The following is a 56097-nucleotide window of genomic DNA, read 5'->3' on the forward strand; positions in this document are numbered from 1 at the left end:
AGAGGGCGAACCCCGCGACGAGGACAGCCGCGCTGGCGCGGTACAGGTGGACGACTGGCTGCGGGTGGGCTGCGGTCTGTGGGGGCGGGTCGGCTTTTCATCTCGTGCCGTCCGTTGCTGTTGTCCCGCTTCCGTGCGGCGCTGTTCTACGTAGGGAAGCGTTCCCGCCAGGTGAGGGGAAGGACGGTGAACTCCGCGGTGGGGACGGCCGCGTTGGCGCGGTACGGGCGGACTACTGACGGGCGGACGGGGCTGCGATTGGTGGGGATGGGTGCGGGTCGCGATCTGCGGGCTGCCTGCTTCTTGCCTCGTGCCGCCTGCCGTTGTTGTCCTGCTTCCGAGGCACTGTTCTCCGCGCGGGCTTGTTCCCGTCAGGCCCAGGGGCAAGAGGGCGAACCCCGCGACGAGGACAGCCGCGCTGGCGCGGTACAGGTGGACGACTGGCTGCGGGTGGGCTGCGGTCTGCCGGCGAGGGGCGCGCGGAGTGCGATGGCCGGGAGGCGCCCACGCCGCGGGGCCGGGGGATGAAGCGGGTCCGGTGATGCGCGGGTGTGGACGTTTCGCGCTGGACGGTGGTGAGCTGGGGCGTTCCCCGGGCGGCGGGCCCGTACGGGGTCGGAGCGCTCAGCGTACGTCCGCGTAATCGCCCAGGACGATGGCGGCGAAGTTGCGGAGGGAGTCCGTACCGGGGGCGAGATACCCGGTGTGGCCCTCGGCCGTCCTGGCGGAGACCCGGCGCGCCCCGAAGGCCGGGTCGGTGGGGTCCGCGCCATGGCCCAGGCCCAGCAGTTCGACGTTCGGGACGTCACCGATCCAGTCGGACGCGTCCCGGGCCGCCCAGACCCGGGCACTGGTGTGCAGCTCCGCCACACCGTCCCGGCGTATCCCGGGGGAGCCGAACACGACCAGGTCGGCGATCTCGCCGCGGCCCGACTCCGGCGCGGCCAGACCGCAGACGACCGAACCGTAGCTGTGGCAGAGCACGGCGGGCGCCGGGGTGCCGGTGGCGGCGAGGCCGGACAGGAAGCGGGCGAGCCGCGGCGCACCGGCCTCGGCCAGGCGGCCGGTGGCGGCATCCGGACCGACGCCGACCGGGGTGGTGTAGCCGGTCCAGGCGATCACGGCGGTACGGGTGCCGGGGGCGTCGGCGGCCATCTGCGCACGCAGCGAGGTCGCCATGCCGGTCGGTGTGCCGTACGGGTCGTTCGACCGGTCGAAGGAGGCCAGGTCGATGTCCGAACCGGGGACGATCACGGCGGTGCGCTGTGCGGCGGCCAAGTCGCCGTGTACTTCGGTCACTTGACCACGGCCGCGTGGATCGAAGGCGAGTATGTGGCGGCCGGGCCGGAGCAGTCCGGCGCAGCGGTCCGCCGCCTTGGCGGCCTGCCGGTGGTCCTGGAGGGTGCCGGCCGGGTCGGTGGCGAGGGCCAGCTGCCGAGCCCGTTCGGCTTTCAAGGCCCGGGAGTTGGCCTCGTACCGCAGGGTGACGGGCGCGCCGTCGAGGTTGCCCACGGTCAGCGGATGCCGGGCAGCGAGCGCCCGCCGCTGGGCGTCGGTCAACGAGGCGAAGAAGCGGTCGACGTCGGCGGGGGCCGCGGTCGCGGGGTCCGGCAGCGGGACGCCGAGGGAGTGGTCGGCGCGCCAGGCGGCGGCGCCGGGCCCGGGTCCGGTGACGGCGGTCTGCGCGGAACCGGCCGCCCAGCCGCCCGTGCCGACGGCGATGACCGCCGCGAGCGCGCCGGCGATGAGTGCGCGCTTGCCGCGTCGGGCGGCGGTTCGCAGCACGGGCATGGTGGTGCTCCCTCATTGGTCGGTGTGACAGAGGGAAGCGTAGGAAGGGGACGTACGACGCGGCGTCACGCCGCGGGGCCAACTCTCTGGTGGTACCAGGGTGGGAGGCGCCGCCCCCTCTAGTCCTCAGGGAGGAGGGGCGGGGTAAGGGTATGGAGAGGGAAGGGGAGGGGTGCGCCGGGCCGGGCCGGGACGAGGTGGGAGCCGGACGGTGGCAGGCGAGCAGGCGAGCAGGCCGGGCAGGCCGGGCAGGAGGGCCGGGACGGGACGGGGCGGGCAGGAGTCGGACGCAGCAGACAGGAGACCGGCGCCCTGTCACACCGGGCCCTCGCCGCTCTCCGTCCTCGTCCGTTCCCCTCCTCTTCCACCCTCGCCGTGCTTGTCGTCCGGGCCGCCTCCGGTCTCCGAGCCGCCTCTGGTCTCCGAGCCGCCTCCGGTCTCCGGGCCGATCCTGCTCTCGGGGCTGCTCCTGGGTTCCCTCCGGCTCCCGGCCCTCACCGCCCCCCGGGGATGACCAGTCCCGACTCATACGCGAAGATCACGGCCTGGGCGCGGTCCCGCAGGTCCAACTTGGCCAGTACGCGGCCTATATGGGTCTTCACGGTCTGCTCGGCGATCACCAGCGCATCGGCGATCTCCTGGTTCGAGAGCCCTTGGGCGATCAGCTCCAGAACCTCCGTCTCGCGCGGGGTGAGGCCGTTCCGCCGCAGCGCGGTCCGGTCCGCGCGCCTCGCCGGCCGCTGCCGGGCGAAATCGGCGATCAGCCGCCGGGTCACCGACGGCGCGAGCAACGCCTCGCCGGCCGCCACGATACGCACGGCCGAGATCAGATCGGCCGGCGGCGCGTCCTTGAGCAGAAACCCGGACGCGCCCGCGCGCAACGCCTCGTAGACGTAGTCGTCGACGTCGAAGGTGGTCAGCATCAGCACCTTCGGCCGGTGTGTGACACCGGTCGGCGGATCGAGCAGCCGACGCGCCGCCGCCAGCCCGTCCATCTCGGGCATCCGGACGTCCATCAGCACCACATCGGGATGCACCCGCCGGCTCAGCTCCACCCCCTGCACCCCGTCCGGCGCGTCGCCCACCACATCGATATCGCTCTGTGCGGCGAGCAGCGCGGCGAAACCCGCCCGCACCATGGCCTGGTCGTCGACGATGATCACCCGAGTGGTCATGCGGTGGCGGAGTCCTTCGCAGATAGGGGGAGTGCGGAGAGGGGAAGCCGGGCGGCGACGCGGAACCCGCCGTCGGGCAGCGGCCCGGTGTCGAGCGAACCGTCCACCAGACGCACCCGCTCCCGCATGCCGATCAGACCGTGCCCGGTGCCGCCGGTCTCCAGCGGCGCGGACGGGGCGGGCGGCGCGGAGTTGACGACCAGGACGGTCAGCCGCGAACGGTCCGCCGTCGCGGTCACCGATACCCGGGTCCGCGCGCCCGGGGCATGCCGCACCACATTGGCCAGCGCCTCCTGCACGATGCGGTACGCCGAGAGATCCACCGCCGGTTCGAGCGCGGGCAGCTCCTCCGGCAGTGCCAACTCGACCGGCACACCGGCCCGTACGGTTCCCTCGACCAGCTTCGGCAGCTGACCGATCCCCGGCTGCGGGGTCTTCTCCGGGCCGTGGTGCCGCTCCGCCTCCTCGCTGCGCAGCACGCCCAGCAGCCGGCGCATCTCGGCCAGGGACTCCCGTGCGGTCGCGGCGATCGCCCCGAACTCCTCCTGGGCCTCCTTCGGTATCCCGCTGATGCGGTAGGGGGCGCTGTCGGCCTGGACCGTGATCACCGACATGTGGTGGGCGACGACGTCATGCAGCTCGCGGGCGATCCGGGCGCGTTCCTCCAGCAGCGTGCGGCGGGCGCGCTCCGCCTCGCTGATGGTCTCCTGCTCCAGCAACTTCCTCTGGACAGCGCCCCGTTCGCGAAGAATGGCGCCCATCAAGAGCAGCACGCCGGTCAGGACGAAGAGCAGCACCCCGGTGCTGTGGCTGCGGTCCGGGGCCACCGGCGCGAAGAGGAGGCCCACCACCCCGGTCGTCAGCCAGACGGCCATCAGTGTGCGGCGCCGCTCGCGCAGGGACAGCGCCAGCATCAGTACGAGATAGCCGATGACCACGGGCGGCGGCCAGGGCCAGGCGCGGCCTGCGATGCGGTCGGCGCCGGTGAGTGCCATGGCGCACAGGATGTCGGCCGCGAAGATCACCCACCATGCCTGCAGCGGCCGCGTCACCGCGAGCAGCAGTGGCACGGTCTGCGCGGTGGCGAGCCCGCCGACCAGCCAAACGGCCAGCCCGCCGCTCATGCCGTAGTTGCTGAGCACGGTCCCGGTCGACGGCAGCAGGATCACGGTGAACGCGCACGCGACGATGTACGGCAGCCGGCGCAGCCAGCGGCTGTGGACATTGCCGAACAGCGGCGTGCCGGGCCCGGCCGGGGTGCCGAGCTCGGCGGCCAGGACGCGCAGCGCCTGCCGCGCGGCGCGCATCGTCCGGCTGCGGGCCGACTCGCGCCCGGGGCTCCGGGCCGGCTCGCGATCTGGGATGAGAGATCGTGTGAACATCGCAGAATCACTGTAAGCGGAGCGTAGTCACCGCTACGTCATACCGTGGTCCGGGCTTGCGGGCAGTACCACGGTATGACGTGCCCCCGGCCGGGCGGGCACCGTCAGCACCCGGCTGCCAGCCCCACACCCCGCCGTCTGCCTCGTACCCGGCTCGCCCGGCCCCTCGCCCGGCCCCGTGCCTCGTACCCGTCCCGCCCAGCCGCCCGCCTGAGCTCCGTAGAGCCTGAGCTCCGCCACTCGCTCGAACCCCCGCCGGCTAGAGCTCCGCCAGCAGATCGGCCTTCTTCGCGCTGAACTCGTCGTCCGTCAGCAGCCCCGCCTCGTGCAGCTCGCCGAGGTGGCGTATCCGGTCCGCGATATCGGCGGGATCCCGGCCCGCGTCCCCGGCCCGGCGCACCGGTTCGCGCTCGGGTGTCTCCTGATCCGATTCGGCGGCCCGCACGGCCTGGAGTACGGCGGCGGCGAACGGCAGCGACTCGTGGACCGGTCCGTAGCCCAGCCCGAAGACCACCGCGGCCGGGTCCTGGTCGGCCTCGCCCGGCGCCGCGTCCCGGGCCCCGCGCTCCAGCAGCCGCAGATAGCCGTTGAGGACCTCCGGCGACCGCCACTCCACGCCGGCCAGCTCGCCGACCGTGAAGTTCCGGTCGCCGCACTTCCACTTCGCCGAGGACGCTCCCGCCCAGGACCAGCGGAAGGCGACCGACCGGCCGTCGAAGGACGCCTTGCCGTCGTACGCCTTGAAGTGCAGCGGAGCCTCCGGCGCGGCCACGAGATGCCGGTCGGCCGGCTCCTTCGCGACGGGGCCCAGCGCGGTGCGCAGCTCGTCGGCGTAGAACTCGGCCAGCGTCTCGCGCTCGGCCGGCAGCACCAGCCGGTACGGGTCCGAGTCCTCCTTGAGCTGGCCGTCGGCCGCTTCCATCAGGGGGTCCGCGCCGCGCCGCGGCACGGCATGCAGCACCACCGTGCCGCGTCTGCCTTCGGACACCTCGACGGACCTCAACGCCTCGTACGGAACGCGTCGCTCGCCGAGCGCCTGGAAGAGCTTCGGCCTGCGGATCCCCCGTTCGAAGCGGATGAGTACGGAGTCCGTGTCGAACTCCCAGACGGCGTGAAAACCGGCCAGCACATCACCCATGCGGCTCATCGTATGCGGGCGGTTGCCCACCCGTCCCCCTTCCGGACACCTTGCGCTACGCGCGTCAAGCGATCCGCTGCCGCCCGTCCCGCCGCCCACCGCGTCCCGGCCACGGTTCCCGCAGGTACGGGCGCCGCGCCGGTCCGGCGGGCCGTGTGCCGGGCGGTCCGCCGTCCCTCAGGCCAGATCCGCGCTGCACCGGGGAGCAGAGGTCGCGCACTCCACCGAAGAGATCGCACCGACCCCGAGGAGCGCGAAGTTGTGCAGGCTCCGGGTGCCGGGCACGAAGTAGCCCGCGTGCCCGATAGCGCCGTCGGCCGACAGGATCCGGGAGCCGAAGGACGGGTCGACCGGGTCCGCGCCGTGGCCGAATCCGCCGACCTCCAGGTGCGGGATGTCCTGGATCCAGTCGTCGGCGTCCCGCATCGCCCAGACCCGCGCCTGCGTGCCCAGCCCGGCGGCGCTCTCGGCGCGCATCCCGGGGCTGCCCGCCACCGCGATGTCCGTCACGTTGGGCGGCAGCGTACGGGCCGCCACGCCGCACACCACGGATCCGTAGCTGTGGCAGAACAGCGAGACGGAACTGTCGGCCGGCAGTCCCGCCACGAGCGCGCGCAGCCGAAGCGCGCCGGCCGCGGCGAGCTGCCCGGTGGCGGCCTCGACACCCAGGCCGGCGGGCGCGGTGTAGTCGGCCCAGGCGATCACGGCCGTACGGGCGTCCGGCTGGGCGTCCCGCTCGGCGCCGTACAGGGCCTTCGCCATGCCGACGGGCGCGCTCGTCGCCCGCGCGGTGCGCTCGAAGGTCGACAGATTGGTGTCCACGCCGGGCACGATGACGGAGACCCGGTGCGCGTCCTGGAGGTCGCCGAAGACCTCCGCGACCCGGCCGCCGCCGGCCGGGTCGAAGGCCAGGATCTGCCGGTTGTCCCGCATCAGCGATTCGAAGCGGTGCATCAGCCGGCCCGCCTCCTGGCGGCCGACGGGGGTGAGCCGGTGATCATCCATGCGCTGCCGGGCGATCGCTCCGGCCTGGTCGAGCGCCATCCGGTTGGCGCTGTAGCGCAGGGTGACGGGGGCACCGTCCATATTGCCGACGACCAGCGGATAGCGGGTGGCGAGCTCCTGCTTCTCGGTCCGGTCGAGGGAGGAGAAGAAGGCCCGCAGCGCGGCGGGCGTGCCCTGGGGGTCGGGCAGCGGGCGCCCGAGGAAGGTGGCGTGCCGCCAGGCGGCCTTGGCGGTGGCCAGGGGGTTGGCATCCTCCTTGGAGCTCCTGACGGCGGTCCAGCCGGTCAGCGCGAGCATCACGAACACCACCACCAGAGCGAGTGCCGTACGCCAGACGGTGGATTGCAGAAAGCCGAATGTGGGGCCGATGCCCTGGAAGGAAGTCACCGCGGGCCAGCCTAGGAGACCGGAGTGGCCACCCGTACATCCCGTGAGTCATCTCACGTTTCGCGCTGGGTATTTGGATCAATTGGGACGTCGGCGCCGAGATGAGGTGTGCCGGGCGGAACCGGGCAGATCGCGTGGTGAACCAATGGCGCGGAGGCGGCCCTCTTTTATCCGTTCCTTACCCGTTCCTTATCCGGAGTCGACAGTTCTCGCCCGGAGTTGACGTCCCCGGTGGATCTTCCCGCCTGCCCGGTGCGCCAGTCGTCGTCGAACGCCGGCCTGATGTGGTCCAGATAGGACCTGGTCAGCTCGCGGATGGCGGTCACGCTGCAATCCTGCCCCTCGCCCCACACCTTGCTCGCCACCCGCATCACCCCGCCGAACGCCGCGACCAGCACCCGCGGCCGGGGGTCGGTGTCCACGTCCAGCCCCTCGCGTCCGGCGATCAGCCGGGAGACCTCCTCCTCCAGATCGGAGGAGCGCCGCAGATGCGCGGCGACCAGTGCGGGCGTCGACTCGATCATCTGGCATGCGCGCATGTGCAGTTCCACCGGGACCACCGACGCGATCGCGCCACCGATGTCGTCCCAGGCCCCCAGTACGGCCTGCCGCAACGCGGTCAGCGGGGCCTCGGAGGCCGGCCGGCCGCGCAACTCCGCCACGAAGCGGGCCTCCACCATCTCCTGGACGGCGAAGACGACCTCCTCCTTGTTGGCGAAGTAGCGGAAGTAGGTGCGCTGGGAGACGTCCACCGCCTCCGCGATCTCGTCGATCGTCGTCGCCTCGTAGCCCTGGTCCGTGAACAGCTCCAGCGCCGCACGGATCAGGGCGTCATGGGTGCGCTGTTTCTTGCGCTCGCGCAGCCCGCCCGAGGGTGTCGTCTGCGGCGTCGGGGTCGCCATCCTGCGCCGCCTTTCCACGGTGTTACCGCTGTTCAGGATACCTGTGAGGTAAATGACAGTTACCGACTCATGAATTATTTTGTCAACTGTCAGTGGCTGACATTAATCTCGTCATATGAGTTCTCAGACCCCGGTTGCCGACACCGCACCGGAACTTCCCGTACCGGAGCCCCGGAAGGGGCTGCGGGGCCATCCGTGGCTGACCCTCTTCTCCGTCGCCATCGGCGTCATGATGGTCGCCCTCGACGGCACCATCGTCGCCATCGCCAACCCGGCCATCAAGCAGGACCTGGGCGCCTCGCTCGCCGACGTCCAGTGGATCACCAACGGCTACATGCTCGCGCTGGCCGTCTCGCTGATCACGGCCGGCAAGCTGGGCGACCGTTTCGGCCACCGCCAGACCTTCCTGATCGGCATCCTCGGCTTCGCCGCCGCCTCCGCCGCCATCGGGTTCTCCAGCGAGGTCGCGCTCGTTATCACCTTCCGCGTGTTCCAGGGTCTGTTCGGCGCGCTGCTGATGCCCGCCGCGCTCGGCTTGCTGCGGGCGACGTTCCCGGCCGAGAAGCTCAACATGGCCATCGGCATCTGGGGCATGGTCATCGGCGCCTCCACCGCCGGTGGCCCGATAGTCGGCGGACTGCTGGTCGAGCACGTCAGCTGGCAGTCGGTCTTCTTCATCAACGTCCCGGTCGGTGTCCTGGCCCTGGTCCTCGGCCTGGTGATCCTCAAGGACCACCGCGCGGAGAACGCCCCCCGGTCCTTCGACATCCCGGGCATCGTGCTGCTCTCCAGCGCGATGTTCTGCCTCATCTGGCCGCTGATCAAGGCGTCGGAGTGGGGCTGGGGCGACATGAAGACCTGGGGCTTCCTGATCGGCTCGATCGTGCTCTTCGCGCTCTTCGCCGTTCTGGAGACCAAGGTCCGCGAACCGCTCATCCCGCTGCACATGTTCCGTTCCGTGCCGCTGACGGCCGGCACGGTCCTGATGGTGCTGATGGCCTTCGCCTTCATGGGCGGCCTGTTCTTCGTGACGTTCTACCTCCAGAACGTGCACGGCCTGAGCCCCGTCGACAGCGGTCTGCACCTCCTCCCGCTCACCGGCATGATGATCGTCGGCTCGCCGCTGGCGGGCGCTCTGATCACCAAGTTCGGCCCGCGGATCCCGCTGGTGGGCGGCATGGTCATCACCGCCGTCGCCATGTTCGGCATGTCCGGCCTGGACACGAACACCGGCAACGGCCCGATGGCCCTCTGGTTCGCGATGCTCGGTCTGGGCCTCGCGCCCGTCATGGTCGGCGCCACCGAGGTCATCGTCGGCAACGCCCCGCTGGAGCTCTCCGGTGTCGCCGGTGGTCTCCAGCAGGCCGCCATGCAGGTCGGCGGCAGCCTCGGCACGGCGGTGCTCGGCGCGGTGATGGCCTCCCGCGTCGACGAGCGGCTCCCCGAGAACTGGCAGTCGGCGGGCCTGCCGCCCGTTCCGCCCGCGCAAATGTCCCAGGCGGCCGACGCCGTCTCGGCCGGTTTCGCCCCGGTGCCGAAGGGCACCCCGCCGGAGCTGGCCCAGAAGATCACCTCCGTCGCCCACGACACGTTCGTCTCGGGCATGGGCCTGGCCTTCACCGTCGCCTGCGGTGTGGCGATCGTCGCGGCCGTCGTCGCGACCTTCACCAAGCGCGGTGAGAACGCGGAGGCGGGCGCAGGCGTCGGCCACATCTGACCGGTACCACACCCCGCACCACCCGCGCGCGGCCTGCCGAGGAGCTCCTCGGCAGGCCGCGCGCCGCTGCGTTCCCGGGGCGGCGTCGTAGCCGCGAGAGCCTTCGGCGGTGGGTCCGCCCGACCCCGTACGCGGGTTTCCCGGGGCCCATTCCGTCCCGCGGCCCCCGGACTCACCCGTACCGCCCGGCCACCGCTGACCCCGGCGCAAGGGCGCGCGCAGGGGTGGTGCGCGCGTCAACCACGCATCCGGGCCGCCGCTCGGCCCAGGGGCCCGGCGCCCGGTTCCTCGTTGGCCGCCGCCCACGGCCTCGATCCCTCGTTCTGATGAACGTTTCCGGGAACCGTCAGCCACCCGGCCCCGCATCCGCGCCCCGGCCGCCCCGGGCGGCTCCCGGCAGGCCCCCGGAGGAACGGTTTCCGCAGGCCACGGCAGAGGCGGGTACCCGCGTCAACACCACGCCCCGCCGCCGCGCCACGAGCCGTTCGCCCGTCCCCATCGCCTGACCGGGTGGGCGCTCCGCCACGGCCTTGGCAACCGCGCCGCGCAGTCGCGAAGCTCGGTCTCAGCCGCCGCGGGCAACGGGCCCGCCGCGGAACACCGTCGTCGTACTCCACGGGGGAGAGATTCCTATGCGTACCTGCCACACCACCGCGCTCGTCACCGGCCTCGCCGCACTGGCCGCGACGCTCACCGCCCCGGCCGCCCACGGGGCCCCGGCCGGGCACCCGGCGCCGCGCGCCCGCACCGTCGCATCGGGCGACTGCGGGCCCGGCCAGCTGTGCGTCTGGCCACAGGCCGACTTCGGCGGCAAGCGGCAGACCTACGAGCTGACCGGCACCGACATCGACAGCTGCGTCCCGCTGCCCAAGGGCGTGAGCGCGGCCTCGCTCGCGAACCGCACCGGCCGCCCGGTCACCACCTACCAGAGCGCGGAATGCGCCGAGACCGCCGAGTTCGACACCTACCCCGGCGGCGGCAGCTGGGTGCCCCGGTCCCCGTATGGGGTAAGGGCGTTCAAGATCTGGGAGCACTGACCGGGGCACGGCACCCGCCGCACACACCGCCGCGCCCCCGACCGGCGGAGAACGCTGGTCGGGGGCGCGGCAGAGGCGGTGCGGCGAGCGGCCGCGGGTGGGGTCAGGCGTCGCCGCCGGCCTCGCCCGCGTCGGCGGCCGTGACGTCCAGCAGCTCGTACCGGTCGATCGCCTGCTTCAGCAGCGAGCGGTCGACCTTGCCCTCCTTGGCGAGCTCGGTGAGCACCGCCAGGACGATCGACTGCGCGTCGATGTGGAAGAAGCGACGGGCCGCGCCACGGGTGTCCGCGAAGCCGAAACCGTCGGCGCCCAGCGACTGGTACGCACCGGGAACCCAGCGCGCGATCTGGTCGGGGACGGCACGCATCCAGTCAGAGACCGCCACCTTCGGGCCCTCGGCGGCCTGGAGCTTGTGCGTCACGTACGGGACGCGCTGCTCCTCCTCCGGGTGCAGCAGATTGTGCCGCTCGATCTCCACGGCCTCGCGGCGCAGCTCGTTCCAGGAGGTCGCCGACCAGACGTCCGCCTTGACGTTCCACTCGTCCGCGAGGATCTGCTGCGCCTCGATGGCCCACGGCACCGCGACACCCGAGGCGAGGATCTGCGCGGAGTGCAGGCCCTTCTCGGCGGGCTTGACGCGGTGCAGACCCTTGAGGATGCCCTCGATGTCCGCGTCGGACGGCTCGGCCGGGTGCAGGATCGGCTCGTTGTAGACGGTGAGGTAGTAGAAGATGTCCTCGGCGTTCTCGCCGTACATCCGCCGCAGACCGTCCTTGACGATGTGCGCGATCTCGTAACCGTAGGCCGGGTCGTAGGCGACACAGGCGGGGTTGGTCGAGGCCAGCAGCTGGGAGTGGCCGTCGGCGTGCTGGAGACCCTCACCGGTCAGAGTCGTACGGCCAGCGGTCGCACCCAGCACGAAGCCGCGCGCGAGCTGGTCGGCCATCTGCCAGAACTGGTCACCGGTGCGCTGGAAACCGAACATCGAGTAGAAGACGTAGACCGGGATCAGCGGCTCGCCGTGCGTCGCGTAGGCGGAGCCCGCGGCGATCAGCGAGGCCGTGCAGCCCGCCTCGGTGATGCCGTCGTGCAGCATCTGACCGGTCGGCGACTCCTTGTAGGCGAGGAGCAGTTCGCGGTCCACCGACTCGTACTGCTGGCCGAGCGGGTTGTAGATCTTGGCCGACGGGAAGAACGCGTCCATACCGAAGGTGCGGTACTCGTCGGGCGCGATCGGCACGAACCGCTTGCCGATCTCCTTGTCCCGCATCAGGTCCTTGAGCACGCGGACGAACGCCATGGTCGTGGCGATCTTCTGCTGCCCGGAGCCCTTCTTGGCACCCGCGTACGCCTTGTCGTCCGGCAGCTGGAGCGGCTTGGCGCGCACGACACGGGTGGGGACGTACCCACCGCACGCCTTGCGGCGGTCGTGCATGTACTGGATCTCTTCGGAATTGCGGCCCGGGTGGTAGTACGGCGGCGCGCCGCCCTCCAGCTCCTTGTCCGCGATCGGCAGGTGCAGCCGGTCACGGAAGCCCTTGAGGTCCTCGACCGTCAGCTTCTTCATCTGGTGGGTCGCGTTGCGGCCCTCGAAGTTCGGGCCGAGCGTCCAGCCCTTGACGGTCTGCGCGAGGATCACCGTCGGCTGGCCCTTGTGCGCCTTGGCCGCCGCGTACGCCGCGTAGATCTTCTTGTGGTCGTGACCGCCGCGGCCCAGGTGCTGGATCTGCTGGTCGGTCATGCCCTCGACCATCGCGCGCAGGCGGTGGTCGTCGCCGAAGAAGTGCTCGCGGATGTACGCGCCGGTCTCGGTGGCGTACGTCTGGAACTGGCCGTCCGGGGTGGTGTTGAGCTTGTTGACCAGGATGCCGTCGCGGTCCTGCGCGAGCAGCGGGTCCCAGCTCCGGTCCCAGACGAGCTTGATGACGTTCCAGCCGGCACCGCGGAACTGGGACTCCAGCTCCTGCATGATCTTGCCGTTGCCGCGGACCGGGCCGTCCAGGCGCTGGAGGTTGCAGTTGACGACGAAGGTCAGGTTGTCCAGGCCCTCACGGGCGGCGATGGACAGCTGGCCGAGCGACTCCGGCTCGTCCATCTCGCCGTCACCGAGGTACGCCCAGACATGCGACTTGGAGGTGTCGGCGATGCCGCGCGCCTCCATGTAGCGGTTCATCCGGGCCTGGTAGATCGCGCCGAGGGGGCCGAGGCCCATCGAGACGGTCGGGAACTCCCAGAAGTCCGGCATCAGCCGCGGGTGCGGGTAGCTGGACAGACCGTTGGGGGCCTTGGACTTCTCCTGGCGGAAGGCGTCGAGCTGGGTCTCGCTCAGCCGGTCCAGGAGGAACGCACGCGCGTACACACCGGGGGAGGCGTGGCCCTGGAAGAAGATCTGGTCGCCGCCGTCGCCCTCGTCCTTGCCCCGGAAGAAGTGGTTGAAGCCCACGTCGTAGAGGGAGGCGGAGGAGGCGAACGTGGCGATGTGGCCACCGACGCCGATACCCGGACGCTGGGCCCGGGAGACCATGACGGCCGCGTTCCACCGGGTCGCGTTCAGGATCTTGCGCTCGATCTCCTCGTTGCCGGGGAAGAACGGCTCGTCCTTGGTCGCGATGGTGTTGACGTAGTCCGTGCTGCGCATCTCGGGCACGGCCACACGCTTCTCTCGCGCGCGCTCGATCAGGCGAAGCATGAGGTAGCGGGCACGTTCCCGGCCTCGCTCATCGACAGCTGCGTCGAGCGAGTCGAGCCATTCCTGGGTCTCTTCGGGATCGAAGTCCGGGACCTGGCTGGGAAGGCCGCCAATGATGATCGGGTTTCGATCGGATCCGGAAGCCACGCTGTTCCTTCGTGTTCGGGTCGCGTCGTGCTCTGCACGTGTTTGTTGCTGCGCACGCGGACGAATGCTGTCTCTGCTGTGGTCGCGCCGTCTTCCATCGTGTACCGAGTCACTGGGATACGTCATCTCTACCGCTGGGTAACCACCCGCCGAGAGATGGGCGCTGAAAGGCCGGTTTCTCAGGTCGGCCAAATCGCAACCATACGCCCATGCCGAAAGTCCTTCGCGTACGGACGTGCGCCCGCCGAAAGTGGTTCCGGACCGGGCCCGGCACCCCCCGAAGGGACCAGTCGTGCGCGAATACCCCACAAACCCGGTAGAACGCTGTGGTGTGAATCACTTCAGGCTGTCCTGGTGGGGTCGTACTTGCGGCGAGACGCGTCCAATCGTCACCGTTTCGGCGGTCTCGACCGCCGGGTACTTGCGCGATCCGCCCGGCCCGTGTGGACTACGCCCAAAGCTCCGCGCACGCGCGGGGTTCAAAAGCATTTTCCGAAACATGACAGGAGGCAATCCGTGAGCGCGACCGCGGACCACGCGGAGGAGCGGACCAACCCTGCCGCCAGGCTGGGGTTCGAGCCCGGACAGGTGGTCCAGGAGATCGGCTACGACGATGACGTCGAGCAGGAGCTCCGAGAAGGCATTGAGGCCGTGACCGGCCAGGACATCGTCGATGAGGACTACGACGACGTCGCTGACGTCGTACTGCTGTGGTTCCGTGACGAAGACGGCGACCTCACGGACGCGCTGGTGGACGCCATCGGGCTGATCGACGAGGGTGGCGCGATCTGGCTGCTGACCCCCAAGACCGGCCGTGAGGGCTACGTCGAGCCGAGCGACATCAATGAGGCCGCGCAGACCGCGGGTCTGTCCCAGACCAAGAGCATCAACGCGGGCAAGGACTGGGCCGGCAGCCGGCTGGTCACGCCCAAGGCGGCGAGGTCCGGCAGGCGCTGATCCGAACTACCTCGACATCCCTTGCCGAGCCCCTCTCCGGCCTGATCCGGAGGGGGGCTCGGCCTTGCCGTGGAGGGGTGTCCGGCAGGCCGGACCCGGCGCGTAGGGTTGGCCCCGTCCTGTTGCGAGTGAGCGGAAGGGAAGCACCCCCATGGCGATCGAGGTCGGCACGAAGGCTCCGGATTTCGAGCTGAAGAACCAGCACGGCGAGCTGGTCAAGCTCTCCGACTTCCGCGGCGAGAAGGCCGTCGTTCTCCTCTTCTACCCCTTCGCCTTCACCGGTGTGTGCACCGGCGAGCTGTGTGCGCTCCGCGACGAGCTGCCGAAGTTCGCCAATGACGACGTCCAGCTGCTGGCCGTCTCCAACGACTCCCCGTTCTCGCTGCGCGTCTTCGCCGAGCAGGAGGGTCTGGAGTACCCGCTGCTGTCGGACTTCTGGCCGCACGGCGAGGCTTCGCGGGCCTACGGCGTCTTCGACGAGGAGAAGGGCTGCGCGGTGCGCGGCACCTTCATCATCGACAAGGAGGGCGTGGTGCGCTGGACGGTCGTCAACGGCCTGCCCGACGCCCGCGACCTGAACGACTACGTCAAGGCGCTCGAAACCCTCTGAGGCCCCGCACTCCCGTGGCGAGACACCACCGGACCCGCCGGGCCGACATCCGTACGCGATATCTGCGTTCGGCGGGAACCGGTCACTAGGATCGGTTCGTTGATCCGATGCCATGCACGATGGGGGCGCAATTCTTTACGTACCCCTCGAATCTATGGGAGGACTCGTGGGAGTCAGCCTCAGCAAGGGCGGCAACGTCTCGCTGACGAAGGAAGCCCCCAATCTGACCGCCGTCCTCGTCGGTCTGGGCTGGGATGCGCGTACCACCACCGGTACGGACTTCGACCTGGACGCCAGCGCCCTGCTGGCGAACGACCAGGGCAAGGTCGCCAACGACCAGAACTTCGTGTTCTTCAACAACCTGAAGAGCCCGGACGGCTCGGTCGAGCACACCGGTGACAACACCACCGGTGAAGGCGAGGGCGACGACGAGGCCATCAAGGTGAACCTCGCCTCCGTGCCGGCCGACGTCCACAAGGTCGTCTTCCCGGTATCGATCTACGACGCCGAGAACCGCCAGCAGAGCTTCGGCCAGGTCCGCAACGCCTACATCCGCGTGGTCAACGAGACCGACGGCAAGGAACTGGCGCGCTACGACCTGAGCGAGGACGCCTCGACCGAGACCGCCATGGTCTTCGGCGAGCTGTACCGCAACGGCGCGGAGTGGAAGTTCCGGGCCATCGGCCAGGGCTACGCCTCGGGTCTGCGCGGCATCGCGCAGGACTTCGGCGTCAACGTCTGAGCGACCACACCTGACCGGCGTGTCCGGCCGGAGTCTCCCTCCCGGAGCCGCCTGCCGAGCATGCCCGTCGGATGATGCAGGCACGTCTTCCGCGTCCGGCGCCGTACCCCCCCCACCAGGGGGAGTACGGCGCCGGGCGCGCTTGACGGACAGCCGGGCCGCGTACGGGGCCCGTACCGACATCGGAGAGGAAGCGAACACGATGGGCGTCACGCTCGCCAAGGGGGGCAATGTCTCCCTGTCCAAGGCCGCTCCCAACCTCACGCAGATCACGGTCGGCCTCGGCTGGGACGCGCGCTCCACCACGGGAGCGCCGTTCGACCTCGACGCCAGCGCGCTGCTGTGCGCGGCGGGCCGGGTGCTGGGGGACGAGTACTTCGTCTTCTACAACAACCTCAAGAGTCCCGAGGGCTCCGTCGAGCACACCGGCGACAACCTCACCGGCGAGGGTGAGGGCGACGACGAGACGATCCTGGTGGACCTCGCCCAGGTGCCCGCCCAGGCCGACAAGATCGTCTTCCCCGTCTCCATCCACGAGGCCGAAGTGCGCGGGCAGAGCTTCGGCCAGGTCGGCAATGCCTTCATCCGCGTCGTCAACCAGGCCGACGGCAGCGAACTCGCCCGTTACGACCTCAGCGAGGATGCGTCGAGCGAAACCGCGATGATCTTCGGCGAGGTCTATCGCTACAACGGCGAGTGGAAGTTCCGGGCGGTGGGCCAGGGGTACGCCTCGGGTCTGCGCGGCATCGCTCTAGACTTCGGGGTCAACGTTTCGTAAAGCGCCGCGTACTTCGCGCGGGGGCCCTATAGCGAGGGATTGGGTACGCAGTGCTCCTGAAAACCTTTGGCTGGTCGTTCGCCGTCACGGTGGCGGGCCTGGCTCTGGCCGGCGTCCTCTGGGGGTGGCAGGGGCTCGCGATCGTCGGAATCCTGTCGATCCTGGAGATCTCGCTTTCCTTCGACAACGCCGTCATCAACGCGGGCATCCTGCGGAAGATGAACGCCTTCTGGCAGAGGATCTTCCTCACCATCGGCATCCTCATCGCGGTGTTCGGCATGCGGCTGGTCTTCCCGGTCGTCATCGTCGCGATCACCGCGAAGCTGGGGCCGATCGAGGCGGTCAACCTCGCCATCAACGACAAGGCGCACTACCAGGAACTGGTCACCAGCGCCCACCCCGCCATCGCGGCCTTCGGCGGCATCTTCCTGCTGATGATCTTCCTCGACTTCCTCTTCGAGGAGCGCGAGCACAAATGGCTCGCGTGGATCGAGAAGCCGATGGCCAGGATGGGCAAGCTCGACACCCTCTCCATCATCGTCGCGCTGGTCGTCCTGCTGGTCAGCGCCATGACGGTGGCCACCTCCGTCGCGCACGGCGGCGGTGACAAGAGCGCCACGGTGCTGCTCTCCGGTGTCGCGGGTCTGATCACATATCTCGTCGTCGGCGGAATCTCGGGCTACTTCGAGGACAAGCTGGAGGAGGACGAGGAAGACGACGCGGATGCCGCGGCCGCGAGCGGTGGCGCCGTGAACGGAACGCCGCCCGTACCGCGGAAGGGCGCCGGCGCGGTCATGGGCATGGCCGGCAAGGCCGCGTTCTTCATGTTCCTCTACCTGGAGGTCATCGACGCGTCCTTCTCCTTCGACGGCGTCATCGGTGCGTTCGCCATCACCAACGACATCTTCGAGATGGCGCTGGGCCTGGGAATCGGCGCGATGTACATCCGTTCGCTGACGGTCTTCCTCGTCCGCAAGGGAACCCTGGACGACTACGTCTACCTGGAGCACGGCGCGCACTACGCGATCGGCGCGCTGGCCGTCATTCTGCTCATCACGATCAAGTACGAGATCAACGAGGTCATCACCGGCCTGGTCGGCCTCGTACTGATCGGCCTCTCCTTCTGGTCCTCCCTGGTCCGCAACAGACGTGAGGGCAAACCGGGGAGCGATGCCCCGGCGAAGTCGGAAGTCACGTCCGGAGTGTGACGCGGCGCTGATTGAGGAACGCTCTCTGCGGGGCGGCCATGGGGTGCAGACCTCGGGGCCGCCCCGTGGCAATGTGTCGAGGGATGGGGTGGGGCAGGATGTCGTTCCTGGGTAACTGGTCGCGCGGCGGGGCGCCGAAGTTCGACAACGGCGGTGCGTCGTATGTCGTGGAGCTGACGAAACGGCATCCGGTCGTCTCGCTGACCAAGCAGGGGGCGGCCGCCGGGCATCTGCGGGTCAACCTGCACTGGCAGATGCGGACCTCGGATTTCGGTGACCGGGGCGGGCGGCGCGTGAGCACTCTGCTGCGTCATCCGGGCAGGATGTTCAAACCCGAGGTCGTCCAGGCGCAGGGCCCCGCCGTGGTCCAGATCGACCTGGACCTGGCCTGCATGTACGAGCTCAAGGACGGCAGCAAGGGCGTGGTGCAGCCGCTGGGCAACCACCTGGGCGAACTCAATGCCGCGCCGTACGTACAGCTCAGCGGCGACGACCGGTTCGGTTCACCGTCCGGCGAGACGCTGTACATCAACCTGGATCACCAGGATGAGATCAAGCGGATGCTGATCTTCGTCTACATCTACGACGGGACGCCCGCGTTCGACCGTACGCACGCGGTCGTGACGCTCTATCCGAGCACCGGGCCGCGGGTGGAGATCCGGCTCGACGAACGCGCGTCACAGGCCCGTTCCTGCGCCATTTTCATGCTGGAGAACACCAAGGACGGACTGACGGTGCGCCGCGAGGTGAAGTACGTCTACGGCTTCCAGGCGGAACTGGACCGGCTGTACGGCTGGGGGCTCCACTGGGGGCGGGGGTACAAGTCGCAGGTGTGAGGCGGGCCCGCGCTCCCCGGGAGCTCATACGCAGCACTGAGTGGGTTGCTGCCGGGTCTGGGCGGAGGATGCGGTGGCAGCCCCGTACTAGCGGCGTTGGAACTGCGGACCCTGGGGCGGCAGCACGAAGGACGGGTCCGGGACGAACTGCGGCTGCGGCAACGGATAGCCGTAGGCCGGTGCCGGGTACGGCTGTTGCCGGGGCGGCTGGGGGTAGCCGTACGAGGGCTGCGGTGGCTGGTAGTGAGGCTGCTGAGGCGGCGCGATCGGGTAGCCGTACGTGGGCGGGGCCGGCGGCTGGGCGGGCGGTGGCGGAACGTTCTGCGGGTAGCCGTAGCCGCCGGTGGGCTGCTGCGGGGGAGCCGGGAACGCCGCGCCGGCCGGCGGCAGCGGGGCGGCGGAGAAAGGCTCCGGCATCGGGTCCGGGACGCGCTGGGTGACGGCCTCGGGGCCCTGCGCCGGAGGGGCCTGGTGGTCTGCTGCGGCCGGCGGGCCGACGGCCTCTTCGGGCCAGGCGCCGGGCGGCGGGGAGATGGGGGCAGCCGGAGCGGCCGGGCCGGAGGCGGCGGCCGGTTCGGCGGCGTGGGGGTGTTCGCCGGCGGTGAGCTGTTCGCCCGGGGACACGGGTGCCGGGTCCGGGGCCGGTGGTTCCGAGGCGTCCGGTGTCGACAGAGCTGATGCCGGGGCCGGTGGTACCGGCGCGGGGGAGGCCGGGGTTGGTGGCTCGGTAGGGTCCGGGACTGGGGCGTCGTTCTCGTCGACCGAGATTCCGAATTCGGTCGCCAGGCCGACCAGGCCGCTGTCGTACCCCTGGCCCAGCGCGCGGAACTTCCAGCTCTCGGCGCGCCGGTACAGCTCGCCGCAGATCAGCGCTGTCTCGTCGCCCGTATCGGGCACCACGTCGAAGACCGCGATCGGCTCGCCGCCGCTCGCCGCGGCGTCGTACAGCAGGACGCGCAGGTCCGGGACGAGCGCGAAGGCGCCACTGTCCGACGATGCGGCCAGCACGATCCGCTCCACCGACGGATCCAGCGTCGACAGATCCGCCTCGATGGTGTCGGTGAGGCTGTCGGCCAGGCGGGTCTTGGGCAGATGCCGGACCAGGCCGCTGGGGTGCCGCGGCTGGTTGTAGAAGACGAAGTCCTCGTCGGAGCGCACGCGTCCCCCGGGCCCCACGAGCAGGGCCGAGGCGTCCACGTCGGGGACGCCGGCGCCGGGGGTCCAGCGCAGAACAGCCCGTACAGCCGTGGTGTCGAGGGGTACGTTCGACCCTTTCAGCATCGCGTGCGTCATGCCGCAATCCTGCCTTCCCGGAGGTCGCAGGGACAACGCGGGGGCCTGTCCGGCGTGGGCGGGCCACTCGCCCGGACACCCCGCTGCCTGGTGCGGGTCAGGAGATTTTCGCCTGCTCGGGAACTAATGGCACCCGCGCGCACGTACGATTATCGGCTGGATCCAGACAGCGAGATGTGGTGGGGGTGCCCGGTCCCGCCTGTATGCGGGGAGTTATATGCGTCATTTTGGGCATCTTGCGCCCGATATCCGGAAGGCACTGTTCCATCAGGAGCCGGTGGACTTCACCCTTGACTCCCCGGCCCGCACTCTCGCGGTCGCCCTCGGCGCCACGCTCTACAGCCCCGCGACCCGCCCGCGCCTCGCTGCAGACATCCGCAAGCAGGCGGGGCGTGGCGTGATGTCCATGGTGCTGTGCCTGGAGGACTCCATAGGCGACGCGGATGTCGAGGCGGGCGAGGAGAACCTCGTGCGACAGCTGAGCCTCCTCGACGAGGCGGCCACCGCCGACACGGCTCTCCCGCTGCTGTTCATCCGCGTCCGCGAACCCGGTCAAATACCTGATCTCGTACGGCGTATGGGGCCCGCCGCTCGAATATTGTCCGGATTCGTACTGCCGAAATTCACCGAGGAACGCGGAGTTCCGTTCCTGGAGGCACTGGCAGCGGCGGAGGCGGCCTGCGGGCGGCGGCTGTTCGCGATGCCGGTACTCGAATCTCCGCAGCTGCTCCATCTGGAGAGCCGCGCCGAAACCCTTCAGGGCATCGCCCGAGCCGTCGGCGCATACCGGGAGCGGGTACTCGCACTGCGGCTCGGCGTCACGGACTTCTGCTCGGCCTACGGACTGCGCAGAGCACCCGACATGACGGCATACGACGTCCATATCGTCGCCTCCGTGATCTCCGACGTGGTGAACGTGCTCGGGCGAGCGGACGGCACCGGCTTCACGGTGACCGGTCCGGTGTGGGAGTACTTCCGCTTGCACGAGCGGATGTTCAAGCCGCAGCTGCGCCGCAGCCCGTTCCTGGGACAGGCCGAGGAACTGCGCGCGGAACTGATCGAGCACGACATGGACGGGCTGCTCCGCGAGATCGAACTGGACCGCGCGAACGGGCTCCAGGGCAAGACCTGCATCCATCCCTCGCATGTCGCGCCGGTGCACGCGCTCTCGGTCGTCAGCCACGAGGAGTTCAGCGACGCCGCCGACATCCTGCGGCCCGAGCGGGGCGACGGCGGGGTCCTCCGCTCCGCCTATACGAACAAGATGAACGAGGTGAAGCCGCACCGCGCCTGGGCGGAGCGGACCCTGCTGCGGGCCGAGGCGTTCGGTGTCGCACGGGAAGGCGTCGGTTTCGTGGAACTGCTGACCGCGAGCCTCCCGCCGGCGTAGCACGGGAGTCGGCCCGGCCCGGGGACGGGCCCGCCTGCCGGCCGGCCGGGCATGAGGCACTACCGACCGATTACCGGCCCGCCACCCACCACGGTGCGCAACGCGGTGAACAAGACAGCGGACACGACAGCGAGGGACATGGCGAAGCACACGATGAAGGAGACGGAACGGGTGGTGTGGACGGGCGAATGGGTCGCTGACCGGCTCGGAGTCTCGCTGACGGGCGAGGACGCACTGCCAGAGCTGCTGGGGCTCGCGCTGCGACGCAATCCCAAGCGGGCCCACCTGCTCGTGTCGAACGTGCTGGGCAAGCACGTCCCACAGCGACCGGGCGTGGTCCACGGTGCCGGCCTCGGACTGGGGCGCCGGGTGCGGGAGCTGCTGGGTGACGCGGACGCCGCCCGCTCCGTCGTCGTCGGCTACGCGGAGACCGCCACCGGCCTGGGCCACTCGGTGGCCGACGGCCTGGCACTCGCGCCGTATCTGCACTCCACCCGCCGTCCCGTGGCGGGCGTCGAGCGAGCGGGCGGTTTCGAGGAGGAGCACAGCCACGCGACCTCGCACCTGCTGCTTCCGGAGGACCGCGAACTCCTCTCGGGAGATGGCCCCATGGTGCTCGTCGACGACGAGTTCTCCACCGGCCGGACCGTCCTGAACACGATCAAGGCGCTCCACGCGCGCTTCCCGCGCGCGCGGTACGTGGTCGTCGCACTCGTCGATATGCGCTCCGAGGGCGACCGGCGGCATCTGGAGGAGTTCGCGGCGGAGCTGGGCGCCCGCGTCGATCTGGTGGCCATGGCCGCGGGTGGCGTACGGCTGCCGGCGGACGTCCTGGAGCGCGGCCAGGAACTCGTCGCCGCACATGAGGCCGCGGTCGTGAAGCGTCCGGAGCACCCCGGACGGGCCACTGAGCGTGTCGTCGCCGAGCACGTGGCTTCCGAGCTCGGATCCGGCTCCGGCCCGGTGCCGGTGAGCAGCCGGCGGGCCGATGTCGAACGCGTCGCTCTCGGCTGGCCCGACGGACTGCCGGACGGCGGACGGCACGGCTTCACCCCGGAACACCGCGAGCGGCTGGAGGATCGGCTGCCGGCCATGGCGGCCCGGCTCGCGGAGCGCCTGGACGGCGCCCGCCGCATCCTCGTCCTCGGCAGCGAGGAACTGATGTACACGCCGCTGCGGCTCGCCGAAGCGCTGGACGCCCAGGTCTCCGGGGCCGGTGACGGTGGTACCCCGGAGCCGTCGGCCGGAGCCGTCGTACTGTCGGCCGGCGGTGCCACCCCGGTGCGGAACGGCACCACAGCGGTGCGGGCAGGGGAGCAGGATCCGCCCGTCGGGGGCGCGGCGGTCTATTTCTCGACCACCACCCGATCGCCGGTGCTCGCCGTGGACGACCCCGGCTACGCGATACGGACCCGGCTGTCCTTCCCCGCCCACGACCGACCCGCCGACGGGCCGGGGGAGCGGTACGCGTACAACGTCGCGGCCGGCGCCGACCGGACCCGCCGCTTTGGCGCCGTCGTGGCCGTCGTGGACTCGCACGGCGACCTCCCCGAGCTGTACGCCGACGGCGGACTGCTGGACCGGCTCGCCGCGCAGACCGACCGGCTGCTGCTGACCGTCATCCCGTCGTACAGCCCTTCGTCCGCCTCGCAGTCCGGCGTGCCGACCGAACCGGTGGGCCGGATCGCGGACGAGACCGCCGTTTCGCACACTCCGCAACGACAGGCCCCCTCCATGCCCCTCCCCGAGCCGCTGCGCGGCCCCGCCTTCTCCTCCTATACCGCCGACGAGGTCGGCTGGCTGTTGCAGGACATGTCCGGCCTCACGCTGGAAGCGCCCACCGAGGAACGCGAGGAGGCGATACAGCGCGGTGGTGCCCATTACGCCGAGTCGCTGCCCGTGGAATACCAGCCGAGCGAGGAGTACCAGGCACTGTTCCACAGCGCGCTGCGGAGCTCCGCGAGCCGGATCGCGCGGGCCGTCGGGGCCGTCACCGAGACCGTGCTCGCCGAGCGCACACCGCGCCGGACGGGCACGGGGGACCAGCCACCGCGGCCGGTGCTCGTCTCGCTGGCTCGGGCGGGTACCCCCGTCGGCGTGCTGATGCGCCGCTGGGCACTGCACACACACGGCCTGGAGCTGCCGCACTACGCCGTCTCGATCGTGCGTGGCCGGGGTATCGACACCACCGCACTGCGCTGGCTGGCCGCTCACCACGATCCGGCCGACATCGTCTTCGTGGACGGCTGGACCGGCAAGGGAGCCATCACCCGCGAACTCGCCCAAGCTCTGGAGGGCTTCCCGGGCTTCGACCCACGGATCGCCGTGCTCGCCGACCCGGGCGGCTGCGTCGAGACCTATGGCACCCGCGACGATTTCCTCATCCCGTCGGCCTGCCTCAACTCCACCGTTTCCGGGCTCATATCGCGGACCGTCCTGCGCGACGATCTCGTGGGCCCGGACGAATTCCATGGCGCCAAGTTCTACCGAGAGCTGGCCGGCACGGACATGTCGCGCGCCTTCCTGGACGCGGTCAGCGCGCGGTTCGGCGAGGTCGCCGAGGCCGTCGCCACGGATGTGAAGGAACTGGCCGCCACCGACCGGACTCCCACCTGGGAAGGCTGGGCGGCCGTCGAACGCATCAGCGCGGAATACGGCATCCACGACGTCAACCTCGTCAAGCCCGGTGTCGGCGAGACCACGCGCGTGCTGCTGCGCCGGGTTCCCTGGAAGATACTTGCCCAGCGGGGTGCCGGGGCCGATCTCGATCATGTGCGCCTCCTGGCTGAACAGCGGGGCGTGCCCGTCGAAGAGGTCGACGAACTCCCCTATACCTGTGTCGGATTGATCCACCCCCGCTTCACCCGCGGGGCCACGGGCGCCGACGGCACGGCGGTGGCCTCCTGATGAGCGCGATCGTCGCCAGCGACCTGGACCGCACCCTGATCTATTCGGCCGCCGCGCTGGATCTCGCCATGCCCGATGCCGAGGCACCGCGGCTGCTGTGCGTCGAGACCTACGAACGCAAGCCCCAGTCCTATATGACGGAGACGGCGGCCGGGCTGCTCGCCGAACTGGCCGGCAGGACCCTCTTCGTACCGGCTACCACTCGCACCCGCGAGCAGTACGGGCGCATCCATCTCCCCGGCCCGGCACCGGAGTTCGCCATCTGCGCCAATGGCGGCCACCTGCTCGTACGGGGTGAATCGGACCTGGCCTGGCAGCGCGCGGTCGCGGCGCGGATCGCCGCGCGGTGCGCGCCTCTCGAGGAGGTCCGCGCTCACCTCATCCGCAGCGCCGACCCGGCCTGGCTGCTCAAGGAGCGCGTCGCCGAAGACCTCTTCGTCTATCTCGTCGTGGAGCGGTCCCTGCTGTCGCGCACCTGGGTGCAGGACCTCACCGGCTGGGCGGACGAACGCGGTTGGGCCGTGTCCCTGCAAGCGCGCAAGCTCTATGCCGTGCCGAAGCCGCTCACCAAGAGCGCTGCCGTCGCGGAGGTCGCCCGCCGCACGGGAGGCTCTGGGTTTCTCGCGGCCGGTGACTCCCTTCTGGACGCCGATCTGTTGCTGGCGGCCGACCATGGCTGGCGGCCAGGACATGGCGAGCTGGCGGACTCCGGCTGGCACGCGCCGCATGTCACGGCGCTCGGCGAACGCGGTGTCGCCGCGGGCGAGGAGATCCTGCGGGCCTTCATCCGCGGCGCCGCAGACCTGGACCGCGCCTGCTGACACGGACGGAGACAAAGCCCAGCACCGCCACGGCCGCCGCCACGAGCACCACCTTCGAATAGACATCCACATAGCCCGTCACCTCCTCCCAGTTCTCCCCGAGCAGATAGCCGGCGAGGACGAAGATCGAGTTCCAGATGAGGCTGCCGAGGGCGGTCAGGGCGAGGAAGACCGGAATCGGCATGCGTTCGACGCCCGCCGGTATCGAGATCAGGCTGCGGAAGAGGGGAATCATCCGGCCGAGGAACACCGCCTTGGTCCCGTGCCGCTGGAACCAGCGCTCGGTCTTCGCGATGTCGGAGCCCCTGACCAGCGGCAGCTTCGACGCGATCGCGACCGTGCGCTCGCGCCCGAGCAGCGCGCCCACGCCGTAGAGCGCCAGGGCGCCGGTCACCGAGCCGAGCGTCGTCCACGCGAGCGCGGCGGACAGCTGCATACCGCCGCGGCTCGCCGCGAACCCCGCCAGCGGCAGGATCACCTCGCTCGGCAGCGGCGGGAAGAGGTTTTCGGCGGCGATTGCCAGGCCCGCGCCGGGTGCGCCGAGCGTGTCCATGAGGCCGGTGATCCAGCCGGGTGCGGTGTTTCCGATGCTCTCGATCATGTCTTCAAAGCTAAGAATTCTCGGTCGTCGGCACATTGCGGTTCACCGCACAGAAGACTGCGGTTTTCCGCAGTACGCGGGAGGGCGGGCTGCGGCTAGCGTTTCGATCATGTGGGGAATTGCACGGCGCGGATTGCGCCTCGCGACAGGACTGATGCTCGGTGCCGTGATGGCGGTGGCCGAGCTCCCCTTCGTCGTGCTCTCCGGGGTGTCCCTGCTGCTGGTACTCGCCTGGCCGCGCGGCCGTCGAGCGGTCCTGCGCCCCGTGACCGCCGCCGTGCGGACCCTGACCGAGGCCAACCGCCGTCGGCTCCGTATCTATGTCGCGGCCGACACCTCGGCCTCCTACACCGACCGTCGCGCACTGGAGTATCTGTCGCTGCGCTGGGCGCTGGGGCTGCTGGGGGCGCTCGTCCTGGTCGCCGTGCTCATCGGCGCCGTCTACGGGACGCTGTGGCTGTACGCATGGCTGATGGTCGCCGATGTCCGCCACCCCGGCACCGTCCTGATGTCGAGCGTCGCCGGCCTCTTTCTTCTCTTTCTCAGTCTCCAGGGCACCTTCGGTGTCGCCGGTCTGGAAGCCAAGCTGGCGCGGCGCTGCCTCGGACCCAGCCCTCACGAACAACTGGAGCTTCGTATCGCGCAGTTGTCGTCCAGCCGGGCCGGCGTCATCGCCGCGGTCAACGACGAGCGCCGCCGCATCGAGCGCGATCTGCACGACGGGGTGCAGCAGCGGCTGGTGGCTCTCGGAATGCTGCTCGGCCGTGCGCTGCGCAGCAAGGACGAGATGCGAGCCGACCAACTCCTGCGCCAGGCACACGAAGAGAGCCGGCAGGCCCTCACCGAACTGCGTGAGGTGGCGTGGCGGGTGTATCCGACGGTGCTGGACGAGGCCGGGCTGAGGGCCGCCCTGGAGACGGTCGCCGAGCGCTCCGCCATCCCCGTTCACCTCGACTACGGAATGGACCGCGACCCGGAGACCGCGGTGGCGACGGTCGCCTACTTCGTGGTCTCCGAAGCGGTCACCAACGCCGTCAAGCACTCGGGAGCCGGGCTGATAACGGTCCGCGTCGCCCAGGGCGAGGACGGCGTGCTCGTGCACATCGAGGACGACGGAGCGGGCGGCGCGGATTCCTCCGGCAGTGGCCTGTTCGGGCTGGCCCGCCGGGTCGCAGCCCTTGACGGCCGGTTCCGGGTGGACAGCCCGGCCGGCGGACCCACCATCATCACCGCGGAGCTGCCGTGCGCGTAATGCTTGCCGACGATTCGACCCTGCTGCGGGAGGGCCTGGTACGGCTCCTGGCCGAGGAGGGACACGAGATCGCGGCCGCGGTCGCGGACGCCGATGAGCTGATCGCCGTGCTGGAGCGGGCGGGGAGGGAAGGAAGCCAGCCGGACGCAGTGGTCGTGGACGTCCGCATGCCGCCCACGCACACCGATGAGGGACTGCGGGCCGCGGTGCAGATCAGGGAGCGGTGGCCGGGCGTCGGGGTGCTGGTCCTGTCGCAGTATGTCGAGCGCCGCTATGCAACGGAGTTGCTGACCGACGACAGTGAGGGGGTCGGTTATCTCCTCAAGGATCGGGTGGTCCAGGTGGACGAGTTCCTGGACGCACTGGAGCGGGTCGGGGCCGGGCAGGCGGCCTTCGACCCGGAAGTCGTACGGCAGTTGCTGATGCGCAGCAGCCGTTCGGATCCGCTGGGCACGCTCACGGCTCGTGAGCGTGAGGTGCTCGGACAGATGGCGCAGGGGCATACCAACGCGGCGATCGCCGTCCGGCTGCACATCTCCCAGAGCTCGGTGGAAAAGCACATCAACGCGATCTTCGAGAAGCTCGGGCTGACCGGCACGTCGGGCTATTCACGCCGGGTGCTGGCCGTGCTGCGATACCTGGGGACATGAACGAGGCGAGGAGAAGAGCGGAGGGGGAATGGAGCAATGTTCGGGCGGGGACGGGGAAGCGGACAGTTGCGCAGACCGCTCGGTTAGTCTCGCCGAAACGGCCGACCGCGCCTTCCGGAGCCGGCCGGGACCGTCGTCCTGGATCAAGAGGAGAGTCAGTGACCGAGTCCAAGGCCACGCCGATCACGGCGGAGATGTACCACTACGTTCTCGCCCACAATCCCCAGCTGGACTCCGTGCAGCGGGAGCTCGTGGAGCGGACGCATCAGCAGTTCCCCGATTCGGCGGGCATGCAGTCGGCGCCCGAGCAGGGGCCGCTGCTCGCGTTCCTGGTGCGGTTGATCGGGGCTCGGCATGTTGTCGAGGTGGGGACGTTCACCGGATTCTCCGCGCTGTCCATGGCCCAGGCGCTGCCCGCGGACGGCACACTGATCGCCTGCGATGTGTCCGAGGAATGGACGGCGTACGGCCGTGAGGCATGGGCGAAGGCCGGAGTCGCGGACCGTATCCAGCTGCGGATCGCGCCCGCTCTGGAAACCTTGCGAGGGATGCCGACCGAGCCCCACATCGACCTCGCCTACCTCGACGCGGACAAGGCCGGCTACATCGCGTACTGGGAGGAACTGGTGCCCCGGCTGCGGCCCGGTGGTCTGATCGTCGCGGACAACGTCTTGTTCCACGGGCAGGTCACCGATCCGGCGGCGAGTGGCTCCGCCGTGGCGATCAGGGAGTTCAACGACCACGTGGTGGCAGATGACCGGATGGAGGCGGTGATGCTCACCGTCGCAGACGGAGTGACGGTGGCACGTAGGCGGTAGGAGCGGTCAGACGCGGAGGCGGGGCTGGGGCCCGTGGGTGGGCCACGGTTACGGCCCAGGGTTGGGGGCTGAGGACGCAGGCTCAGCCGTTTAGTTCGGACCGCCTGACGCAGGGGCGCCTCCCGCACGGGAAGCAGAGCGGCAGGGCGGGACTCCCGCGTAGTGGGCTCTCCGCGGGAGTCCGGTAACGGCATGCCGTACAGCGCGGCGAGTTGAGCGCGCCGGGGCCGGCTGGATGCTACGGGGCCGGGCCGGTCGTGCGACGTGCGCTAGCCGCAGCAGCCGCCTCCGCAGCAGCTGCCCCCACCGCCGCTGGGGGCGGGGGCGCTCGCGGCGCCGCCGACGGCGACCGTGGAGAGCAGCTTCACGGTGTCCTCGTGTCCGTCGGGGCAGACTGCCGGGGCGGAGGACTCGGCCATCGGCCGGTTCAGCTCGAAGGTGGAGCTACAAGGCCGGCATCGGTATTCGTAACGAGGCATGGCCACAGGTTAGCCGTGGTGCTGGTCAGCGCACGACGGTGCCGGGCTGAGCGTCCAGCATCTCCAGCCCCGCGCGGGTCGGAGCACCTTCCCGGTCACCGGGGAAGGCGACCGCGAAGACACTGGTGGTGACGGCTCGTTCAAGGCGTCCGGCGATGCTTTCACCGTCCAGCAGGCGCCGAGAGACAGCTCGCCACGAGGGCATCAACCGAGCTCACGGCGTCCGCGGTCTTCGTCCGACTCCTCCTGGATCTGGCCGAGCGCAGCCTGCCGGGCGGCCGTCACACCGGAGACGGGGTGCGCCTGCGCGTGGGCCAGCCGTGCCGCTTCCTCGGGGTGCCGGGCGCGCCAGTACGGGTTGTCGTGCGTGAGGCCGCCGCTGACCCGTCCGTACATTCCGAAGACCAGCAGCATCAGCCCGACCGCGAAGCTGAACAGCACGTTCTGCAGGTGGAACGCGAGGAAGTTCGCGCTCGTTTGCAGAAGGGCGAGATTCACGAATCCGCTCAGCAGGAAGGCGACGCCGAGCACGATGTTGAGGGTCGAGGCGAAGTTCCCGCCGATCACCATGCCGCCGAAGAGCAGCATCCCCACGATGATCGAGAGCACGCTGAGGGTGCCGTTGGTGTTCAGCCCGGCTACGGTCGCACCGCCCGTGTCGAAGAACCCGATCTTGTCGATCAGACCGAGGATGCCGAACGCGAGCAGGACCAGCCCGGTCAGCCCGGCGCCGACGCGGTAAACCTGGCTGAGCCGGTGGTCGACGGGCAGATGCTCATCGAGCTTGGTGTGACGCAGCTTGCCCCGGTGGAAAGGGAACGAGGGCTTGTGCAGAGCCTGACCGGTAGCCCCAGTAGCCATGTCCGGCCTCCCTTCGCGCAGATGTGCCGCCGGGCCGTACTCACCTCAAGCATCCGCCCGCATGCCGCATCACGCCATCGCGACTTGTCCGGGGTGCGTCACGTGTCCTGTCCGGGATGGGCCACGTGCCCTGTTCCGGGTGAGTCGCCTGCTCTGTCCTGGGGCGGGAGATCCAGGCACGTGTGGGTGCAGGAGGAGAGCCGGGCACACCAGGCCCACGCCCCGTCCGGGACCGCCCTGCTGCTCAGCCCCCCGAGATGCCCCGCGCCTCCCGGATCTCCTGCACCACCCGGGCCGCCGTCTGACGCACGGCCTCGGTCTCGGTCAGGAAATGCCACCAGTCCGGATGCCGGCCCTCCAAGCCCGCGACCGCGCGGTCCAGCCGGGCCACCGCATCGTCCAGGGGCCGGGCGTGCCGCGGGTCGGGGGTGCTGCGTCCGGCCATCGCCAGCCGCTGCGCGTCCCGGACGGCGAAGCGTGTCCGCTCGATCTCCTTCTGCCGGTCGAACGACACCGAGTCCAGTCGTTGCAGCCGGCCGCCGGCCGCCGACACCGCCTCATCGGTGGTGTTCAGCAGCGCCCGTACCGTCGCCAGTCGGCTGGTGGCGTCCGCCCACCGCTGCTCGTCGCGCGCCTGCTGCGCCTCCCGCAGCGTGACCTCGGCCTGCTTGACGGACTGCGCGGCCTGCTCCGGTACGTGCTGGAGGTCCTGCCAGCACGCCGCGCTGTACCGCCGGCGCAGCTCACTGAGGACCGGATCGACCTTCTCGGCCCGCGTCGTGATGGCCTGCGTCCGGGTCCGCAGCGACACCATCCGCTTATCGATCTCCGCCGCCCGCTCCGGCAGCCGTTCGGCCTCGGTCCGGACGTCCTCGGCCTTGCGCAGCACCTCACCGGCGCGCTGGACCGTCTCCTGTACGCCGTGCTGCCCGGCGCCCTGGTTCAGCTTGGTCAGCTCCGGCGCGAGCGCCGCCAGCCGGGCCGCCAGGTCGTCGGCCTTCAGGCCCTTGCCACGGACCGTGTCCAGGGCATTGCTGGCGGCCAGCAGTGCCTGCCGGGCACGCTCCACCGCCGGAGCCAGCCGCGCCAGCTGCGTCTCGGCGGTCTGCAACAGCGGCCCCAGCCGTTGCGTGAACCGGTCGAGCTCACCTTTGACGCGCTCCAGCTCCTCCCTGGCCCGGGTCAGGTCCGCGCGGGCCCGCGACACCGCGGCGCCGTCCAGATCGTCGCGGTCCAGATCGTGCGAATCCACGGCGGTGATGTAGCCCTGGCTCACCTCGTCGATCCGCCTGCCGAAGCCCTGGTACTCCTCCGCGACGGCCCGTGCCGACGGCGAACTGTCCACCGCGGTGATCGTCTCTATCGAGATCCGCAGATCCCGCTGCGCGGTGTCCAGCTCGTAGAACGCCGCCGCCGCGGCATCCTTCGCCGCCTGCGCATCGGCGCGCAGATCCTCCCCGCGCCCGAACCAGCGGCGTGTACCGCCACCCGCGAACGACGCGGGCGCCATCGCCAGCAACAAGGGCAAAGGCAGCAGCGCCAGTGCCACCACATCCCGGACCGGGCCCCCACGGGGCCGACGGCGTGCTCGCTGCTCGTACGGCTGCGTGTGTGTCGCCGTCACATCCCTCTCCCGATCGGATCGCCCCAGGGCCGACTTTTATTCTCCCACTCGACGGAACGAACACACCGGCCGGTAAGTTCGCAATTCGAGCACGGGTTTGCAGTTCAGCCCAGGTGGCAAGGTAGTCTGTCGGCTCGGCCAGGGCGCATAGCTCAGCGGTAGAGCGCTGCTCTTACAAAGCAGATGTCGGCGGTTCAAATCCGTCTGTGCCCACCAGCGCTACCAGCGCGAATGACGCCGAAGGCCCAGGTCAGGGCATGTCTCTGGCCTGGGCCTTCGTTATGCGCTCGCGCCCCGCGTACCGTCTCGGACGGCCCTGGCACGGACTCGGCTCACCACCGTGCCTCCCAAATGGCTCCCAAATGATCATGCTGTTGTCGCAGGTCGCGAGCGACATCCCGCACGGCCCCCTATGAGGGGCGTTGCCCCTGCTGAGCGCTAGCGCGCGCCACACCGCTTGACCAGCCCGCTGTCCTCGTGGAGGTCGGTGGCGGGGCGACTGGTACGGCCGGCCGGTGATCGGCCGGGCGAACTCGCTGTGCTGGCGCTCGTGCCGTTGACGGGCATCGGACTGGCGTTGCTACGGCGGGGACCCACGCTCCCCGCGTTGTTGCGCGGCATCGTCTACATGGGATGGCGTATTCAAGGGCCCGGGCAACACAAGCGCCTGGGGCGGGCGCCAACGTCTGACACGACCCCGAGGCGGTGAGGAAGTGCTCCGCGCAGGCTTGGCCATGATGACGGTGCCGATGGACGTCACTGGGCTCTGGCGTGGCTGGACGGAGACCGGCTGGACGGTATCGCCACCCTGTGCACCCCCGCTGTCCGGTAGGCGTCGCAGGTCCTGGTGGCTACGTCGGGATCTACTCGTAGCTTGACGGTCGCCGCCGCGACTGTGTCATGTATGACCCGCTGGCCGCCGCCCTTATGGCCGACCCCGCACTGGCCACCCACGAGGAGTGCCAGGTGCCCGTCGAGCCGGCGGGCCATTGTCGGGGTGCCGCGCTGGTCGAGATCTTGTGAGCTGGCCGGACGGCGAGGGTGTCTTTGCCCGGTCCGGGCGGGCCGTTGAGGGCCACGGTGAGGGCGGTGCCGACCTGCCTCGCCGCCGTCAGCAGGGAGTTGAGGTCATCGACTACCTGGAGTCGCCCGGCGAGGAACTTTCCCGCGTCGGGCGGGAGTTGGTGCGGGGCGGAGAGCGTCATGGGTGTCCGCCAGGGCGGCCCGTGCCAGGGCGGCCGGTTTGCCCGCAGCGCTCAGGATGGCGTCATACCTGGTGGCGAATTCCGGTGACGGGGCCACCGTGCCGTTCTCCGGACGGCGGGGGGTCCGGACGGTGGATCCACCCTGGCCCATGAGTCGGCGCCGTCGCCGCCCCTCCTAACGATCACAGAGTCGCGACGCTCTGCGATCACCGGAGGAACTGGAGCGCCTGAAGTGCCTGGCGAACCCGAAGGACCCGAAGGACCCGAAGGCCCCGAAAGACCTGACTGACGGTCGTGCCCGAAAGGCCGATCGCCGATACGGCGCTGTGCGAGTACCCGTCCTCCCGGAGGGCGGGTACTCCCACACGCCATTGCGGTGGTGAGCCGATCGCGGTAGGTCCCTCGGCGGTCGTTCATTGGCTCGTATGCGTCGATCGCGTTCGTCACCCTCCTACTGGTGGTTCATCAGATAGCGGGAAATTGCGTTTGTCCGCTGGTTGGGCCGGAGGGGCGTGGATACGGTCGCTTGCGCCGTCCGGAGGGGGCGGCATCCGTCGCTTGCTGCACGCGCCCAGGCGTTCCGGCCGTCATGAGCTGGTACGGATCACGCTCGGGCGGTTCCCAGGGGAGTGGACATGAGCTTTGTGGGTCGTAAGACCGTCGCGGTGATGGCCGCGGCGTTGGCGTCGTTGGGCGCGGGGAGCGGTGTCACCGCGTCGGCGGCCACCCCGTCGGCGTCGTGCAGTGGGGCGGAATGCCCCAGCCTGAAGCCGACCAGGCTCACGACCAGCCAGGCCACCCTGAACGTCACTCAGATGCAACTGGAGAACATCCAGGCGATGGCGTCCGACGCGGTGACCGGGGAGCCCATCCGCGGTGCGAAGATCGTGTTCGCCACCATCGGCGGCCGGACGCTGGGGGCGGCCTACACCGACTACGACGGTGTGGCCGCGATCACGGCTCCGGAGAACCTGGGTCCCGGAACCCTCCAGGAGTTGCTGGGAGGCTACGAAGCCGCGATGGTCGGCGACGGTGTCCACGCCCCGGTCGGGGCCCACGGAGCGATCACGGTCGGCACCGACCAGGGCCCCGGTGTCCCGAACTCCCCGTGCGCCATTTGCAGTGATCGCGGGCTCAAGCAAGACGTGGTCCCGGTCGACTGGAGCCGGTGAGGGTGCGGATCTTCCACCGGCGGTCCCGGGCGGCCGACCGCGGTGCCCTGGCCCGTCGTTCGGCCGGTGGGCGGGAGAGCGGTGCGGTGGCTCCGGTCGGTGCGGTCAACGGCTACGCGGTGCTGGAGGCCGTGGCCGCGCTGCCCGTCAGTACCTGGCGATACCTCTGGGAGCCCGAAGAGGTGCGCCACCTCGGGCCGATGGCGCAGGACTGGCACGCTGCCTTCGGCTTCAACCAGGACGACACCACCATTCCCGTCGTCGACGGCCTCGGCGTCGCCCTGGTGTGCGTCCAGGCACTGCACCGCCGCGTGGAGGAGCTCACGGCCGAAGTGGATCGGCTGCGAGAAGCCGCGAGCGCGCACGCGCCCGACGCCGTGTGACGACGCCGGATGGACTGCTGTAACGCTCCGGCGGTCGGAGGGCCGGACGGCCGGTGACCATGGGCGCGTCCCGGGCCGAGCGCGTCCCGCGGCCGCCGCCCACCCCCGAGAGGGAGCCCCGCGGAACACCCCTCGCGATCCAGAAGGCAGGACACCATGACAAAGCGGGACACCTTGGCGCGGCGCGACACCGTGGCGGATCCGTCCGAGGCGGTGGATCAGCTGTCGCCGGTGGGTACGGGCGCGATCTGGCGGCTTCCGGTGACGGTCTGCCGCATCACCCAGTTCCTGGGTGAGCGGACGGCCGGCGCCCTACTGGAGCGCGCCATCGCCGCCGCCGGCGACACGTCGAAGCCCTCCATGATTCGGGACCGGGAGGTGGCCCCCGACGTTCGCCGGTCCCGGTCGTGCCAGGACTTCGCCGCGCCTGAGTTGCTGGCGGCCATCGATGAGGTACTGGAGGCGGTCGAGCACACTCTGGGGGTCTCCTGCCGGTACACCGAACCCCACTACAGCCTCAACCTGCACAATGACGGCGACTTCTACCGGCCGCACCAGGACACCAGCGCCGAGTTCGCTCCCCGGCGTCTGCTCACATTCGTGTACTACCTGCATCGCACTCCCCGGCCTTTCAACGGGGGCGAGCTGCGGGTGTTCGACGCCGCCATGCCGCTGCACACCGGGACAACCGGAAAGTGGGCGGAGCGCACCTGGCGGGACTGGGCGCCCGAGCACGACAGCATCGTGTTCTTCCGCCCCACCGCCTGGCACGAGGTACGGCCGGTCAGCTGCCCGAGCAAGCAGCGCGCGGACAGCCGCTTCGCCGTCAACGGCTGGCTGTGCAGCCCCGACCCCGCGCACCGCGGGAAGGACGCGAGCCGGTGAGACCCGTCGTCCCCGGTGCCGGCTGACGGGGAACTCATCCCCCGTCGGCCCGGCTCGTTCGAGGCGGGGTCACGTGAGCTCCGGGGACCGTGTGGACGTCCGACGTGCTGGGTTGGGTGACTCCGTCGCGCGTGGACACTCCGCGATCCCGGGACCGTTCCGCGTGGTGAGCCCGCTCCGGGCCGTCGGGGCGGGGCGCAGATAGAGTCGCGGGGTGAAGATCCCCCGCCTTCTGGACGGCCGGCTGAAGTTCCGCCATCTGGTGCTCGTCGATGCGCTCTGCCGGCAGGGGAGTGTCGTCGGTGCCGCCGCGGAGCTGCATGTGACGCAGCCGGCGGCGACGCGCAGTCTGCACGAGCTGGAGGACATCCTCGGGGTTCCGCTGTTCGAACGCGGGCCCCGGGGGATCACCGCCACGGTCTTCGGGGAGGCGTTCACCGAGCATGCCCGTGCCGTGCTCGCCCAGTTGGCGCAGGCGGGCCGTCATGTGGTCGAGCTGGCCGACGCCGACCGCGGAACGGTGATCGTCGGCACGCACCTGGCCGGATCCAATGTGCTCCTCCCACGGGCCATCGCCGCGCTCAAGAAGGAACGCCCGTATCTGACGGTGGTCGTCCGGGAGGCGTCGCCCGAGGCGCTGCTGCTGGAGCTGGAGGCGGGCCGGGTCGACTTCATCGTCGGCCGGCTGACCGTCCCCTCCGACGAGCGGATCGTGCGCCGCAAGCTCTACGACGAGTCGGTCGAACTGGTGGTCCGGGCGTCGCACGCGCTCGCCGGGCGGCCGAATGTGGATCTCGCGGATCTGGCGGACTATCCGTGGATCCTGCCGGGGGCGGAGACCGCCCTGCGGCGGGAGATCGAGGAGTTCTTCGCCCGGCACGGGATCGCGCTGCCGATGAACCGCGTCGAGACCACGTCGTTCCTGACGGTGCGGCAACTGCTGCTGGAGACCGATGTCGTCGCGGCGCTGCCCAGCCTGATCACCCGGGACGACACCCGGATCGCCCGCCTGTCGGTCCCGTTGGAGCCGATCGGGCACAGCGTCGGGCTGACCCTGCCGGCCGCCCGCACGCTGAGCCCGTCCGCCGAGGCCTTGATCCGGAGCCTTGAGGAGATCGCGGCCGGGATGGCGCCCCAGGACACGTCCGCGGACGTACCCGGAGAGGCCCCCGGAGGGGCGTCCGGGAACGCGGGCGGAGGTGCCTCCGGCGGGGATTCCGAAGGCACCTCCTGTTAGACCGCTGGCCCGCTGGCCCGCTGGCCTGATGGCCCGTTGGACCGGCCAAGGCGCCTGCCGTCAGCCCGGCGTACCGTCAGCTCCCGGCAAGGCCCAGGAAGCGTTCCGCGTTGCCGCGGGTGATCAGTTGGCGGCCGGTGTCGTCGAGGAACCGGCTCTTGCGGACGACGTCGCCGACCGGGCGTTCGCCCAGCGGATACGGGTAGTCGCTGCCCACCATCACACGGTCCGCGCCGACCGTGTCGACCAGCAGCCGCAGGGCGCGGTCGTCGAAGACGACCGAGTCGACGTAGAAGCGGCCCAGGTAGTGCGAGGGCGGGAACTCCGAGGTGCCGATGACGTCGTGGCGGCCGTGCCACGCGTTCTCCATCCGGCCGAGCCAGAAGGCGAACGATCCGCCGCCGTGGGCGAAGCAGATCTTCAGGCTCTCGTCGATCCGGTCGAAGACGCCGCCCAGGATCAGGGCGAGGATCGACAGATGGGTCTCGGCGGGCATCGCGGTGAGCCACTGCGCCATCCAGCGGTCGAGCCGCGGCGAACTGGCCATGTCCCACGGGTGCACGAACACCGGTACGTCCAGCGACGCGCAGTGCTGGAGGAAGGTGACCACGCCCTCGCTGTCGAGGTCGAGATCGCCTACGTGGTTGCCGATCTCGACGCCGCGGTGCCCGTTGGCGACGCACCTCTCCAGCTCACGGCAGGCCGCGTCGGGGTCCTGCAACGGCACCTGGCAGAACGGGATGAGCCGGTCCGGCGCGGGCGCGACGATCTCCAGCGCGAGGTCGTTGAAGATCCGCGCGACCTTCGCCGCCTGCTCGCCGCTGCGCCCGTAGGTGAAGAACGCCGGCGTCGGGGAGACGACCTGGGTCTGTACGCCGTCGGCGTCCATGTCCCGCAGCCGTGTGCCGGCGTCCCAGCAGTCGGCCTGGATCCGGCGGAACTCCTTCGAGCCCATCATGATCATGGCTTCGGATTCGGACTCGATCCGCAGCCACGGCGCGTCGGGTCCGGCCTCGGCCCGCAGATCGGGCCAGCCGCGCGGCACATAGTGGGTGTGGATGTCGATCATGCGGTCCACGGTCAGCCTTTCCCCGGATGCAGGGCGCCGCACTGGGGGCAGACCCGCGCCTTCTCGTTCTCGTAGAACTCGGTGAAGACCGGCGGCAGGTCCTCGACGATGTCCCGGACCTGCAACTCGATCTCGTGGATCAGCGCGGCGCAGTCGAGGCAGTACCACTGGAACTTCTCCAGGGTGCCCTCTTCCCGGACCCGCTCGATGACCAGGCCGATCGATCCGGCGTCGGGCCGTTGCGGGGAGTGCGGGAGGTCACCGGGGAGCAGCCATGCCTGGCCCTCCCTGATGTGCACGGTCTGCGGTCCTTCCGCGGTCATGACGTTGACGTGCATATCGCCCTTGACCTGGTAGAACCACTCCTCGTACGGGTCGAGGTGGTAGTCGGTGCGCTGGTTGGGCCCGCCGACCACCTGGACGATGAAGTCCTTGCCCAGGAACATGGTCTTGTTGTTCACCGGGGGCTTGAGCAGGTGCTCGTTCTCGGTGATCCATCCCTGGAAATCGATGACCTGGGGAATGCCGGTCATGAGAGCACCTCCGTGCCGTTCGACGTGCGTGGCTGGTTGTTCCGCGGCAAATGGGCGATGGCCTGGATCTCGATCAGCAGGTGCGGGTGCGGCAGTTGGTGCACCGCGACGGTCGTCCGCGTCGGTCCCTGTTCGTCGAAGTACTCGCCGTAGACCTCGTTGTAGCCGCCGAAGTCGTTCATGGACACCAGATAGGTGGTGATCTGGGCGACGTCGGAGAGGTCCGCGCCCACCTCGGCGAGGATGCCCCGGATGTTCTCGATCACCGCGCGGGTCTGCGCCCGGATGTCGAGGCGGGTGGTGCCGAGTTCGTCGGCCTCGACGCCCACGAAGGTGTTGTCGGGCCGGCGCGAGCTGGTGCCGGAGACGAAGACCAGGTCGCCGACGACCTTCACATGCGGGAAGCGTCCGCGTGGCGTGGCCCGTCCCGCCAGTACCCGTGAACCGCTCGGTGTCCCCGTGCTGTCCGGTATCCCCGAAGCGCTCATCACAGTCCCTTCAACGTGACGGATCCGATGCCCGCCACCTCGCACGTGGTGACCCCGGCCGCCAGTGGCACCGCCGCCGTCGCCGCGCCCGCGAGCACCACCTGTCCGGCGCGCAGCGGGATGCGCCGGCGTCGGCACATGTCCAGCAGCGCGTGCAGCGCGTGGACGGGGTCGCCGAGGATGGCGGCGGTCGAGCCGACCGCCTCCGTCTCCCCGGTACGCAGCCGCACCGCCCGGTTGGCCACGCTCTCGACGGGGCGCCAGGGGCCGATGACGAAGCCTGCGGCCGAGGTGTTGTCCGCGACGACGTCGGTGTAGGTGAACCGGAAGTCCCGGTACCGCGAGTCGATGATCTCGATCGCCGGTGCCAGCGCGTCCACGCAGGACTCGATGTCCGTCAGGGGGTCGTCCAGGTCCACGTCACGGCAGAGCCGGTAGGCGACCTCGGGCTCCGCCTTCGGGTGGATGAAACGGGACAGGTCGACATCGTCGCCGTCCGCGATGCGCATCTCGTCGGTGAGCCGGCCGACGATCACGTCGGAGACGCCCATCTGCGCCATCTTGGCCTTGCTGGTGAAGCCCAGCTTGACCCCCACGATCCGCTCGCCGCGCGCCTCCCGGCGCGCCAGCAGCGCCGCCTGGATCGCGTAGGCGTCGTCGATGCCGAACTCATGGGTGTCGGCGAGGCTCGGGGTGTCGGTCCGGGACGTCTGCGCCGTGTCCAGCCGCTCCGCGAGAACGCCGATGGTTTCTGCCGGGGTCACTTGCCGCTCCCGTCGGTCGGGGCCGCGCCGCGCGCGGCCAGGTCCAGTGCGATGTCCACGATCAGGTCCTCCTGGCCGCCGACCATCTGGCGCCGGCCGGCCTCCAGCAGGATCTGCCGGGTGTCGAGCCCATAGCGTTCGGCGGCGCGTTCGGCGTGCAGCAGGAAGCTGGAGTAGACACCGGCGTAGCCGAGGGTGAGGGTCTCGCGGTCCACCTGCACCGGGCGGTTGCGCAGCGGGCGGACGATGTCGTCGGCGGCGTCCTGCAACGCGAACAGGTCGCAGCCGTGCTCCCAGCCCAGGAGGTCGGCGACCGCGATGAACGGCTCCGCCGGGCAGTTCCCGGCCCCGGCGCCCTGGCCCGCCAGCGCCACATCGACGCGGTACGCGCCGTGCTCCACGGCGGTCACGCTGTTGGCGACGGACAGGGAGAGGTTCTCGTGGGCGTGGATGCCGATCTCGGTGTCGTCGTCCAGCACCTGGCGGTAGGCGTCGACCCGCTCGGCCACGTCCCGCATCGTCAGGCGCCCGCCCGAGTCCGTGACGTACACGCAGTGGGCGCCGTAGGACTCCATCAGCGCCGCCTGCCGGGCGAGGTCACCGGGGGAGTTCAGATGGCTCATCATCAGGAATCCCGACACATCCATCCCGTTCTCCCGGGCCCAGGCGATGTGCTGCGCGCTGACGTCGGCCTCGGTGCAGTGGGTGGCGACGCGTACGCTCCACACGCCGAGGGCGTGCGCCCGGCGCAGATGCTCGATGGTGCCGATCCCGGGCAGCAGGAGGGTGGTCAGCTTCGCGTTCCGTACGCAGTCGGCGGCGGCCTCGATCCACTCCTCGTCGCTGTGCGCGCCGAAACCGTAGTTCGCGCTCGATCCGCCGAGGCCGTCACCGTGCGCGACCTCGATGGCCGCGACTCCGGCCCGGTCCAGCGCGGACACGATCCGGCGCACCTGGTCGACGGTGTACATGTGCCCCATCGCATGCATGCCGTCGCGCAGGGTCACGTCCTGCACATAGATCTTCATGCGTTCACCCATCCTCGGAGTGTGGCGATCTTCTCGGCGGTCCGGACCGCGGCGGAGGTCATGATGTCGAGGTTGCCGGCGTAGTCGGGCAGGTAGTGGCCCGCGCCGAGCACCTCCAGGAACACCGAGACCTTGACCCCGGTGAAGCGCCGTCCCAGGGCGGGGACGACGGTGTCCTCGACGGGGTCGAACTGCACGTCCTGCTTGAGCGAGTAGCCGGGTACGTACTCCTGGACGGCCGCGGCCATCTGCCGTACGGAGGCGGCGATCCGCTCCCGGTCCTCGGGCGTCAGGGCGCCCTCCACGAGGCACAGCACCGTGTCGCGCATGGCGATCGGGGGCTCGGCGGGGTTGAGCACGATGATGGCCTTGCCCACCGAGGCGCCGCCGACCACGCGGATCGCCTCGCTGGTGGTCTCGGTGAACTCGTCGATATTGGCCCGGGTGCCCGGCCCGGCCGACTTCGAGGAGATGGAGGCGACGATCTCGCCGTACGCCACCGGGGCGATCCGGGAGATCGCGGCGACGACGGGGATGGTGGCCTGGCCGCCGCACGTCACCATGTTGACGTCGGGGGCGGCCAGGTGCTCGTCCAGGTTGACCGACGGCACCACGAACGGACCCAGGGCCGCGGGGGTCAGATCGACCATCAGCTTCCCGTGCTCCCGCGCGATCTCGGCGTTGCGCACATGGGCCTTGGCGGAGGTCGCGTCGAAGATCACCTTGATGTCGGCGAACTCGGGCAGGCCGACGAGTCCGTCGATACCGCGGTGGGTGGTGGCGATCTTCAGCCGGGCGGCGCGGGCGAGCCCGTCGGAGTCCGGGTCGATGCCGACCATCGCGCCCATGCGCAGCGTCTTCGACAGCCGCATCACCTTGATCATCAGGTCGGTTCCGATGTTGCCGGAGCCGATGACGGCGACCGGGATGGTGCCGGATGCTGTGGAGCTCACTTGGTTTCCTCCTCGATGGCTGCCTCGACCTCGCCCAGTCCGTCCAGTTCCAGCCGGAACCGCCCAGGTCCGGTGACCGGCACCATCGGCCCGAGCGCCCCGGACATGACCACGTCGCCGGCCCGCAACGGCCGCTCCCGCCGGACCAGTTCGCGTGCCAGCCAGGCCACGGCGACGACCGGCGACCCGAGACAGGCGTGCCCGGCGCCGAACGAGACCGGCTCGCCGTCCCGGCGGAGCGTCATACCGACCCGGGAGAGATCGCGCCCGGTCAGCGGGTACGGCGTGGTGCCCAGGACGACCGCGCCGCTGGAGGCGTTGTCCGCGACGGTGTCGGTGATGGACAGGTCCCAGTCCTCGATCCGGGAGTCGACGATCTCGATGGCGGGCAGCACGAACTCGGTGGCCCGCAGTACGTCCGCGACGTTCGCGCCGGGCCGGTCGAGATCGCGGCCGAGCACGAAGGCGATCTCGCCCTCGGCGCGCGGCTGGAGGAACCGGCGCAGCGGCACCGGCTCGGTGTGGGCGAACGTCAGGTCGTCGAAGAGCACCCCGAAGTCCGGCTGGAAGACGCCGAACTGCTGCTGCACGGCGGGTGCGGTGAGCCCGATCTTGGCGCCCACCCCCCGCGCTCCGGCGGCGGTCCTGGCCTCGGCGAGCCGCCGCTGCACCTCGTAGGCGGCGTCGATATCGGTGCCGCCCAGGAATTCCCGGACCGGTGCACACGGTGTCCCGGTGGCGGCGGCGGTGGTCAGCCGCGCCACGGCGGCGTCGATCCGCGCGGCGTGGGTGCCGGGGCGGCCGGTCGCGTCTGTCACATCAGGTGCATCGGTCACAGCTGTACGCACACATTCGTCGGCTCGGTGTAGAAGTGCAGCGAGGACGCGCCGCCCTCGCGGCCGATGCCGGAGAGCCCGACCCCGCCGAAGGGGGAGCGCAGATCACGCAGGAACCAGGTGTTGACCCAGGCCATGCCCACGTTCATCGCCTGCGCCACGCGGTGGCCACGGCGCAGGTCGTTGGTCCACACCGAGGCCGCGAGGCCGTAGTCGGTGTCGTTGGCGAGGGCGATCGCCTCCGCCTCGGTGTCGAAGGGGATGAGCGCGGCCACCGGGCCGAAGATCTCCTCGCGGACGGCACGGTCGGCGTTGGTCAGCCCGGTCCACAGCGTCGGCTCGATCCATGAACCGCCGGCCAGTTCGGGCCCCAGCTGGGGTATGCCGCCACCTGTGAGCACCTTCGCGCCGGCCTGTTCGGCCAGTTCGAAGTAGCCGAGCACCTTGTTCCGGTGCTGCTGCGAGATCAGCGGGCCGGTCGTGGTCCGCTCGTCCGTCGGACGGTCCAGCCGGAGGCGCCGGGCGCGCTCGGCGAGGCCGTCGGCGATGTCGGCGAACACCGACCGCTGGACGTAGACCCGCTCGGTGCACAGGCACACCTGACCGGTGTTGGTGAAGACCGACTTGGTCAGCCCGGTGAGCGCCTCGTCGAGATCGACGTCGTCGAAGACGATGGCGGCGTTCTTCCCGCCGAGTTCGAACGACACGGGACGGACCCGGGGCGCGACGGTCTTCATGACGTGCGAACCGGTCGCCGACGACCCGGTGAAGGTCACGCCGTCGATCCCCGGGTGGGAGGTGAGGTACTCGCCCGCGGAGTCGCCCCCGAACCCGTGGACGACGTTGTACGCACCGGCGGGCAGCCCGACCTCGGCCAGTACCTCGGCCAGCAGGGTGGCGGTGGCGGGCGTCTCCTCGCTGGGCTTGACGACGATCGCGTTGCCGCAGGCCAGCGCCGGGGCGACCTTCCAGGTCAGCAGCAGGAGCGGCAGGTTCCACGGCACGATGACCGCGACCACGCCCAGCGGCTTGCGCACCGCGTAGTTGAGGGCCTGCCGGCCGCCCGCGAGGTCGGTGAGGAACGACTCCTGCCCCGCGGCGGCGACCACGTCGGCGAAGCTGCGGAAGTTCGCGACGGCGCGGGCGACGTCGAGTTCGCGCGCCTGGGTGACCGGTTTGCCGGTATCGGCGATCTCCGCGGCGACGAACTCCTCGAAGCGTTCCTCGATGCGGTCCGCGGCGCGGCGCAGCAGCGCGGCGCGCTCGCGCACCGGCGTCCTGGCCCACCCCTCGTCCAGGGCCCGCCGGGCCCCGGCCACGGCGCGGTCCACGAGGGAACTGTCTGCCTCGTGCACCCGGGCGAACACCAGCCCGGTGGCCGGATCGACCTTGTCGAAGCCACGGTCCTCATCGGGTTCTACGAACACTCCGTCAACGAAGTTGCGGATCCACCGCCCAGTTTCTGCCGTCATGGCTCCCACTGTGATCCGCACCGCCATGCCGGACAAATGCACTTCCTGTGCAGAGCCATATCCGTATGGGCATACCTGCTCTCGGAAGCGGCCGCCGGGTCGGTGAGTATTTTCGCTATACCCGGATTGCTATATCGGGGCCCGGATTCGGCATTGGTGTGTGATGTCTCACGGGGTCAGGATCCACCGTTAACGACATATGAACGCCCGGTTCCGTCCGAGGACGTATGAATACCGGCCGTCGTCGCGGCGCTGTGGAGCGAATGCCCGCAGGCACCCAAGTGATAGGTCACCCCGTGAAAAATTCACCTCACGAAGAAACTCCGGGCGGTGCCGGATCCACGCCCGGCAGAACCGCCGTCGCGACGCTCGCCGGTACCACGCTCGAGTGGTACGACTTCTTTCTGTACGGCACGGCCGCCGCGCTGATCTTCAACAAGCAGTTCTTTCCCTCGCTGAGCCCCGCGGCCGGCACCCTCGCGGCATTCAGCACATTCGCCGTCGGCTTCATCGCCCGTCCGCTCGGCGGTCTGGTCTTCGGCCACTTCGGTGACCGCATCGGGCGAAAGGCGACCCTGGTGGTCTCCCTCGTGCTGATGGGCGTCGGGTCCACCCTCATCGGCGCCATTCCGAACTACGACTCGATCGGATTCTGGGCGCCGGTGCTGCTCGTCGCGCTGCGGATCATCCAGGGCATCGGTCTCGGCGGCGAGGGCGCCGGGGCGACGCTGATGTCGATGGAGCACGCGCCGGCGGGCAAACGGAATCTGTACGCGGGATTCCCGCAGATGGGCACGCCCGCCGGGCTGGTCCTGGCCAACGTCATCTTCCTGGTCACCAACGCGCTCCTGGGCGACGGCGCGTTCACCTCGTGGGGCTGGCGCATTCCGTTCCTGCTGAGTTTCGTCCTCGTCGCGGTGGGTCTGCTGATCCGGCTCCGCGTCACCGAATCCCCGTCCTTCAACCGCGTACTCGCCCAGGAGAACGTGGTCAGATTCCCGCTGCTGGAATCCCTCAAGGTCGGCTTCCCCCGGCTGGCGCTCACCCTGCTCGCCGTGGTCGCGAACTCCGCCGTCGCCTATGTGTTCATGGTGTTCGCGCTGTCCTACGGCACCCAACAGCTCGGCTACGACAAGCAGTTCCTCATCCTGAGTGTGACCGCGGCCGCCGTGCTGTGGTTCGCGACCATACCGCTGTGGACGAAATTCGCCGACCGGCACGGCAGGCGCACGATGTTCATCGCCGGGTCCGCCGCGATTCTGGTGTGGTGCGTGGCCTTCTTCCCGCTGCTCAATACGGGAAATTCCGTCCTCGCGGTACTGGCCCTGCTCGGGATGGGCCTCATCATTCCGGTGACGCACTGCGTGCAGGGCGGCATCATCGCCGACACGTTCCCCGCCCATGTCCGGTATTCGGGCTCCTCGGTGATTCTCCAGAGCGGCGCCATTCTCGGTGGCGGGCTGGCTCCCATGATCTCCACCGCGCTGCTGAATTCCGGCGGTTCGTCGACCGGCGTGACCTGGTACCTCGTGGTGATCTGCGCCATCAGCCTCGTCGGTGCCGTCGCGCTGTTCCGCCTGGTACCGGAAGGTTCGGAGGAACCGGCCGCGGTCCGGGCGGAATCCCTCTCCGGGGTCTGAGCCGCGGGGGTGCCGGGGCGGCCGGTCCGTACGTCCGGTCCGCGCGTCCGAGCGGCGTGCGGATGCGTATGCCGGATCCGCGAACCGGAGCCGTCCGCCCGGCCCATCCGATGCATACGTCTGAGATGCGGGTCTGGATGTATGTCCGACCCGCGCCGTCGCCCTGGGGGCCGAGCCGTAGATTCAGTGGGGTGCCGGCGGGTACCCCCGGCACCCGCGTGCCGCATCCGGCGTGCCGTGTCTCGCCGGTCCCGCCGACCGCGGGTCCCCGCACGCGGGAGTGGGGCCTGCCGACCTTGGAGGTAACGCATGACCGAGACCGACGCAGCGGTGGTCCGGACCGGGCCGATCCGCTATGCGACCGCGGAGCGCTTCGCACGGCCCCGCCCGGTGGCCGCCGACGACTCGCGCCCGTCGAGCGGCGAGATCTGTCCGCAACCGCCGTCCAGGCTCGAAGCGGTGATGGGCCCGGCCCGCGACAAGCACCCGCAGGGCGAGGACTGTCTGAACCTGTCGATCACCACACCGGCCCGCGACGGCGGGGCCCGGCCGGTGCTGGTCTGGTTCCACGGCGGTGGGTTCAGCAGCGGCGCCGGCCTTCTGGACTGGTACGACGGAAGCGCGCTCAGCGCCCAGGGCGATGTGGTGGTCGTCAGCGTCAACTACCGTCTGGGCGCGCTCGGATACCTGTATCTGGAAGGGGTCAGCGAGGGAAACCTCGGCCTGTACGACCAGCTCGAAGCGCTCCGCTGGGTGCGGGCGCACATCGCCGCGTACGGGGGCGACCCCGGCAACGTCACGGTCTTCGGGCAGTCCGCGGGAGGCGTGTCCATCCGGCTGCTGATGGAACTGCCCGAGGCCCGGGGGCTGTTCCACCGGGCCATCCTCCAGAGCGCACCGCTCGCGCTCGCACTGCGTCCCCGCGCCGACGCCGCCGCCCTCGGCCAGATCTTCGCGGACCGGCTCGCCGCCGGAGCGGGCACCGGGGAGGGAGACGCGGCCGAACCGCGTACCGCCGGTCTCGCCGCGATCCTGGCGGCCCAGGCGGAGACCGCGGTGGCCAACCTGGAGCGGTCCGCCGACGCGGTGCAGCCGCCGTTCGCCCCCGTCGAGGGCACCGGCCCCGCCGGCTCACCGGGGGCGGACTTCGACGAGAACGTGCGCGGCCTGGACGTGCTGTACGGCTGGAACGCCGATGACATGACCGCGTTCGTCGGCACCGACGCGGACACCTCCGAGCTGACCCGGCACGTGTACGCCGTACCGCTCGCCGAGTTCGGGGAGCGGCTCGCGCGGGCCGGTGCCCGGGTGCACACCTACCGCCTCGACTGGCGGCCCGCCGGTTCGCCCTTCGGCGCCACCCACTGTGTCGAGCTGCCGCTCCTCCTGGGCTCCCGGGCGGCCTGGCGGGAATCACCGATGCTCGGGGAGACGCCCTGGGACGAGGTCGAAACGCTGGGCAACGCGCTGCGCGCCACCTGGATCACCTTCGCCCGTACCGGCGCCCCCGGCGCCCCTGGGACCGCGGCCCTGCCCTTGACCTGCGGCGAGGTGACCGTCTGACCTGTGGCCGGTGGTCCGGACCGGCGCCGTGGGGGAGCGCGCCACAGCACGGGACCGCCGGCCGGTGCCGTCCGGGGCGGATCGCCGACCGAACCGCTGACCGGCCGGCGCCGGATTTGGCCTGATGTCGCCGTTCCCGCCCTGACGTGGGCTGATGCGGGGCGAACCGGAGGGAACTCCTCGGGTTCGCCCCGCGCGTGGTTGTTCAGGGTTGAAGCACTGTGTATCGTCGTGAGCAGTGGCTTGAACTTTCAAGTAATTCTCCCCGGCCTGCCGGCCCCGACCCGAGACGGGAAAGAGCGCTTCTTATGACGTCCCCCCTCAGCACTCTCCAGCCCACCCGCACCGGTGCGCCGACGCACCACACCGCCTCGCCGCACGGCTACGACACCGGGCTGTTCCTGCTCCGGCTCGTGCTCGGCCTGACCATGGCGGTGCACGGCGCCCAGAAACTGTTCGGCTGGTTCGGCGGCGGCGGCCTGGACGGAACCGCGCAGTTCTTCACGATGAGCGGCTATCCGTCGGGCAAGACGATGGCCGTCATCGCCGGTCTGAGCGAGACCCTCGGCGGGCTCGGCCTCGCGATCGGGCTGCTCACGCCGCTCGCCGGTGCGGCGGTCGTCGGCACGATGATCAACGCCCTGGTCGTGAAGTGGGGCGGCGGCTTCTTCGCCCCCGAGGGCGTGGAGTACGAGCTGCTGCTGACCGGCGGTGCCGCCGCGCTGGCGCTGACCGGCCCCGGCCGCTACGCCGTCGACCGCTTCCTGCCCGCCCTGCGCGCCCACCGGCTCGTCTACGGCGTGGCCGCGCTGGTGCTCGCCGTGGTGATCGCCGGGGGCGTGCTGCTGATCCGCAACTAGCGGGCGCGGCACCGGTCCGCGCGCAGCGGCCGGGCCGGCACCGGAGGAACGGAAGCGAGGTGGCGTCCCCGGGGCGCCACCGCAGGAGATCGGAGAGCCCCATGTCCGTACGACGTCTCAACCACGCGGTGCTCTACATCCGCGATGTGGCACGGTCCGTCGCCTTCTACACCGAGACCCTCGGGCTCACGGTGGACGTCGAGATCCCCGGACGGGCCGCCTTTCTCAGTGCTCCCGGCTCGCTCAACGATCACGACCTGGGCCTGTTCGCGGTGGGCGCGCAGGCCCCCGGCCCCGCACCGGGCCGGGTGGGTCTCTACCACCTGGCCTGGGAGGTCGGCACCCTCGCCGAACTCACCGCGACGGAGGCACGGCTCACCGCGCACGGCGCCCTGGTCGGCGCCTCCGACCACGGCGTCTCCAAGTCCTTCTACGCCAAGGACCCGGACGGCAACGAGTTCGAGGTGATGTGGCGGGTGCCCCGGGAGGACTGGCCGGCCGCGGAAGCGGACGCGGACCAGCCGGCCCGGCCGCGCCCGCTCGACCTGGCGGCGGCGCTGGAGCGCTGGGGTCCGCACTTGGCGACGGGTGCGGCGGCGGGATCGGCCACCTGAGCGGCCGCCCACCCGGGGGCCACGGCTGTCCGAGCGCCCGGCTGCCCCGGCGGATGGCGATCCGGGCGCTCGTGAGACCGGCGGGTCGGCGGCCCCGTCAGTAGGGCAACGAGCTCAGGAACGCGTGCAGTTCCTGGTCGAAGAACGCGGTGTTCTCCAGATTCACCATATGGGCCGCGCCCGGTATGCGGACCCGTCGAGCGCCGGGGACGGCGAGGGTGATGGCGTGGGCGTTGGCGGAGATGTCCGTGCTGTCGAGGTCGCCGTCCAGCACGACCGTCGGCACCCGGATCTCGCCGAGGCGGTCGAACGCCCCCATCTCCAGAGGAATTCCGGCGCCCAGCCCGTCGGCGTGCACCTCGACATTGGCCTCGGCCGAGGCGCGCAGGCGCTCGCGCATACCGGGGTGCACGGCGGACGGTTCGCGGTGCGGTCCGTCGACCCACATCCGCAGGAAGTGCTCGATGTACCGCTCCGCGCCGTCCGGTTCGCCGATCGCCGCCACCTGCTCCTTGATGTGTTCCAGGACGAACGGGTCGGTGAAGGCGCGCCCGCTGATCCCGGGGGAGGCCAGTGCGAGCGCCATCACCCGGTCCGGGTGGGCGAGTGCGGTGTCGAGGGCGACTCGGGCGCCGTGCGAGAGCCCGACGAGGACGGCGCTCGGGACGTCGAGTGCGTCGAGCAGGGCGCACAGATCTTCGTGGTTGGCGTAGTCCCCGGCCACGGTGGAGGAGAGGCCGTGACCGCGGGAGTCGTAGCGGATCGCGCGGAGGCCGGAGTTCACGAGCCAGGAGAACTGCTCGTCCCACATGTGCTGGTCGAGCATGCCGCCGTGCAGCAGCACCACCGCGGGCCCCTCGCCGGCCACCTCGTAGAACAGCTCACCGTCGTCGATCGGCACGAGGCCGTTGTCGATCTCGGTCCAGTCGCTGATTCCGTTGGTCATTCTCCGTGCCGTCCTTCGTGTGGCGGGTGCGGTGGGGGCAGGGTGGAGCGGGGGCCCGGCTACTGCCGGGGGGTGCGGCGGCCGGCGGGCCGTCCGTGTCAGTCGGCTTCCCCGGGTCTTTCGGTTCTCTCCGGGTCACCGGGGCCGGTGGGTCCTCGGCGACTGCTGCCGGGGTGGTCGTGACCGTCCGGTCTGTCCGGCCCGGCCTGCTGCTCCGGCCCGGCCGGTGCGCCAGGTTCCTCCGGTGGAACGGCTGAGTCGTCCGCGAGGTGCCGGAATTCCTCGCCGAGCCGGTCGAGTACACGCAGTGTGGTGGTGACGTCGTCGGCGGACAGATCGGCCAGCCCGCGCCGCAGCTCCGCCGCCTCGAACTCCTGGATGCCGCGCATCACCTCGCTGCCCTCGATGGTGAGCTCGATCAGGGACGAACGGCGGTGCGCCGGATTCGGGGCCGTCACCACCAGCCCGAGCTGCGCCGCATGGTTCACCCAGCGCTGCACCGGCTGCCGGTCGAGACCCAGGGCGCGGGCCAACTGCGGCACCGTGCGCGGGCCTTCCTTGCGCAACGCGTCCAGCAGGGCGTGTTCGCCGGCGGTCATGCCCGTGCCGACGAGCTCGCGCTCCACCGCGCGCACGATCGTGCGGTGCAGCGGCCACAGGCGTCGGATGACGCCGTACAGGAGGTCTTCGGTGGGGGCCGGGCCGCTGCCGCGATCCGCGCCGCCATCCTCCTCAACATCCCTCTCGACGACACTCATGATGTCATGATGACATCGACAGTGTCGTTTGGGAAGGGGGCTGGTGTGGAAAGGAGTTGAGTGGCTCCACCGCGATCCGGCGTGGCGAGCGGGGAGCCGAGGCGACGTGCGGCGGTGCGGTGTGCCGCGGGGCGTGGAAGAGGGGGAAGACGGGTGGGGAGACGGAAGGGCGGAGTGGCGAATGAACGTCGGTCTCTTGCGTGCGGTCGGGGCGGCGACGGCGGTCTACGGAGTGGCGGTGGCCGCCCTGCCCGGCCTGCTGGCCCGTCCGTCCGGCCTGGTGAACGACGAGCGGCGGACCGAGCGGGCGACCCGGACCGCGCTGCGGCCGCTCGCCTGGCGCGACGCGGCGAGCGGACTCGCGATGGTCCTGGCCCCCGAAGGACCGGCCCTGCGCACCGCCGTGTATCTGCGTATCGCGGCGGACTTCGGCGACGCCGTGCTGCTCGGTGTGACGCTGCCGCACCGCGACCGGCGGGTGAAGGCCGTGGTGGTGTCCGTCGGGTGGGGTGCGCTCAGCGTCGCGGGCCTGTTGGCCGGCGGCCCGTCGGCGGAGCGGCCCGGCCGAGGGCCGTTCAGCCGGCCGTGCCCAGCCGCCACAGAGAGGTGACCTCGGCCGCGCGGGCCGCGTGGAGCGGATCGGAGATGTCGTGGGCGCGTGGATGCCGGGGGGCGATATCGAGCCGGTCGAGGACGGTGAGGCCGGCCGAGGCGAAGGTGTCTAGGAGTTCGGCGCGGGGGCGGAGCCCGAGGTGTTCGGCCAGGTCGGAGAGGATCAGCCAGCCCTCACCGCCCGGTGACAGATGGTCTGCCAGTCCGTTCAGGAAGCCGCGCAGCATCCGGCTGCCCGGGTCGTACACCGCGTGCTCCACCGGGGAGGTGGGCTTGGCCGGTACCCAGGGCGGATTGCAGACGACCAGGGGCGCGCGGCCGGCCGGGAACAAGTCGGCCTCGACCACCTCCACCTGCCCGGCGACGCCCAGCCGTTCGGTGTTCTCGCGGGCACACGCCAGGGCGCGCGGGTCCTGGTCGGTGGCGACGATCCGCCGCACGCCGCGCCGCGCCAGTACGGAGGCCAGTACGCCGGTACCGGTACCGATGTCGAACGCCAGGTCCTGCGACGGCAGCGGGGCCCGCGCCACCAGGTCCACGTATTCGCCGCGGGCCGGTGAGAAGACGCCGTAGTGCGGATGGATGCGGTCGCCGCCGAGCGCCGGGACCTCGACACCCTTCTTGCGCCATTCGTACGCGCCGATGAGGCCGAGCAGTTCGCGCAGCGAGACCACGGAAGCGGTGGCCGCGGCGGGCGAACCCGCGCCCGGCTCCGGCGGGCCGTACGCCTGGGCGCAGGCCGCCCGGACATCGGGGGCGCGGTGCAGCGGGACGGCGTGGGCCGCGTCGAGCGGGATGAGCAGCATGCCCAGGATGCGCGCGCGCTGGTTCTGCGCGGCGCGGTGCTGGTGGAACGCCAGGGCCGGGTCGGCGGGCGGCGCCTTGCGCGGGCGGCGGTCGATGCGGCGGGCCAGCGCCGTCATCAGCTGCCGCGCGTTGTGGAAATCGCCGCGCCACAGCAGTGCGGTGCCCTCGCAGGCGAGCTTGTACGCGGCATCGGCCTTCATCCGGTCGTCCGCGATGACGATCCGGCGGGGCGGCGGCGCGCCGCTCTCGGAACGCCAACGGGCGGAGCGGACCTCGTCGGCCTCGGTCCATTCGACGACCGGCGGAGAATTCACCGAAATGTGCCTCGCGTTAGTGGTTCGAACCCTTCCCCCGGTCGCCGCCACGACGGGACGCCGGGCGCGGCCGCGGGCGGGCCCGGCGGCGCGGTGGGACGGTGGGGAGGGGAGATGACGGTTGACTCTACTCCGTACCGGGGTGGGACTTTCGTCCTTTGTCTCCGTACCCGGATGGGAGCAAGATGGAGATTGCTGATCAATAACGCACACTGCTGGTCGCATGGAGGCATACATGGACAACCTTCCGGTCATCGTTGCAGTGGACGGGTCCGCGGACAGCGAGCGGGCGTTGCACTGGGCCGCGGAGGCCGCCCGGCTGCGGTCCGCGCCGATGCAGGTGGTGCATGTCTGGCCGTACGTCACGTCGGCGCGGGCCGCGGCGGCCGAGGCGGGGACCGGCGATCCGGTGCTGGACGAACTGCGGGCGAAGCTGGCGGCCGAGGCGGTGGAGCTGCCGGAGACCGAGTTCCGCAGCCTCAGCGGGCTGAGCGACACCCAGTTGCCCGCGCTCGGCGCCGAAGGGCAGCTGCTCGTACTGGGCTCCCGCGGCCGCGGCGGCTTCGCCAGTCTGCTGCTCGGCTCCAACGGCATGGCCTGTGCCGCCCAGGCCGGCTGCCCGGTCGTGGTCGTCCCGCGCCCGGACCGCGGCGGTACCGAGCGCGGTGCGGACGGCGAGGCGGTGCGCCCGGCCGTCCGGCAGGTCACGCTCGGCGTGGACGCGTCCTCGGACGAGCCCGGCGCGATCGGCTTCGCGTTCGCCGAGGCGAGCCGCCGGGGCGCTCGGCTCAAGGTCGTCTCCGGCTACTCCTGGCCGATGGTGACGCCGCCCGCCTTCGAATACGTCGCGGTCTACGAGGCGTCGCAGCAGGAGTACGAGGACGCGCTCGGCAAGCAGCTGGCGGACGAGCTCGCACCGCACCGCACGCGGCATCCGGAGGTCGAGGTCGAGGTCGAGCTGCGCAACGCCGACGCCGCCGGCCAGTTGGTGGAGGCGTCCAGGACGAGCGATCTGGTCGTGGTCGCGCGGCACCGCCGCCGGCTGCCGGTCGGCCCGCGCCTCGGCTCGGTGGCGCACGCCGTCCTGCTGCACGCGGTCTGCCCGATCGCCGTGGTGCCCGAGGGCACGGGGACGGGCGGCAACGAGCGGGGCGCCGGGAGCGACGCCGGCTGAGGAGCGGCGCCCCCGTACCCCCCCCGACGCCCCCGCGTCACTCGATGCCGAACGCTCCCGCGTAGCGCACCGTGCCGCGCGGGGGCGTCGAGCCGTCCAGGGACAGGGCCAGGAACGCCTCGTCCGGCCAGGGCTGCGGCGGCAGGATGCCGAACCGGGGGGTGGCCGGTTCGAAGCCGAACCGCGGGTAGTACGCCGGATGGCCGAGCACGACGGCGGTCCGCTCGCCGGCTGCCCGCGCCGCCGCCAGCAGCGCCCGGATCACCGCACCGCCCGCACCCCGCTTCTGGTACTCGGGCAGCACCGCACACGGGGCGAGCGCGACGGCGGGTACGTCGTCGATATGGCAGCGCGTCAGCAGGGCGTGCGCGGCCACGGTGCCGTCCGGCGCGGTGGCGACGTACGACAGTCCGGGTAGCCAGGCCGCCGGGTCCCGGCGCAGCGCGTCGACGAGATCCGCCTCGTCGGCCGACTCGAAGACGGCGAGATTGACCCGGCGGACGGCCGGGATGTCCTCGGCCGCCTCGGGACGGGGCTGCCAGGCGCCGACCCCGGCCGTCGGGTCGCCGAGGCCGCCCGGCGCGCTCTGATTGCTCTGTTCGCGCGGGTTGGCCGGGTTGCTCGGGTCGGTCGGGCCGGGGGCGTCGCTCGTATCGCTCATCTCGTTCATCCCTTGCATCGTCGCATCGGGGTCTGACAACTCGCCACGCGATTCTCCGGCTGACGGCTGACGGCTGACGGCTGACGACGTACGGACGACCGGCGGTGTACGGACGACCGACGACGTACGGACGACCGGCAGCGAACGCGACGACCGTCGGCAGCAGAGCTGCCGCCAGACGGCGGAGAAAGCTGCCACGGCCCTGCGCCACGAAGACCTGCCGCGGCTCCGCGCGGTCAGTGGGCGGCGTGGCGGTCCGGGCGGCGCATCAGGAAGACCGCCGCGGAGCCGGCGGCGAAGAGGGCGAAGACCGAGAGGGCGGTGCTCACCCAGGAGGAGCCGAGCCACTGGCCGCCGAAGTAGCCGAGGCTCACGCTGTAGGCGGCCCAGGTGATGCCGGCCAGCGCGGACCACGGGAGGAACTCGCGCACCGTACGGTGCGCGACACCGGCGCCCAGGCTGACCACCGAGCGCCCCGCGGGTGCGAAGCGGGCCAGTACGACGATGCCGCCGCCCCCTCGGGTGAGTGCCGTGCCAAGGCGCTGCTGTGCCGCGGTGAGGCGGCGGGAGCGGCCGATGGCCCGGTCGAAGCGGTCGCCGCCGCGCCAGGCCAGCCGGTAGGCGACCATGTCGCCGAGCACCGAGGCGGTGGCCGCGCACAGCACCAGGGAGAACATCTCCGCGAGATCGGCGCCGCCGTGTACGGACGTGCCGGCGCCTCCCACGGCACCGACCGCACCGGCGGCCGTACCCGTACCGGCCGCCGCGGTGGCCGCGGTGATCACGAGCACGCCGCTCGGCAGGATCGGGACGAATACGTCGAGAACGATCGAGAGGCTGACGACTACATAGACCCAAGGAGTGCCACTAAGAGCCCCCAGGTTTTCCCACAACGTCCCACTCCAGGTCCGAACCCCGCCGCGACGTCGCTTGGGGCGGCAGGGGCGGCTCTACAGCCATACAGCGTACGCCGGGGTTTGTGGGCGGTATGTCCTGGGGTGGCAGGTGTAGTGCGCATCACGGCCCCTTGGGCGGTCACCGAGCCACTCGGCGGACGGGTATCCTCCCCGCTCCCTGCTCGCCCATCTCCGTCTCGCCTTCCCCCTCTTCCCTTCACCCTCACTGCTCCCTCTCACCCCTTCCGCACCAGATCCGTCACCTTTCGTCCTTCGCTTGTCACCCGTCTGCGCGGTGCGGTGTGCCGGGCGAGCGGGAACGGTATGGGCGGCATGGTCGGAGGCGCCGCGCGAGGCGGCCAGGGACGGAGGACGGTCGATGGTGGCAGGACGGACAGCGATGCGGACAGTGGGGCCGGCAGCGGGAACGTTCGCCACCGCGCTGGCGATGGCGGCGGTGACAGCGGTGACGGCCGTACCCGCGGCGGCGGCCGTGCCCACGGTGGGGGCTGTGCCGGGGAATGCCGCCCCCGCGGCCGTGCGGAGCGACGACGGCCGGTCGCTCTGGTTCTTCGTGCGCGGCCGCTTCGCGCCGCCCGGCGCGTTCGTCCGGCCCGACGCCGTCACGTACAACCGGGAGCTGGTGCCCGCGGGGGCGCGGATCACGGTCTCCGAGTTCGCTGCGGGGCGGTCGACGCTGGTGGGAATGAAGGTGGCCGGGCTGCGACCGGAGCACACCTACGGCGCGCATGTGCACACGAAACCCTGCGGTGCGCAGCCCGCGGACTCGGGGCCGCACTACCAGGACCGCAAGGATCCGCATCAGCCGTCCACCGACCCGGCCTATGCCAACGCGGCGAACGAGGTGTGGCTGGACTTCACCACGGACGGTGCGGGGGCCGGCGCCGCGCTGTCCCGGCAGCACTGGCGGTTCCGGCCGGGCGAGGCGCGGTCCGTCGTCATCCACGAGCACCGGACCGCCACGGGGCCCGGCGAGGCGGGCACCGCGGGCGACCGGCTCGCCTGCTTCACGGTGCCGTTCGAACAGCGCCGTGAAGCGGACGGGCGCTGACGGCGGGCCGCCGCGGATACGCCCGCACGGCCCGTACGGCGAGTGCGCCGTACGGGCCGTGCGGGTGAGGGAAGGCGAGGTGTGGCGCGACTGCCCCCGCGTCGGGGTGTCAGGCCGCCGTCGGCTGGCGGCTGTCGACGGCCGTCCGCTCCGGCTCGCGCTGCCGCCCGCCGAAGAAGAGGCCGTCCAGCGACCAGGCGCCGGGGCCGATGAAGACGATCAGCAGGAAGGCCCAGCAGAACATCACGGACGCCTCACCGCCGTTCTGGATCGGCCACAGCGCGGTGCCCTGGTGGCTGGAGAAGTACGCGTACGCCATCGACCCGGAGCTGAGGAACGCCGCCGCCCGGGTGCCGAGGCCGAACATGACGAGGATGCCGCCGACGAGCTGGATGACGGCGGCGTACCAGCCCGGCCAGGTGCCCGCCGGGGCGGTGGAGCCGGTGCCCATGGCGCCGCCGAGAACGCCGAAGAGCGAGGACGCGCCGTGGCAGGCGAAGAGCAGGCCGACGACGATGCGGAAGAGTGCGAGCGCGTGCGGGGCGGCTTTCCCGGTGAGCTGGGCGCCGGGCGTCAAAGGAGCGGGCATGCGGGGGACTCCTACGGTTTCTGGGGAGGACGGGAACCGCTGGAGTCCAAGGTTAGGTGAGCCTAATATGTACTTGCAAGTTCAATCGTTGGCCATTTCGTGCCGTCCACCCGAACAGAGCACCGTCCGCGGTGCCGCCCGCTGCCCGTCGCCCGCCGCCCGGATGGTCCCGGCCGGCGGGCGCGCCGGATCGAATCGCCGGGGAGCGGGGCCGGCCCGCCCGGGTCCGGTCCGTCCGAGGCGCGGCCGTACGGGACGGCCGGCCGCTCAGCAGGCGTCGAGGATCTTCTTCAGCGCCGACTTCTCCGCGGAGTCCGCGGTCAGGTCGTAGACATGCTTGACCCACACCCACATCCGGGCGTACTCGCA

54 protein-coding genes and 1 tRNA gene (1 of these 55 only partly in view) are annotated in these 56097 nt (G+C 70.8%); 27 read left to right on the plus strand and 28 right to left on the minus strand.

The annotated features are described in order from the left end of the window. Positions 1 to 624 precede the first annotated feature (624 nt). The 6 genes from IH09_RS25265 to IH09_RS25290 form a co-directional block, all read right to left on the minus strand. Positions 625 to 1791, minus strand: a complete 1167-nt coding sequence (locus IH09_RS25265; protein WP_052859781.1) for an alpha/beta hydrolase — start codon at positions 1789 to 1791, stop codon at positions 625 to 627. Positions 1792 to 2285: 494 nt separating this feature from the next. Next, positions 2286 to 2966: a response regulator gene (locus IH09_RS25270; protein ID WP_052859782.1), complete on the minus strand. Its 681-nt coding sequence runs from the start codon at positions 2964 to 2966 to the stop codon at positions 2286 to 2288. Further along, positions 2963 to 4348, minus strand: a complete 1386-nt coding sequence (locus IH09_RS25275) for a sensor histidine kinase (RefSeq protein WP_052859783.1) — start codon at positions 4346 to 4348, stop codon at positions 2963 to 2965. Before IH09_RS25275 ends, IH09_RS25270 begins: the two co-directional genes overlap by 4 nt. A 259-nt stretch (positions 4349 to 4607) precedes the next feature. After that, the gene (locus IH09_RS25280) at positions 4608 to 5486 is read right to left on the minus strand and encodes a DUF4429 domain-containing protein (protein WP_052859784.1); all 879 of its coding nucleotides are present in this window, start codon (positions 5484 to 5486) and stop codon (positions 4608 to 4610) included. Positions 5487 to 5663: 177 nt separating this feature from the next. Continuing rightward, a complete protein-coding gene (locus IH09_RS25285; RefSeq protein ID WP_052859785.1) occupies positions 5664 to 6878 on the minus strand; it encodes an alpha/beta hydrolase in 1215 nt (404 codons plus the stop codon). 167 nt (positions 6879 to 7045) lie between these two features. Then, positions 7046 to 7780, minus strand: coding sequence for a TetR/AcrR family transcriptional regulator (locus IH09_RS25290; protein WP_052859786.1), 735 nt, complete (start codon positions 7778 to 7780; stop codon positions 7046 to 7048). Positions 7781 to 7895: 115 nt separating this feature from the next. Here IH09_RS25290 and IH09_RS25295 point away from each other — a divergent pair, with 115 nt between their 5' ends. Continuing rightward, positions 7896 to 9497, plus strand: coding sequence for an MFS transporter (locus IH09_RS25295; protein WP_052859787.1), 1602 nt, complete (start codon positions 7896 to 7898; stop codon positions 9495 to 9497). A gap of 632 nt (positions 9498 to 10129) precedes the next feature. Further along, entirely contained in the window at positions 10130 to 10534 is a 405-nt protein-coding gene (locus IH09_RS25300) for a peptidase inhibitor family I36 protein (RefSeq protein WP_052859788.1), read from the plus strand. A 103-nt stretch (positions 10535 to 10637) separates the two neighbouring features. Here the strand turns inward: IH09_RS25300 and aceE are convergent, their stop codons facing one another. Continuing rightward, positions 10638 to 13370 (minus strand): pyruvate dehydrogenase (acetyl-transferring), homodimeric type, encoded by a 2733-nt coding sequence (aceE, locus tag IH09_RS25305; protein WP_052859789.1) that lies wholly within the window; start codon positions 13368 to 13370, stop codon positions 10638 to 10640. Between the two features lie 516 nt (positions 13371 to 13886). Here aceE and IH09_RS25310 point away from each other — a divergent pair. The 6 genes from IH09_RS25310 to IH09_RS25335 all read left to right on the plus strand — a co-directional run bounded on the left by IH09_RS25310 (position 13887) and on the right by IH09_RS25335 (position 18501). Beyond that, complete coding sequence (locus IH09_RS25310) at positions 13887 to 14327, plus strand: DUF3052 domain-containing protein (RefSeq protein ID WP_052859790.1); 441 nt, start codon at positions 13887 to 13889, stop codon at positions 14325 to 14327. 151 nt (positions 14328 to 14478) lie between these two features. Further along, positions 14479 to 14937 carry a peroxiredoxin gene (locus IH09_RS25315; RefSeq protein WP_052859791.1) on the plus strand — a complete coding sequence of 153 codons (459 nt, stop codon included), beginning with the start codon at positions 14479 to 14481 and terminating at the stop codon, positions 14935 to 14937. A 166-nt stretch (positions 14938 to 15103) separates the two neighbouring features. Continuing rightward, positions 15104 to 15679 (plus strand): TerD family protein, encoded by a 576-nt coding sequence (locus IH09_RS25320; RefSeq protein ID WP_052859792.1) that lies wholly within the window; start codon positions 15104 to 15106, stop codon positions 15677 to 15679. Between the two features lie 202 nt (positions 15680 to 15881). Continuing rightward, positions 15882 to 16457 carry a TerD family protein gene (locus tag IH09_RS25325; protein WP_052859831.1) on the plus strand — a complete coding sequence of 192 codons (576 nt, stop codon included), beginning with the start codon at positions 15882 to 15884 and terminating at the stop codon, positions 16455 to 16457. A 50-nt stretch (positions 16458 to 16507) separates the two neighbouring features. Continuing rightward, complete coding sequence (locus tag IH09_RS25330) at positions 16508 to 17665, plus strand: DUF475 domain-containing protein (RefSeq protein ID WP_052859793.1); 1158 nt, start codon at positions 16508 to 16510, stop codon at positions 17663 to 17665. A gap of 98 nt (positions 17666 to 17763) precedes the next feature. Beyond that, entirely contained in the window at positions 17764 to 18501 is a 738-nt protein-coding gene (locus IH09_RS25335; protein WP_052859794.1) for a TerD family protein, read from the plus strand. An 87-nt stretch (positions 18502 to 18588) separates the two neighbouring features. On the opposite strand, the gene IH09_RS25340 is transcribed toward IH09_RS25335, so the two are convergent. Then, on the minus strand, positions 18589 to 19794 hold the full coding sequence (locus IH09_RS25340) for a TerD family protein (protein ID WP_052859795.1): 1206 nt from the start codon (positions 19792 to 19794) through the stop codon (positions 18589 to 18591). A gap of 217 nt (positions 19795 to 20011) precedes the next feature. Here IH09_RS25340 and IH09_RS25345 point away from each other — a divergent pair, with 217 nt between their 5' ends. The 3 genes from IH09_RS25345 to IH09_RS25355 all read left to right on the plus strand — a co-directional run bounded on the left by IH09_RS25345 (position 20012) and on the right by IH09_RS25355 (position 24912). Further along, on the plus strand, positions 20012 to 21184 hold the full coding sequence (locus tag IH09_RS25345; RefSeq protein ID WP_052859796.1) for an HpcH/HpaI aldolase/citrate lyase family protein: 1173 nt from the start codon (positions 20012 to 20014) through the stop codon (positions 21182 to 21184). A gap of 138 nt (positions 21185 to 21322) precedes the next feature. Then, the gene (locus IH09_RS25350) at positions 21323 to 24091 is read left to right on the plus strand and encodes a phosphoribosyltransferase (RefSeq protein ID WP_052859797.1); all 2769 of its coding nucleotides are present in this window, start codon (positions 21323 to 21325) and stop codon (positions 24089 to 24091) included. Then, positions 24091 to 24912, plus strand: coding sequence for an HAD family hydrolase (locus tag IH09_RS25355; protein ID WP_052859798.1), 822 nt, complete (start codon positions 24091 to 24093; stop codon positions 24910 to 24912). Before IH09_RS25350 ends, IH09_RS25355 begins: the two co-directional genes overlap by 1 nt. On the opposite strand, the gene IH09_RS25360 is transcribed toward IH09_RS25355, so the two are convergent. Further along, a complete protein-coding gene (locus IH09_RS25360) occupies positions 24875 to 25513 on the minus strand; it encodes a DedA family protein (RefSeq protein ID WP_052859799.1) in 639 nt (212 codons plus the stop codon). The genes IH09_RS25355 and IH09_RS25360 overlap by 38 nt on opposite strands. Positions 25514 to 25622: 109 nt before the next feature. Here IH09_RS25360 and IH09_RS25365 point away from each other — a divergent pair, with 109 nt between their 5' ends. The 3 genes from IH09_RS25365 to IH09_RS25375 all read left to right on the plus strand — a co-directional run bounded on the left by IH09_RS25365 (position 25623) and on the right by IH09_RS25375 (position 28233). Further along, the gene (locus tag IH09_RS25365; RefSeq protein WP_190233399.1) at positions 25623 to 26765 is read left to right on the plus strand and encodes a sensor histidine kinase; all 1143 of its coding nucleotides are present in this window, start codon (positions 25623 to 25625) and stop codon (positions 26763 to 26765) included. Then, positions 26765 to 27415: a response regulator transcription factor gene (locus IH09_RS25370; protein ID WP_110952570.1), complete on the plus strand. Its 651-nt coding sequence runs from the start codon at positions 26765 to 26767 to the stop codon at positions 27413 to 27415. The genes IH09_RS25365 and IH09_RS25370 overlap by 1 nt, the downstream gene beginning before the upstream one ends. A gap of 194 nt (positions 27416 to 27609) precedes the next feature. Next, positions 27610 to 28233: an O-methyltransferase gene (locus IH09_RS25375; RefSeq protein ID WP_205379108.1), complete on the plus strand. Its 624-nt coding sequence runs from the start codon at positions 27610 to 27612 to the stop codon at positions 28231 to 28233. Positions 28234 to 28502: 269 nt separating this feature from the next. Here the strand turns inward: IH09_RS25375 and IH09_RS25380 are convergent, their stop codons facing one another. From IH09_RS25380 to IH09_RS25390, 4 genes are all read right to left on the minus strand, one after another. Continuing rightward, on the minus strand, positions 28503 to 28712 hold the full coding sequence (locus IH09_RS25380; protein ID WP_052859803.1) for an FmdB family zinc ribbon protein: 210 nt from the start codon (positions 28710 to 28712) through the stop codon (positions 28503 to 28505). A 25-nt stretch (positions 28713 to 28737) separates the two neighbouring features. Then, positions 28738 to 28917, minus strand: coding sequence for a hypothetical protein (locus IH09_RS37885; RefSeq protein WP_240150403.1), 180 nt, complete (start codon positions 28915 to 28917; stop codon positions 28738 to 28740). After that, positions 28917 to 29573: a DUF4383 domain-containing protein gene (locus IH09_RS25385; RefSeq protein ID WP_110952571.1), complete on the minus strand. Its 657-nt coding sequence runs from the start codon at positions 29571 to 29573 to the stop codon at positions 28917 to 28919. Before IH09_RS25385 ends, IH09_RS37885 begins: the two co-directional genes overlap by 1 nt. A 244-nt stretch (positions 29574 to 29817) precedes the next feature. Beyond that, positions 29818 to 31197 (minus strand): coiled-coil domain-containing protein, encoded by a 1380-nt coding sequence (locus tag IH09_RS25390; protein WP_110952572.1) that lies wholly within the window; start codon positions 31195 to 31197, stop codon positions 29818 to 29820. Between the two features lie 141 nt (positions 31198 to 31338). Here IH09_RS25390 and IH09_RS25395 point away from each other — a divergent pair. The 6 genes from IH09_RS25395 (at position 31339) to IH09_RS25415 (ending at position 36079) form a co-directional block, all read left to right on the plus strand. Continuing rightward, positions 31339 to 31413 (plus strand) — tRNA-Val (locus tag IH09_RS25395). A 684-nt stretch (positions 31414 to 32097) separates the two neighbouring features. Beyond that, on the plus strand, positions 32098 to 32220 hold the full coding sequence (locus IH09_RS40180; RefSeq protein ID WP_143682265.1) for a nucleoside hydrolase: 123 nt from the start codon (positions 32098 to 32100) through the stop codon (positions 32218 to 32220). 817 nt (positions 32221 to 33037) lie between these two features. Further along, entirely contained in the window at positions 33038 to 33574 is a 537-nt protein-coding gene (locus IH09_RS25400) for a hypothetical protein (protein WP_052859833.1), read from the plus strand. Next, a complete protein-coding gene (locus IH09_RS25405; RefSeq protein WP_244934306.1) occupies positions 33571 to 33957 on the plus strand; it encodes a tail fiber domain-containing protein in 387 nt (128 codons plus the stop codon). The genes IH09_RS25400 and IH09_RS25405 overlap by 4 nt, the downstream gene beginning before the upstream one ends. Before the next feature lie 156 nt (positions 33958 to 34113). Continuing rightward, positions 34114 to 34842, plus strand: a complete 729-nt coding sequence (locus IH09_RS25410; protein WP_205379105.1) for a 2OG-Fe(II) oxygenase — start codon at positions 34114 to 34116, stop codon at positions 34840 to 34842. A gap of 214 nt (positions 34843 to 35056) precedes the next feature. Next, a complete protein-coding gene (locus IH09_RS25415; protein ID WP_052859805.1) occupies positions 35057 to 36079 on the plus strand; it encodes a LysR substrate-binding domain-containing protein in 1023 nt (340 codons plus the stop codon). 76 nt (positions 36080 to 36155) lie between these two features. Here IH09_RS25415 and IH09_RS25420 read toward each other — a convergent pair whose 3' ends face one another. From IH09_RS25420 to IH09_RS25455, 8 genes are read right to left on the minus strand one after another with little or no spacing between them, the layout of a single operon-like run. Next, positions 36156 to 37148, minus strand: a complete 993-nt coding sequence (locus IH09_RS25420) for an amidohydrolase family protein (protein WP_052859835.1) — start codon at positions 37146 to 37148, stop codon at positions 36156 to 36158. Positions 37149 to 37159: 11 nt separating this feature from the next. Further along, a complete protein-coding gene (locus tag IH09_RS25425) occupies positions 37160 to 37681 on the minus strand; it encodes a 3-hydroxyanthranilate 3,4-dioxygenase (RefSeq protein WP_052859806.1) in 522 nt (173 codons plus the stop codon). Next, positions 37678 to 38169: a RidA family protein gene (locus IH09_RS25430; RefSeq protein WP_052859807.1), complete on the minus strand. Its 492-nt coding sequence runs from the start codon at positions 38167 to 38169 to the stop codon at positions 37678 to 37680. Before IH09_RS25430 ends, IH09_RS25425 begins: the two co-directional genes overlap by 4 nt. Beyond that, positions 38169 to 38933 (minus strand): 2-keto-4-pentenoate hydratase, encoded by a 765-nt coding sequence (locus IH09_RS25435; RefSeq protein ID WP_052859808.1) that lies wholly within the window; start codon positions 38931 to 38933, stop codon positions 38169 to 38171. The genes IH09_RS25430 and IH09_RS25435 overlap by 1 nt, the downstream gene beginning before the upstream one ends. Further along, a complete protein-coding gene (gene dmpG / locus IH09_RS25440; RefSeq protein ID WP_052859809.1) occupies positions 38930 to 39961 on the minus strand; it encodes a 4-hydroxy-2-oxovalerate aldolase in 1032 nt (343 codons plus the stop codon). Before dmpG ends, IH09_RS25435 begins: the two co-directional genes overlap by 4 nt. After that, entirely contained in the window at positions 39958 to 40914 is a 957-nt protein-coding gene (locus tag IH09_RS25445; protein WP_052859810.1) for an acetaldehyde dehydrogenase (acetylating), read from the minus strand. Before IH09_RS25445 ends, dmpG begins: the two co-directional genes overlap by 4 nt. Further along, on the minus strand, positions 40911 to 41732 hold the full coding sequence (locus IH09_RS25450; protein ID WP_190233400.1) for a 2-keto-4-pentenoate hydratase: 822 nt from the start codon (positions 41730 to 41732) through the stop codon (positions 40911 to 40913). Before IH09_RS25450 ends, IH09_RS25445 begins: the two co-directional genes overlap by 4 nt. Before the next feature lie 14 nt (positions 41733 to 41746). Further along, positions 41747 to 43222: a 2-hydroxymuconic semialdehyde dehydrogenase gene (locus tag IH09_RS25455; RefSeq protein ID WP_052859836.1), complete on the minus strand. Its 1476-nt coding sequence runs from the start codon at positions 43220 to 43222 to the stop codon at positions 41747 to 41749. Positions 43223 to 43518: 296 nt separating this feature from the next. Here IH09_RS25455 and IH09_RS25460 point away from each other — a divergent pair, with 296 nt between their 5' ends. The 4 genes from IH09_RS25460 (at position 43519) to IH09_RS25475 (ending at position 47899) form a co-directional block, all read left to right on the plus strand. Beyond that, complete coding sequence (locus tag IH09_RS25460; RefSeq protein WP_278192679.1) at positions 43519 to 44862, plus strand: MFS transporter; 1344 nt, start codon at positions 43519 to 43521, stop codon at positions 44860 to 44862. A gap of 309 nt (positions 44863 to 45171) precedes the next feature. Beyond that, positions 45172 to 46425 carry a carboxylesterase family protein gene (locus IH09_RS25465; protein ID WP_052859813.1) on the plus strand — a complete coding sequence of 418 codons (1254 nt, stop codon included), beginning with the start codon at positions 45172 to 45174 and terminating at the stop codon, positions 46423 to 46425. Between the two features lie 308 nt (positions 46426 to 46733). Beyond that, complete coding sequence (locus IH09_RS25470; RefSeq protein WP_052859814.1) at positions 46734 to 47285, plus strand: DoxX family protein; 552 nt, start codon at positions 46734 to 46736, stop codon at positions 47283 to 47285. Between the two features lie 101 nt (positions 47286 to 47386). Beyond that, a complete protein-coding gene (locus tag IH09_RS25475; RefSeq protein ID WP_052859815.1) occupies positions 47387 to 47899 on the plus strand; it encodes a VOC family protein in 513 nt (170 codons plus the stop codon). A 97-nt stretch (positions 47900 to 47996) separates the two neighbouring features. Here IH09_RS25475 and IH09_RS25480 read toward each other — a convergent pair whose 3' ends face one another. Then, positions 47997 to 48845, minus strand: coding sequence for an alpha/beta fold hydrolase (locus IH09_RS25480; protein ID WP_052859816.1), 849 nt, complete (start codon positions 48843 to 48845; stop codon positions 47997 to 47999). Between the two features lie 98 nt (positions 48846 to 48943). After that, a complete protein-coding gene (locus tag IH09_RS25485) occupies positions 48944 to 49603 on the minus strand; it encodes a MarR family winged helix-turn-helix transcriptional regulator (RefSeq protein ID WP_052859817.1) in 660 nt (219 codons plus the stop codon). A 181-nt stretch (positions 49604 to 49784) separates the two neighbouring features. Between IH09_RS25485 and IH09_RS25490 the strand changes: the two genes are divergently transcribed. Next, positions 49785 to 50213 (plus strand): hypothetical protein, encoded by a 429-nt coding sequence (locus IH09_RS25490; RefSeq protein WP_052859818.1) that lies wholly within the window; start codon positions 49785 to 49787, stop codon positions 50211 to 50213. Here the strand turns inward: IH09_RS25490 and IH09_RS25495 are convergent. After that, positions 50179 to 51336 carry a methyltransferase gene (locus tag IH09_RS25495; protein WP_052859819.1) on the minus strand — a complete coding sequence of 386 codons (1158 nt, stop codon included), beginning with the start codon at positions 51334 to 51336 and terminating at the stop codon, positions 50179 to 50181. The two genes, IH09_RS25490 and IH09_RS25495, sit on opposite strands and share 35 nt — an antisense overlap. A 235-nt stretch (positions 51337 to 51571) precedes the next feature. Between IH09_RS25495 and IH09_RS25500 the strand changes: the two genes are divergently transcribed. Beyond that, the gene (locus IH09_RS25500) at positions 51572 to 52510 is read left to right on the plus strand and encodes a universal stress protein (protein ID WP_052859837.1); all 939 of its coding nucleotides are present in this window, start codon (positions 51572 to 51574) and stop codon (positions 52508 to 52510) included. A gap of 37 nt (positions 52511 to 52547) precedes the next feature. Here the strand turns inward: IH09_RS25500 and IH09_RS25505 are convergent, their stop codons facing one another. Next, on the minus strand, positions 52548 to 53171 hold the full coding sequence (locus tag IH09_RS25505; protein WP_110952575.1) for a GNAT family N-acetyltransferase: 624 nt from the start codon (positions 53169 to 53171) through the stop codon (positions 52548 to 52550). A 236-nt stretch (positions 53172 to 53407) separates the two neighbouring features. Beyond that, complete coding sequence (locus IH09_RS25510) at positions 53408 to 54064, minus strand: DedA family protein (protein ID WP_052859820.1); 657 nt, start codon at positions 54062 to 54064, stop codon at positions 53408 to 53410. A 403-nt stretch (positions 54065 to 54467) separates the two neighbouring features. Between IH09_RS25510 and IH09_RS25515 the strand changes: the two genes are divergently transcribed. Continuing rightward, positions 54468 to 55139 (plus strand): superoxide dismutase family protein, encoded by a 672-nt coding sequence (locus IH09_RS25515; RefSeq protein ID WP_052859821.1) that lies wholly within the window; start codon positions 54468 to 54470, stop codon positions 55137 to 55139. A 109-nt stretch (positions 55140 to 55248) separates the two neighbouring features. Here IH09_RS25515 and IH09_RS25520 read toward each other — a convergent pair whose 3' ends face one another. Next, positions 55249 to 55728 (minus strand): DoxX family protein, encoded by a 480-nt coding sequence (locus tag IH09_RS25520; protein ID WP_052859822.1) that lies wholly within the window; start codon positions 55726 to 55728, stop codon positions 55249 to 55251. A gap of 267 nt (positions 55729 to 55995) precedes the next feature. Beyond that, on the minus strand, positions 55996 to 56097 hold the final stretch of the coding sequence (locus tag IH09_RS25525; protein ID WP_052859823.1) for an HNH endonuclease family protein. 543 nt of this gene lie beyond the right edge of the window; 102 of the gene's 645 nt are visible here — the last part of the coding sequence; its start codon lies beyond the right edge, outside the window; the stop codon is at positions 55996 to 55998.

Origin of the sequence: Streptomyces celluloflavus, from assembly GCA_000720995.1 — a bacterium.
Taxonomy (GTDB): domain Bacteria; phylum Actinomycetota; class Actinomycetes; order Streptomycetales; family Streptomycetaceae; genus Streptomyces; species Streptomyces celluloflavus.

What these genes read in the sequence shown, in the direction of transcription:
- IH09_RS25360 (WP_052859799.1), bottom strand. Translation starts at nt 25,513, where the DNA reads ATGATCGAGAGCATCGGAAACACCGCACCCGGCTGGATCACCGGCCTC.
- IH09_RS25335 (WP_052859794.1), top strand. Translation starts at nt 17,764, where the DNA reads ATGTCGTTCCTGGGTAACTGGTCGCGCGGCGGGGCGCCGAAGTTCGAC.
- IH09_RS25490 (WP_052859818.1), top strand. Translation starts at nt 49,785, where the DNA reads ATGAACGTCGGTCTCTTGCGTGCGGTCGGGGCGGCGACGGCGGTCTAC.
- IH09_RS25425 (WP_052859806.1), bottom strand. Translation starts at nt 37,681, where the DNA reads ATGACCGGCATTCCCCAGGTCATCGATTTCCAGGGATGGATCACCGAG.
- IH09_RS25475 (WP_052859815.1), top strand. Translation starts at nt 47,387, where the DNA reads ATGTCCGTACGACGTCTCAACCACGCGGTGCTCTACATCCGCGATGTG.
- dmpG (WP_052859809.1), bottom strand. Translation starts at nt 39,961, where the DNA reads ATGAAGATCTATGTGCAGGACGTGACCCTGCGCGACGGCATGCATGCG.
- IH09_RS37885 (WP_240150403.1), bottom strand. Translation starts at nt 28,917, where the DNA reads ATGCCCTCGTGGCGAGCTGTCTCTCGGCGCCTGCTGGACGGTGAAAGC.
- IH09_RS25340 (WP_052859795.1), bottom strand. Translation starts at nt 19,794, where the DNA reads ATGACGCACGCGATGCTGAAAGGGTCGAACGTACCCCTCGACACCACG.
- IH09_RS25375 (WP_205379108.1), top strand. Translation starts at nt 27,610, where the DNA reads ATGTACCACTACGTTCTCGCCCACAATCCCCAGCTGGACTCCGTGCAG.
- IH09_RS25280 (WP_052859784.1), bottom strand. Translation starts at nt 5,486, where the DNA reads ATGGGTGATGTGCTGGCCGGTTTTCACGCCGTCTGGGAGTTCGACACG.
- IH09_RS25325 (WP_052859831.1), top strand. Translation starts at nt 15,882, where the DNA reads ATGGGCGTCACGCTCGCCAAGGGGGGCAATGTCTCCCTGTCCAAGGCC.
- IH09_RS25290 (WP_052859786.1), bottom strand. Translation starts at nt 7,780, where the DNA reads ATGGCGACCCCGACGCCGCAGACGACACCCTCGGGCGGGCTGCGCGAG.
- IH09_RS25470 (WP_052859814.1), top strand. Translation starts at nt 46,734, where the DNA reads ATGACGTCCCCCCTCAGCACTCTCCAGCCCACCCGCACCGGTGCGCCG.
- IH09_RS25345 (WP_052859796.1), top strand. Translation starts at nt 20,012, where the DNA reads ATGCGTCATTTTGGGCATCTTGCGCCCGATATCCGGAAGGCACTGTTC.
- IH09_RS25275 (WP_052859783.1), bottom strand. Translation starts at nt 4,348, where the DNA reads ATGTTCACACGATCTCTCATCCCAGATCGCGAGCCGGCCCGGAGCCCC.
- IH09_RS25410 (WP_205379105.1), top strand. Translation starts at nt 34,114, where the DNA reads ATGACAAAGCGGGACACCTTGGCGCGGCGCGACACCGTGGCGGATCCG.
- IH09_RS25265 (WP_052859781.1), bottom strand. Translation starts at nt 1,791, where the DNA reads ATGCCCGTGCTGCGAACCGCCGCCCGACGCGGCAAGCGCGCACTCATC.
- IH09_RS25500 (WP_052859837.1), top strand. Translation starts at nt 51,572, where the DNA reads ATGGACAACCTTCCGGTCATCGTTGCAGTGGACGGGTCCGCGGACAGC.
- IH09_RS25480 (WP_052859816.1), bottom strand. Translation starts at nt 48,845, where the DNA reads ATGACCAACGGAATCAGCGACTGGACCGAGATCGACAACGGCCTCGTG.
- IH09_RS25400 (WP_052859833.1), top strand. Translation starts at nt 33,038, where the DNA reads ATGAGCTTTGTGGGTCGTAAGACCGTCGCGGTGATGGCCGCGGCGTTG.
- IH09_RS25515 (WP_052859821.1), top strand. Translation starts at nt 54,468, where the DNA reads ATGCGGACAGTGGGGCCGGCAGCGGGAACGTTCGCCACCGCGCTGGCG.
- IH09_RS25455 (WP_052859836.1), bottom strand. Translation starts at nt 43,222, where the DNA reads ATGACGGCAGAAACTGGGCGGTGGATCCGCAACTTCGTTGACGGAGTG.
- IH09_RS25370 (WP_110952570.1), top strand. Translation starts at nt 26,765, where the DNA reads ATGCTTGCCGACGATTCGACCCTGCTGCGGGAGGGCCTGGTACGGCTC.
- IH09_RS25430 (WP_052859807.1), bottom strand. Translation starts at nt 38,169, where the DNA reads ATGAGCGCTTCGGGGATACCGGACAGCACGGGGACACCGAGCGGTTCA.
- IH09_RS25355 (WP_052859798.1), top strand. Translation starts at nt 24,091, where the DNA reads ATGAGCGCGATCGTCGCCAGCGACCTGGACCGCACCCTGATCTATTCG.
- IH09_RS25315 (WP_052859791.1), top strand. Translation starts at nt 14,479, where the DNA reads ATGGCGATCGAGGTCGGCACGAAGGCTCCGGATTTCGAGCTGAAGAAC.
- IH09_RS25365 (WP_190233399.1), top strand. Translation starts at nt 25,623, where the DNA reads ATGTGGGGAATTGCACGGCGCGGATTGCGCCTCGCGACAGGACTGATG.
- IH09_RS40180 (WP_143682265.1), top strand. Translation starts at nt 32,098, where the DNA reads ATGTATGACCCGCTGGCCGCCGCCCTTATGGCCGACCCCGCACTGGCC.
- IH09_RS25300 (WP_052859788.1), top strand. Translation starts at nt 10,130, where the DNA reads ATGCGTACCTGCCACACCACCGCGCTCGTCACCGGCCTCGCCGCACTG.
- IH09_RS25380 (WP_052859803.1), bottom strand. Translation starts at nt 28,712, where the DNA reads ATGCCTCGTTACGAATACCGATGCCGGCCTTGTAGCTCCACCTTCGAG.
- IH09_RS25295 (WP_052859787.1), top strand. Translation starts at nt 7,896, where the DNA reads ATGAGTTCTCAGACCCCGGTTGCCGACACCGCACCGGAACTTCCCGTA.
- IH09_RS25465 (WP_052859813.1), top strand. Translation starts at nt 45,172, where the DNA reads ATGACCGAGACCGACGCAGCGGTGGTCCGGACCGGGCCGATCCGCTAT.
- IH09_RS25350 (WP_052859797.1), top strand. Translation starts at nt 21,323, where the DNA reads ATGGCGAAGCACACGATGAAGGAGACGGAACGGGTGGTGTGGACGGGC.
- IH09_RS25505 (WP_110952575.1), bottom strand. Translation starts at nt 53,171, where the DNA reads ATGAGCGATACGAGCGACGCCCCCGGCCCGACCGACCCGAGCAACCCG.
- IH09_RS25270 (WP_052859782.1), bottom strand. Translation starts at nt 2,966, where the DNA reads ATGACCACTCGGGTGATCATCGTCGACGACCAGGCCATGGTGCGGGCG.
- IH09_RS25420 (WP_052859835.1), bottom strand. Translation starts at nt 37,148, where the DNA reads ATGATCGACATCCACACCCACTATGTGCCGCGCGGCTGGCCCGATCTG.
- IH09_RS25520 (WP_052859822.1), bottom strand. Translation starts at nt 55,728, where the DNA reads ATGCCCGCTCCTTTGACGCCCGGCGCCCAGCTCACCGGGAAAGCCGCC.
- IH09_RS25485 (WP_052859817.1), bottom strand. Translation starts at nt 49,603, where the DNA reads ATGAGTGTCGTCGAGAGGGATGTTGAGGAGGATGGCGGCGCGGATCGC.
- IH09_RS25385 (WP_110952571.1), bottom strand. Translation starts at nt 29,573, where the DNA reads ATGGCTACTGGGGCTACCGGTCAGGCTCTGCACAAGCCCTCGTTCCCT.